Source organism: Pseudomonas sp. MPFS, from assembly GCF_022537035.1.
GTDB classification, from domain to species: domain Bacteria; phylum Pseudomonadota; class Gammaproteobacteria; order Pseudomonadales; family Pseudomonadaceae; genus Aquipseudomonas; species Aquipseudomonas sessilinigenes.
Genome location: NZ_CP066123.1, coordinates 4,433,333 through 4,488,713 on the forward strand (window position 1 = coordinate 4,433,333; position 55,381 = coordinate 4,488,713).

The 55,381-nt window shown below is 60.8% G+C and carries 56 protein-coding genes and 1 pseudogene (1 of these 57 only partly in view); 25 read left to right on the forward strand and 32 right to left on the reverse strand.

Annotated features, from left to right (window positions below):
* Positions 1–425: 425 nt before the first annotated feature.
* Positions 426–1,181: a Fic family protein gene (locus I9018_RS20285; RefSeq protein ID WP_103326291.1), complete on the reverse strand. Its 756-nt coding sequence runs from the start codon at positions 1,179–1,181 to the stop codon at positions 426–428.
* Positions 1,182–1,344: 163 nt separating this feature from the next.
* Here I9018_RS20285 and I9018_RS20290 point away from each other — a divergent pair, with 163 nt between their 5' ends.
* The 3 genes and pseudogenes from I9018_RS20290 (at position 1,345) to I9018_RS20300 (ending at position 3,524) form a co-directional block, all read left to right on the forward strand.
* Entirely contained in the window at positions 1,345–1,782 is a 438-nt protein-coding gene (locus I9018_RS20290) for a hypothetical protein (RefSeq protein ID WP_146043297.1), read from the forward strand.
* A gap of 107 nt (positions 1,783–1,889) precedes the next feature.
* Positions 1,890–2,402, forward strand: a complete 513-nt coding sequence (locus I9018_RS20295; RefSeq protein ID WP_146043296.1) for a hypothetical protein — start codon at positions 1,890–1,892, stop codon at positions 2,400–2,402.
* 148 nt (positions 2,403–2,550) lie between these two features.
* Positions 2,551–3,524: pseudogene (locus I9018_RS20300) on the forward strand (IS5 family transposase).
* A gap of 414 nt (positions 3,525–3,938) precedes the next feature.
* Here I9018_RS20300 and I9018_RS20305 read toward each other — a convergent pair.
* Both I9018_RS20305 and I9018_RS20315 read right to left on the reverse strand, forming a co-directional pair.
* A complete protein-coding gene (locus tag I9018_RS20305) occupies positions 3,939–4,232 on the reverse strand; it encodes a transposase (protein WP_158250064.1) in 294 nt (97 codons plus the stop codon).
* A gap of 502 nt (positions 4,233–4,734) precedes the next feature.
* Positions 4,735–5,136 carry a hypothetical protein gene (locus I9018_RS20315; protein WP_178088060.1) on the reverse strand — a complete coding sequence of 134 codons (402 nt, stop codon included), beginning with the start codon at positions 5,134–5,136 and terminating at the stop codon, positions 4,735–4,737.
* 1,178 nt (positions 5,137–6,314) lie between these two features.
* Between I9018_RS20315 and I9018_RS20320 the strand changes: the two genes are divergently transcribed.
* The 7 genes from I9018_RS20320 to I9018_RS20350 all read left to right on the forward strand — a co-directional run bounded on the left by I9018_RS20320 (position 6,315) and on the right by I9018_RS20350 (position 13,946).
* Positions 6,315–7,580, forward strand: a complete 1,266-nt coding sequence (locus I9018_RS20320) for a tyrosine-type recombinase/integrase (RefSeq protein WP_103326286.1) — start codon at positions 6,315–6,317, stop codon at positions 7,578–7,580.
* Entirely contained in the window at positions 7,573–9,306 is a 1,734-nt protein-coding gene (locus I9018_RS20325) for a site-specific integrase (RefSeq protein WP_241107344.1), read from the forward strand. Before I9018_RS20320 ends, I9018_RS20325 begins: the two co-directional genes overlap by 8 nt.
* On the forward strand, positions 9,303–11,330 hold the full coding sequence (locus tag I9018_RS20330) for a hypothetical protein (protein ID WP_241107345.1): 2,028 nt from the start codon (positions 9,303–9,305) through the stop codon (positions 11,328–11,330). Before I9018_RS20325 ends, I9018_RS20330 begins: the two co-directional genes overlap by 4 nt.
* Positions 11,311–11,745 carry a hypothetical protein gene (locus tag I9018_RS20335; protein WP_241107346.1) on the forward strand — a complete coding sequence of 145 codons (435 nt, stop codon included), beginning with the start codon at positions 11,311–11,313 and terminating at the stop codon, positions 11,743–11,745. Before I9018_RS20330 ends, I9018_RS20335 begins: the two co-directional genes overlap by 20 nt.
* 96 nt (positions 11,746–11,841) lie before the next feature.
* Positions 11,842–12,246 (forward strand): DCC1-like thiol-disulfide oxidoreductase family protein, encoded by a 405-nt coding sequence (locus I9018_RS20340; RefSeq protein ID WP_241107347.1) that lies wholly within the window; start codon positions 11,842–11,844, stop codon positions 12,244–12,246.
* Positions 12,247–12,446: 200 nt separating this feature from the next.
* Entirely contained in the window at positions 12,447–13,211 is a 765-nt protein-coding gene (locus I9018_RS20345) for a hypothetical protein (RefSeq protein WP_241107348.1), read from the forward strand.
* A gap of 156 nt (positions 13,212–13,367) precedes the next feature.
* On the forward strand, positions 13,368–13,946 hold the full coding sequence (locus I9018_RS20350) for a hypothetical protein (RefSeq protein WP_068582452.1): 579 nt from the start codon (positions 13,368–13,370) through the stop codon (positions 13,944–13,946).
* Positions 13,947–13,952: 6 nt separating this feature from the next.
* Here the strand turns inward: I9018_RS20350 and I9018_RS20355 are convergent, their stop codons facing one another.
* From I9018_RS20355 to I9018_RS20385, 7 genes are all read right to left on the reverse strand, one after another.
* Positions 13,953–14,669 (reverse strand): alpha/beta fold hydrolase, encoded by a 717-nt coding sequence (locus tag I9018_RS20355; RefSeq protein ID WP_241107349.1) that lies wholly within the window; start codon positions 14,667–14,669, stop codon positions 13,953–13,955.
* A gap of 126 nt (positions 14,670–14,795) precedes the next feature.
* Positions 14,796–15,203, reverse strand: a complete 408-nt coding sequence (locus I9018_RS20360) for a hypothetical protein (RefSeq protein WP_241107350.1) — start codon at positions 15,201–15,203, stop codon at positions 14,796–14,798.
* Positions 15,204–15,295: 92 nt separating this feature from the next.
* Positions 15,296–16,408: a succinylglutamate desuccinylase/aspartoacylase family protein gene (locus tag I9018_RS20365; RefSeq protein WP_241107351.1), complete on the reverse strand. Its 1,113-nt coding sequence runs from the start codon at positions 16,406–16,408 to the stop codon at positions 15,296–15,298.
* Between the two features lie 98 nt (positions 16,409–16,506).
* Complete coding sequence (locus tag I9018_RS20370; RefSeq protein ID WP_068582439.1) at positions 16,507–17,286, reverse strand: ABC transporter substrate-binding protein; 780 nt, start codon at positions 17,284–17,286, stop codon at positions 16,507–16,509.
* A 492-nt stretch (positions 17,287–17,778) separates the two neighbouring features.
* The gene (gene cobF, locus I9018_RS20375) at positions 17,779–18,540 is read right to left on the reverse strand and encodes a precorrin-6A synthase (deacetylating) (RefSeq protein WP_068582437.1); all 762 of its coding nucleotides are present in this window, start codon (positions 18,538–18,540) and stop codon (positions 17,779–17,781) included.
* Positions 18,541–18,619: 79 nt separating this feature from the next.
* A complete protein-coding gene (locus I9018_RS20380; RefSeq protein ID WP_241107352.1) occupies positions 18,620–19,183 on the reverse strand; it encodes a histidine phosphatase family protein in 564 nt (187 codons plus the stop codon).
* Between the two features lie 79 nt (positions 19,184–19,262).
* Entirely contained in the window at positions 19,263–20,054 is a 792-nt protein-coding gene (locus I9018_RS20385; RefSeq protein WP_241107353.1) for a helix-turn-helix transcriptional regulator, read from the reverse strand.
* 86 nt (positions 20,055–20,140) lie between these two features.
* Between I9018_RS20385 and I9018_RS20390 the strand changes: the two genes are divergently transcribed.
* Together I9018_RS20390 and I9018_RS20395 are read left to right on the forward strand one after the other, a co-directional pair.
* On the forward strand, positions 20,141–21,139 hold the full coding sequence (locus I9018_RS20390) for a bile acid:sodium symporter family protein (protein WP_241107354.1): 999 nt from the start codon (positions 20,141–20,143) through the stop codon (positions 21,137–21,139).
* A gap of 40 nt (positions 21,140–21,179) precedes the next feature.
* A complete protein-coding gene (locus I9018_RS20395) occupies positions 21,180–21,800 on the forward strand; it encodes a LysE family translocator (RefSeq protein WP_241107355.1) in 621 nt (206 codons plus the stop codon).
* A 64-nt stretch (positions 21,801–21,864) separates the two neighbouring features.
* Here I9018_RS20395 and I9018_RS20400 read toward each other — a convergent pair whose 3' ends face one another.
* Complete coding sequence (locus tag I9018_RS20400; RefSeq protein WP_241107356.1) at positions 21,865–22,107, reverse strand: hypothetical protein; 243 nt, start codon at positions 22,105–22,107, stop codon at positions 21,865–21,867.
* Between the two features lie 87 nt (positions 22,108–22,194).
* Positions 22,195–23,073, reverse strand: a complete 879-nt coding sequence (locus I9018_RS20405; protein WP_241107357.1) for a LysR family transcriptional regulator — start codon at positions 23,071–23,073, stop codon at positions 22,195–22,197.
* 100 nt (positions 23,074–23,173) lie between these two features.
* Between I9018_RS20405 and I9018_RS20410 the strand changes: the two genes are divergently transcribed.
* From I9018_RS20410 to I9018_RS20435, 6 genes are all read left to right on the forward strand, one after another.
* The gene (locus I9018_RS20410) at positions 23,174–24,565 is read left to right on the forward strand and encodes an aldehyde dehydrogenase family protein (protein ID WP_241107358.1); all 1,392 of its coding nucleotides are present in this window, start codon (positions 23,174–23,176) and stop codon (positions 24,563–24,565) included.
* Between the two features lie 211 nt (positions 24,566–24,776).
* On the forward strand, positions 24,777–25,019 hold the full coding sequence (locus tag I9018_RS20415; protein WP_068582407.1) for an Arc family DNA-binding protein: 243 nt from the start codon (positions 24,777–24,779) through the stop codon (positions 25,017–25,019).
* 230 nt (positions 25,020–25,249) lie between these two features.
* Positions 25,250–27,433, forward strand: coding sequence for a TonB-dependent siderophore receptor (locus tag I9018_RS20420; protein ID WP_241107359.1), 2,184 nt, complete (start codon positions 25,250–25,252; stop codon positions 27,431–27,433).
* 306 nt (positions 27,434–27,739) lie between these two features.
* Positions 27,740–29,164, forward strand: coding sequence for an FAD-linked oxidase C-terminal domain-containing protein (locus I9018_RS20425; protein WP_241107360.1), 1,425 nt, complete (start codon positions 27,740–27,742; stop codon positions 29,162–29,164).
* A gap of 24 nt (positions 29,165–29,188) precedes the next feature.
* Positions 29,189–30,136, forward strand: a complete 948-nt coding sequence (locus I9018_RS20430) for a LysR substrate-binding domain-containing protein (protein ID WP_068582400.1) — start codon at positions 29,189–29,191, stop codon at positions 30,134–30,136.
* Positions 30,137–30,184: 48 nt separating this feature from the next.
* Positions 30,185–31,504, forward strand: coding sequence for an MFS transporter (locus I9018_RS20435; RefSeq protein WP_241107361.1), 1,320 nt, complete (start codon positions 30,185–30,187; stop codon positions 31,502–31,504).
* A 132-nt stretch (positions 31,505–31,636) separates the two neighbouring features.
* Here the strand turns inward: I9018_RS20435 and I9018_RS20440 are convergent, their stop codons facing one another.
* The 3 genes from I9018_RS20440 to I9018_RS20450 form a co-directional block, all read right to left on the reverse strand.
* The gene (locus I9018_RS20440; protein ID WP_241110218.1) at positions 31,637–31,786 is read right to left on the reverse strand and encodes a hypothetical protein; all 150 of its coding nucleotides are present in this window, start codon (positions 31,784–31,786) and stop codon (positions 31,637–31,639) included.
* Between the two features lie 74 nt (positions 31,787–31,860).
* On the reverse strand, positions 31,861–32,547 hold the full coding sequence (locus I9018_RS20445) for a hypothetical protein (RefSeq protein WP_068582395.1): 687 nt from the start codon (positions 32,545–32,547) through the stop codon (positions 31,861–31,863).
* The gene (locus I9018_RS20450) at positions 32,547–33,515 is read right to left on the reverse strand and encodes a hypothetical protein (RefSeq protein WP_241107362.1); all 969 of its coding nucleotides are present in this window, start codon (positions 33,513–33,515) and stop codon (positions 32,547–32,549) included. The genes I9018_RS20445 and I9018_RS20450 overlap by 1 nt, the downstream gene beginning before the upstream one ends.
* A 319-nt stretch (positions 33,516–33,834) precedes the next feature.
* Between I9018_RS20450 and I9018_RS20455 the strand changes: the two genes are divergently transcribed.
* A complete protein-coding gene (locus tag I9018_RS20455) occupies positions 33,835–34,227 on the forward strand; it encodes a DUF3077 domain-containing protein (RefSeq protein WP_241107363.1) in 393 nt (130 codons plus the stop codon).
* Positions 34,228–34,304: 77 nt separating this feature from the next.
* On the opposite strand, the gene I9018_RS20460 is transcribed toward I9018_RS20455, so the two are convergent.
* The 7 genes from I9018_RS20460 to I9018_RS20490 form a co-directional block, all read right to left on the reverse strand.
* Complete coding sequence (locus I9018_RS20460) at positions 34,305–34,586, reverse strand: type II toxin-antitoxin system RelE/ParE family toxin (RefSeq protein ID WP_346780111.1); 282 nt, start codon at positions 34,584–34,586, stop codon at positions 34,305–34,307.
* Positions 34,586–34,858, reverse strand: coding sequence for a CopG family ribbon-helix-helix protein (locus tag I9018_RS20465; RefSeq protein WP_241107364.1), 273 nt, complete (start codon positions 34,856–34,858; stop codon positions 34,586–34,588). Before I9018_RS20465 ends, I9018_RS20460 begins: the two co-directional genes overlap by 1 nt.
* A 361-nt stretch (positions 34,859–35,219) precedes the next feature.
* Positions 35,220–37,253 (reverse strand): LTA synthase family protein, encoded by a 2,034-nt coding sequence (locus I9018_RS20470; protein WP_241107365.1) that lies wholly within the window; start codon positions 37,251–37,253, stop codon positions 35,220–35,222.
* Between the two features lie 49 nt (positions 37,254–37,302).
* A complete protein-coding gene (locus tag I9018_RS20475) occupies positions 37,303–37,914 on the reverse strand; it encodes a hypothetical protein (protein ID WP_241107366.1) in 612 nt (203 codons plus the stop codon).
* Positions 37,914–39,206, reverse strand: coding sequence for a sialidase family protein (locus I9018_RS20480; protein ID WP_241107367.1), 1,293 nt, complete (start codon positions 39,204–39,206; stop codon positions 37,914–37,916). The genes I9018_RS20475 and I9018_RS20480 overlap by 1 nt, the downstream gene beginning before the upstream one ends.
* Positions 39,207–39,249: 43 nt before the next feature.
* Positions 39,250–39,795 (reverse strand): cytochrome b/b6 domain-containing protein, encoded by a 546-nt coding sequence (locus I9018_RS20485; RefSeq protein WP_241107368.1) that lies wholly within the window; start codon positions 39,793–39,795, stop codon positions 39,250–39,252.
* Entirely contained in the window at positions 39,795–40,061 is a 267-nt protein-coding gene (locus tag I9018_RS20490; protein WP_068582373.1) for a PepSY domain-containing protein, read from the reverse strand. Before I9018_RS20490 ends, I9018_RS20485 begins: the two co-directional genes overlap by 1 nt.
* 181 nt (positions 40,062–40,242) lie before the next feature.
* On the opposite strand from I9018_RS20490, the gene I9018_RS20495 reads away from it, so the two are divergent.
* From I9018_RS20495 to I9018_RS20505, 3 genes are read left to right on the forward strand one after another with little or no spacing between them, the layout of a single operon-like run.
* Positions 40,243–40,905 carry a response regulator gene (locus I9018_RS20495; RefSeq protein ID WP_241107369.1) on the forward strand — a complete coding sequence of 221 codons (663 nt, stop codon included), beginning with the start codon at positions 40,243–40,245 and terminating at the stop codon, positions 40,903–40,905.
* Complete coding sequence (locus tag I9018_RS20500) at positions 40,902–42,284, forward strand: ATP-binding protein (RefSeq protein ID WP_241107370.1); 1,383 nt, start codon at positions 40,902–40,904, stop codon at positions 42,282–42,284. The genes I9018_RS20495 and I9018_RS20500 overlap by 4 nt, the downstream gene beginning before the upstream one ends.
* Positions 42,285–42,344: 60 nt before the next feature.
* On the forward strand, positions 42,345–42,890 hold the full coding sequence (locus I9018_RS20505; RefSeq protein WP_241107371.1) for a hypothetical protein: 546 nt from the start codon (positions 42,345–42,347) through the stop codon (positions 42,888–42,890).
* A 108-nt stretch (positions 42,891–42,998) separates the two neighbouring features.
* On the opposite strand, the gene I9018_RS20510 is transcribed toward I9018_RS20505, so the two are convergent.
* Positions 42,999–43,943, reverse strand: a complete 945-nt coding sequence (locus I9018_RS20510) for a hypothetical protein (protein WP_241107372.1) — start codon at positions 43,941–43,943, stop codon at positions 42,999–43,001.
* Positions 43,944–43,949: 6 nt separating this feature from the next.
* Positions 43,950–44,678, reverse strand: coding sequence for an alanyl-tRNA editing protein (locus I9018_RS20515; protein WP_241107373.1), 729 nt, complete (start codon positions 44,676–44,678; stop codon positions 43,950–43,952).
* Between the two features lie 296 nt (positions 44,679–44,974).
* On the opposite strand from I9018_RS20515, the gene I9018_RS20520 reads away from it, so the two are divergent.
* Positions 44,975–46,006 carry a hypothetical protein gene (locus I9018_RS20520; protein ID WP_241107374.1) on the forward strand — a complete coding sequence of 344 codons (1,032 nt, stop codon included), beginning with the start codon at positions 44,975–44,977 and terminating at the stop codon, positions 46,004–46,006.
* Between the two features lie 100 nt (positions 46,007–46,106).
* Here the strand turns inward: I9018_RS20520 and I9018_RS20525 are convergent, their stop codons facing one another.
* From I9018_RS20525 to benA, 4 genes are all read right to left on the reverse strand, one after another.
* On the reverse strand, positions 46,107–46,880 hold the full coding sequence (locus tag I9018_RS20525) for a 1,6-dihydroxycyclohexa-2,4-diene-1-carboxylate dehydrogenase (RefSeq protein WP_241107375.1): 774 nt from the start codon (positions 46,878–46,880) through the stop codon (positions 46,107–46,109).
* Positions 46,881–47,037: 157 nt separating this feature from the next.
* Positions 47,038–48,051: a benzoate 1,2-dioxygenase electron transfer component BenC gene (gene benC, locus I9018_RS20530; protein WP_241107376.1), complete on the reverse strand. Its 1,014-nt coding sequence runs from the start codon at positions 48,049–48,051 to the stop codon at positions 47,038–47,040.
* Positions 48,052–48,061: 10 nt separating this feature from the next.
* Positions 48,062–48,550 (reverse strand): benzoate 1,2-dioxygenase small subunit, encoded by a 489-nt coding sequence (benB, locus tag I9018_RS20535; protein WP_241107377.1) that lies wholly within the window; start codon positions 48,548–48,550, stop codon positions 48,062–48,064.
* Complete coding sequence (gene benA / locus I9018_RS20540) at positions 48,547–49,911, reverse strand: benzoate 1,2-dioxygenase large subunit (RefSeq protein ID WP_068582350.1); 1,365 nt, start codon at positions 49,909–49,911, stop codon at positions 48,547–48,549. Before benA ends, benB begins: the two co-directional genes overlap by 4 nt.
* Positions 49,912–50,355: 444 nt before the next feature.
* Here benA and I9018_RS20545 point away from each other — a divergent pair, with 444 nt between their 5' ends.
* Together I9018_RS20545 and I9018_RS20550 are read left to right on the forward strand one after the other, a co-directional pair.
* Entirely contained in the window at positions 50,356–51,330 is a 975-nt protein-coding gene (locus tag I9018_RS20545; RefSeq protein ID WP_241106977.1) for a transposase, read from the forward strand.
* 371 nt (positions 51,331–51,701) lie between these two features.
* A complete protein-coding gene (locus tag I9018_RS20550; protein WP_241106977.1) occupies positions 51,702–52,676 on the forward strand; it encodes a transposase in 975 nt (324 codons plus the stop codon).
* 53 nt (positions 52,677–52,729) lie between these two features.
* On the opposite strand, the gene I9018_RS20555 is transcribed toward I9018_RS20550, so the two are convergent.
* The 4 genes from I9018_RS20555 to I9018_RS20570 all read right to left on the reverse strand — a co-directional run.
* Positions 52,730–53,689, reverse strand: coding sequence for an AraC family transcriptional regulator (locus tag I9018_RS20555; RefSeq protein ID WP_277398115.1), 960 nt, complete (start codon positions 53,687–53,689; stop codon positions 52,730–52,732).
* 132 nt (positions 53,690–53,821) lie between these two features.
* Positions 53,822–54,751, reverse strand: a complete 930-nt coding sequence (catA, locus tag I9018_RS20560; RefSeq protein WP_241107379.1) for a catechol 1,2-dioxygenase — start codon at positions 54,749–54,751, stop codon at positions 53,822–53,824.
* 51 nt (positions 54,752–54,802) lie between these two features.
* Complete coding sequence (catC, locus tag I9018_RS20565) at positions 54,803–55,093, reverse strand: muconolactone Delta-isomerase (protein WP_068582344.1); 291 nt, start codon at positions 55,091–55,093, stop codon at positions 54,803–54,805.
* A gap of 10 nt (positions 55,094–55,103) precedes the next feature.
* On the reverse strand, positions 55,104–55,381 hold the 3' portion of the coding sequence (locus I9018_RS20570) for a muconate cycloisomerase family protein (RefSeq protein WP_241110181.1). Its footprint extends 871 nt past the window's final position; 278 of the gene's 1,149 nt are visible here — the last part of the coding sequence; the start codon falls outside the window, past its right edge; its stop codon occupies positions 55,104–55,106.

A 55,381-nucleotide genomic window follows, 5' to 3' on the forward strand; every position in this document is an offset into this window, starting at 1 on the left:
TAGTCGTACCTTTACAGCATTAGCGGATTGGTATTGTGACCGTCACTCCTCCACCAGCCCCACCGTTGGGGTCGACAGAGCTGTTAGTCGTGCCCTGAAAGCCACTCGGCGTAGACGGTTGATTGGTACCATGGATTTCCGTTACTGAGTTACCATTCATGCTACCGACAGTAACCTGTGTTCCACTGGAGTCGGTGAAGGTAAAGCTGTGCCCACCGCCCCCCCCGCTACTGAAGTTGCCATGAGTTCCATCTTCATCATTCCAGTCCGAGACAGGGTCTGTTTGACTCCCGCCAGAAACAAGCAGCAACTCTGCAGCCGTTAGTTCACGCATTACAAACCTCGCTCAATGAAGTAAATTTTCATTCCCTAGTATTCCTTCCATGGTCATTAATGCACGCTTCAAGATCCTTTGAGGCGCTATATCAACCCCCACACATCCGACCAATTAAGAAGCAATAGAAGCCCATCAACTCATCCCAGTCGCCTAAAGTTTCGGCCATTCGTATGCGAATCTGATAACCGCCTTGAGCTGCCGAATAAGCGTCGTAGAAGTACAAATAATTTTGTGGGCTACGCAATAACAAAAAATTCAACAATATCCTCGCCGCTCGCCCGTTTCCGTCCACCAAAGGATGGCAATTTAATAATGCTGTAGACACCACAACAGCAGTAGCGACATCAGGAAGTGAGTCCTTGCGAGAGAGAATGAACCTATGCATGTTATTCAAAGCAGGCTCTATATGATCCGCATCCGGATATTTGACCCGACTACCCTGCCGATCCACCGTGGTAAAAATAGGCCCTTTGCGGAGGGAAGTTGGTTTTTCCAGTAGCAAGCAACCCAGCGTCTCAATGAAGTTGTAAAACTGCAGAGGCCGGTATTGCTCAATACAACCTGCAAAAAGCTGAGTGAGATTACTCATCACCTCTATTTCACTGAGTGAACGACTTGCCGCTTGGGTCGGCGGATTTCTCAGCATGTAATACGGGCTCAACGAGTGTCGCAGTACCGCCAGCGATTCATCACTGTGAATAATTTGCAACTGCTCAGCTCTGTTTCGATGCCCGTGGAGAGCGAGCAATTTATTCGTTCTGTCGACATACTGTAGGGTTTCGACAGCGAGTGACTTCAAGTCCGGATAAAGCAGGAGCTTTCTCTCAACTACATTGCCTTCCATAGCAAAATACCTTTGAGCGAGTACTATCTGTAAACTCCCTTTTAACAGCTTTAAATTACAATTTTCTTACAGTCGAGACTTTACAAGTAATCCATAGATTCTGTTTACAGAGACCAGGGAGACGTGTTAAACAAACTAATAATCCACAGCACGGATGACCTGGATGCCCACCCAGACTTGGCCTCGAAATACTATTTTCTTTTTGTTTTTATTGGCATCCAGCTCTCTAAATGCCGACTCATTCTCTGGCGGTACTGGTTGGGGAAAATTTGTTCAAGTCTTACTTTCTGTGGGTACTTGCCAAAACCAATTATTGGAGGCGCAACGAGCAGCGTGTTTCAAACGTAATGCTCGGCAAGCCTGCCAATATGCACCAGAAGGCATAGAGAAAGAGAACTGCATTAAAGAATATTCAGGTTACTCGGTCACATCCGATAAAAGCCTTTCAAAGAGTTCTTCGTGGTCTTTACCCCCCCTAAAGGGGAAGATGAATCATGTTTCGAATATTCCTGCGCCTTTTACCAAGATGAAACAAAAACCACAGGACTCTAAGCCTGACGAATACGACTCAAGAATAAGGGGTCTATTATACACCCCCTGATTTGTACAATTTTGATCAGGGCGAACGCAATTTTTGATAATTATAAATGCGGTCAACACTTACTCAGCTCTAGCGCCTGGACCACAACCAGCGACGGACAATAAAACATGCCAGCAGATGAATTGGACTCCTTGTTTTCCTATTACTACAATCAGGCGAGCAAACATGCATTTCCAGCCTTCCTCGGCTCTGACATAACCAGCACTCCATTGAACTCCGCTCCTTATATTACCTCGCTTTCAAACTTCTGTGAGGCTTACACAAGCTCACCCAGAAAGGAGTTTTCGGATCAGTTGAAATTGTCTATTAGCGAACTGAAAGATGCAGGATTGAGCATTGATATCGCACTGATTGGAGGCAGTTTTCTAACCTTGAAAAGTACTCCTGGTGATCTGGATGCCGTACTATTCTATTCGCTGAAAAAGGAGGAAATTGCCTTTCCTCTGGACCAATGGCAGCGTGCACAGAAGCTCAAGGGCCTGGATGTGCGGTTGGTCCCGATGGATACTCGCCCCATCCTGACACTGAAAATGGCACTGTTCTTCGCACTTTTATACACCCATAGGAAAAATGATGGGCTTACAACTCCTGGGCTGGTACTGATTGACTGCAAGGGCTGAAATCGCGCAGGCTCAACTACCGCTTCGGGGCAAGTACCGGTCGGAATGACCGGAATGCCTAGGGATTCTCCGATCAAGTCAGCACAGGTCATCTGACCTGTGCTGAAATAGCCCTCCGCCCAACAGCCCTCTACAAGCCCTCCATCCCATGAGTCAGATGAGCTTTTCCGATTTCGAGTACGCCGGTAAGCGTAAGCAAACCCGTCGCGAGCGTTTCCTGGCCGAGATGGAACAAGTGGTGCCGTGGAGCGGTTTGGTGGCATTGATTGAGCCGCACTACCCAAAGGCCGGCGGTGGTCGCAAGCCGTACCCATTGGAAACCATGTTGCGTGTTCACCTGCTGCAGAACTGGTTCTCATTGAGTGATCCAACCATGGAGGAGGCGCTGTACGAGATTACTTCGATGCGCCAGTTTGCTCGTCTGACGCTCAGCGCTCCGAGCCCCGAAGACACGACGATCATGAACTTCCGGCACTTGCTCAGTTGGCGGCGGGCATTTTGGAAACCATCAACAATTACCTGCGAGACAAGGGCCTTTCGTTACGCCAGGGCACCATCGTCGACGCCACTATCATCCACGCACCCAGTTCGACCAAAAACAAGGAAGGCAAACGCGATCCTGAAATGCACCAGACGAAGAAAGGCAACCAGTACTTCTTCGGCATGAAAGCGCACATCGGAGCTGACGCAGAATCGGGCCTGGTACATCATGTTCATGGCACCGCCGCCAACGTGGCTGACGTGACGGAAGTTGCCCATCTGTTGCACGGTGGCGATAACGTTGTCTGTGCTGACGCCGGTTACACCGGCGTAGAGAAACGGCCTGAGCACGACGGTCGGCAAGTGATCTGGCAGGTCGCGGCGCGACGCAGCACCTACAAGTATTTGAGCAAACGCAGTGCGCTGTACAAGGCCAGGCGCAAGATCGAGAAGGCCAAAGCCCAGGTACGTGCGAAGGTCGAACATCCGTTTCGGGTGATCAAACGTCAGTTCGGTTATGTGAAGACCCGCTTCCGCGGCCTGGCCAAGAATACGGCGCAATTGACCACACTGTTCGCGCTGTCGAATCTGTGGATGGTGCGCCGGCAATTATTGCCTACTGCGGGAAAGGTGCGCCCGTGAGGGTAGAAAACCAAGGCTATGCCTTGGTTTTCCAATAATCAGAGGCTGAAAATCGGGGTTTTCGGTATCTCCAAGCAGTCCATTTCCGGCTGGTGGGTAACTTGTCCGGAGAATCCCTAGAATGACGCCCACGTTAATACCGTCACGGATGGCGACACTTGATATGGTCGCCCCAGGTTGCAGGCATTCCTGAACGACCTGGGCTTTGAAGGGTTTCGGATAAGAGCTTCATTGGCACATGGAAATCCTGGCGATTAAGGGTGATCGCGTCCGCAAAAGTACGTGAACACCATCGCCTTTAAAACTGAAGTTCGGAAGGTGAGTTCGCCGGACGCTTACTGCGGGATACCCGCGGCAGCCGGCACATTGGCGCTACGGGATAGCGACCAGCCAACGCCTCGATGGCGCGGAACTTCACTTCGTGGGCTGCGAGAAGATGGCGAGCGCCTTTTTTAAAACATCGCGCTCCATGGTGACCTGAGCCAGTTGCTGGCGTAGACGACGCAACTCCGCGCTCTCACCACGCTGCTTGCCGTTGCCCGGAAAGGCATCGTCACCTTGCTGCTCGTACTGGCGCTTCCATTTGCCCAGCAGGCTTTCAGCGATGCCGAGCGTCTCGGCTACATGACGAAGCGGCGTGCCGGCAAGCACCTGGTCTATCGCCTCGCGTTTGAAGGATTCGGGAAAACGTCGTCTGGTCTGGGTCATGAACACTCTTGCGGTGGACATTATCCACCTTAAGTCAGTGTCCACTCTGCCCGGGGACAGACCAACCCTCCACGCCCGGGAACGCAGCCAGGCCGCAACCGCGCGGCCCGAGCATAATCAAATGACGCCACGCGTCAGATCTATTGCAAAGCAGGCGCTCCTCGCCAGGCCACTTGAGCGCAACCTCCTCCGGCCTACTAAAACTTGCAAAGATCAATTGCGCATGAGTGACGGTACTCTTGCGGCGAAAGGCGCCCCATGGGACCAAACAGCAACTTGGCGGTAAACCTTTCCAGATCCGCCATCACCTCTCCTGGCGCGTACTGCGCGAAATATGCCCGCCGCGCCGGAGGCAGAGTGGCACGGTGTGTCAGACAGATCTTCACCATTTCTGACAGCATAGAACCGCGAATGTCGTAACGCGTATCCACAGCGTACAGGACAGTGCGATAGCATGAGCGGTAGGTCGGTTGCAGACCGACCTGCCGCTGCACACTGCAACTCATCCTTGGCTCCCTGCCTGCCACGAGGCTAGAAACTGTAACACCCGCTCAACTTGCCCCTGACTGACCAGTTGCTCCGCTGTCTGGTGTTCGAAAGGTGGTAATGGCTCGAAGCGAAACCAAGTGATCGCTCGCTCGACTGCGACCCCGCTCTCGGCCACCACCAAGATCACCCGAAGGACATCCGCGATAAAACGTTGCGTTGTTTCGACATAGGATGTGCAGGTGGCATCTGGCTGACTGCAACTATAGGCTGCGACATGATTGGCAAAAACGACAGGACTTAGGGCAAAGATCTCAATATAACGCTCAATCGAATAAGGGGAATCATTCGTGGGACGCAAGCAATCGATCAACTCAGCGATCGAGACAATCGCTGACTGGAGTTTTCCCACCTTCATGGCTTCTACCTCTTGCCGCCTTTCGCTCGCAGCATGCACGCAAATCGACATAAGGCAAAGCCTTATGCGCTCGCTCAGCCCCGGGCCGACATTGCCAATCTGCTCTTAGTCATGGAGCACTTATATGCTATTGAAGCATCTGGTATTGGAAATATATATTTTCCAACCTAGACATAGCAATGTGCTTCGAAACCATTCAAGGTGCTCGGCAAATACTTTTTTAAAACCAACAAATACCAAAAACCCGAAAACCGAACTAGTACAAATAAAAAATATTTAACTACAATCAACACTAACCCATATTAAACAATAGAAAAACAGCACATAGCCTCCCTCATCCTGACGCAATGGAAGCATCCAACTTTACATACAAGGAGCTTTATGAGATCTCATTGAAAAAACATCCATCAACTGGAGTTCAGCCGCTTCCGTTTATACCCACTTGTTGATGATAAGCGCCAACACAACCAAGCCATCACTGGTGGCAGTCCATTAATAGCGCGGTAAGAATTCCTATGCTAATACCCTTTATAGATAAGGAGCATGGACATGGCTATTTACGAGAAAGTATTGGCGTGGGCGGATAGATTACCACCGTGGCGCCACGACGCTCTACGACGCCTATGTGTTCAGAGGGCCTGGAGCGATACGGATCTTGATGAAATTCTTGATCTCGCTAAGCAGCATAATGGAATCACCAGTGTACTAGAATCTGTTCCAGTGCCGATCAGGTTCACCGCGGAGCATTTCCGGCCGAGGCGAATCAGAACCAGTCTGTCGCTCTTAAGTCCCTTCATTCGTTGACCAATGTGGAAAAATCCCGAACAACCAGGCTCTGAAGCTTGAAACGCAAGGCCTCACCATCGTGTACGGGGGCAATGGCACAGGAAAGTCCGGCTATGCGCAAGTTCTACCGCAATGTACGAGCCGACTCAAATGCGGCTGACCAGCAACGACCTATAACGCAACCGGCCGAGCGCCTACAGGATATCAACACCTTGCTCCAAAATATCCGTAGGCGAAGAGCTTGAGTTCACTCGCGAAATCAAGAGGATTATTTTTTACTAATTCCGCCCCTACATTATATATATGAGTGCATTGCTAAAAATAGTTGAAAAGGGGTAAAAGTGGTCATCAGGACTAACGAGGCTTAGTGAAAGTAAAGGTGCTTAGTGACCATGGCTAACCTTGAGTTTATTCAATTTACACCGATGCGAGAGGTCGTTGAGGCCGGCTTAATCCGATGGGAGCATGACAAAGGCTCTCGGCAGATCGAAGATCTTCCCCAAATATTCTGGGGTAGCGGGGAGCCTTGGACGGAGGCCAACCATTGGGCGCTTACCATAGCAACCCGTACGGTCGGCGGTCACATTAAAACCGTGACCTCCCTCATGAAGCATTTATACGCCTATGCAGACTGGCTTGAAGCGGAGGAGCTGGACTGGCGCCACTTTCCAGATCGCATGGCTGACCGGGTCATCGTACGCTACCGAGGTGAGCTGATAGCTCAGCGCAACCGCGGTGTCCTCCGGCCCAGTACCACGACAGCCCGTATGCGAGCGTTGATCCAGTTTTATCGACATGCACAGATCTATGGGTTCGTCAGCCAACACTCGTCTATGTGGCACGATGAAGTAGTTTTATTACGCTACTTTGACTCGGCTGGATTTGAGCGAACGATAAGCCGGCAAAAATCTGAACTTGCCATACCAAACAGAGCGAGACCAGGCCTTACATTGGAAGACGGCCTCGTGCCTTTGCAAAGTGATCATGTACAGGCTCTACTAGACTTTACAGCATCAGAATCTCTTGAAGAAATTCACTTAATGCTGACCATCGGCTTCCTAACTGGCGCTCGAATTGGGTCTATTTTGACACTCGCCGTACAAAATATTGAAGGAGCAATACCTGACCCAAATATGTCAGGTTTTTATCGTTTACCTATTGGGCCCGGAACTAAGGTTTCCACAAAGTTCGACACCATTGGTGATCTGTTGGTGCCCAGCTTCTTGATTGATGCATTAAATACATATACTTATTCCATGCGCCGCCTGAGTCGACAGGCTTTAGCTTTGCCCGAACATCGGAGCTCTTTGTTCCTGACCTCGCGAGGAAACCCATATCGAGAGCAGTCTTTCAATCGATTGATGACAGATCTTCGTCGAAGAACTGTGGCGGCAGGGCTAAACTTCATGAAGACATTCAAATTTCATCAGACACGATGCACTTACGGCACTTGGTTAATGGAGGTTGCTTTACAGGTGACCAACGAAGCATGTGCAGTAGCCTTTGTTCGGGAGGCAATGCTCCACAAAGATGAAACAACAACCTTACGCTACGTGCGATTCATCCAGAGAGCACCCATAAAGGCCCTGATTTCCAAAGAGTTTACGGCGGCGTTTACTGGCATCATTAATCGTGACTGGAATTTGTTTCATGCATAAAAAATTCCAGATTCCAGAGCTCACTCTTCCCAGGGTTAAAATTGGAATAAACTCATATTCATGGGATATGCGAAGACTACTTTATATCGGCGGTGCAGAAATAAGACACGACTTAGTAGCAGACGCTATCGATCGAGGCACACTTGGCACCGTATCGCCGGAGCGATTGGATTTAGTTAGAAAATTGCATGCTGTAATAGCAGGAAAACTGACTGCTGGCGGTAGCCAAGAAACGACTAAAACACAGCTTCAGAGCATTCGTGAATTCTTCAGGTGGGCCGATAGGAAGAATTATACCTTATCCCTGCCTACGGCTCAGGTTGCTTACATCCATTGGACAGACGCCCTTTTTCATTGCTGGCAAGTAACTAAAACCTTGGCCCAGCGCACGGCATACACAAAGGGACGAGTGGTTGGCCAGTTATTGGATCATGCACTAGGTCGAACTACACCAATGATTGAGTTAACCAGACTTAAGGAACCGAAACGCCGGAAAGCTGTACAGACTATTCAATCAGATAAGCAGTGCCTAGAGTCTGCTTTTGCATTTGGACGGCTTTTGCAAGATATCTGTGATGGTATGACGCTCAGTGCCATTTGGGGGCCAAGACCTGTACGAATTCCCCTTCAGAGTGGAGGAGAACTCGTCCAATGGGCAGGAATGCACTCCATGGAGAGAGGTGCGATTCCGCGAACACCATACCGAGAGCAAGTGCGTTTGACACGTATGGCCGCACGACAAGCTGCTTATGAAAACAAACGGTCGTTGCGTTCAAGAGCAACGTTGATCAACTTGCGGATCTTAGCCGAACTCCTAATGTTCATTGGACAGACAGGAATGAATGTGTCGCAGGCAAGTGGCCTTGAGTTTCGTCATTTCAGCTACTCCAGCGATATCGATAGTTATAAGGTCAGGGACTACAAGTCGAGGCGCGGCGGAGAGGTGCTATTTGAAATTTTCAAGGAGTACCGTAGCCACTTTGAACGCTACCTTGAATGGCGGAGGACGTTGTTCTCAGATGACTCACGCCTATTTCCACTTCTACGTTACAAGGGCGCTCATGAAGAATCACGCCCCTACTTCGGCTTGATCATACAGGCGTGTAAAGATGCTGATGTTGCTTGGCAGCCACCTAGCGTGCTACGGAGTACTAGGGTGAATTGGTTGCTTCGACGTAGCGGGGATCCGGACCTTACGGCAGAGATGGCGCAGCACCATAAGCAAACTCTACTGACTGTGTATGAAATCCCATCGCTCCAGCGCGCAGTCGGGGAAATAACACGTTTTTGGTCAATTGCGGACCCCATGCATTTACAGATTGCTCCAAAAATCGCGGTGGCACCTGGCGCATGCGACGGAGTGCCTTCGGCACTCCCTTTTAAACCCAAGTTGGCCCCCCCTCCCGACTGTATTTACCCTTCCGGCTGCCTTTGGTGTGAACATCACCGCGACATCGACTCGCTCGACTATGTGTGGGCTCTGTCATGCTTCCGGCACCTCAAGGTATTGGAAGTGAGTCGATATCATGCCCCGGTAGGCGTGAGGAGTGCGGATCACCCAGGCTACTACGCTATCTCTCGCATTAGTGACAAGCTCGCATGGTTTCGAGACTCAAACACTACCCGGCGAGCCTGGGTAGAGGAGGCGTTAGCACGAGTTGAGGAGGGTAACTACCATCCAGAATGGTGCCGCCTGATTGAGAGTGTTGAGGGGGCTTCAGAATGAAAATGGAACTGCATGAGATGGGCTTGGGGCTTCGGGCAGACTGGATAATTTCATCTTCTTCGGCTTTTAGGCCATCATCATGGCCACCCGCCAAGGATTGGCCGGTGAGCATTGATCGAGATGGTTCGGTACTCTCTCGCTGGGGTGACCCTGTGTGGGATCTTACACCAATAGCAGGAACGGCCTTTAAATTAAACTTCGGTGATGGATCAGAAAGTAAAAGCGACTCACTTGATCCTGAGAACGCCAACCTTCTGAGATTGGTTATCACCTGGCGCATGTGGGGGTATAGAGCTATCAAAGCAGCCGGGTCTCTTCAGACTGCTTTTACGATGATACGTTCCGTGATCGCACTATGTAGCCGCAACAGTATTTTAGCTTGCGACATGATGCGTTTTCCAAAATTAATCGATCAATTGCCTGAAGTTATAGCTCCAAGTCGATATCACAGGACGATCGCGGAACTCAACAGACTGTATGACGCCCGAGTTACGTTAGGTTTTACCATCATCGACCAAGATGGTCTGAAGCGATTGGCCAGCATTAGACCCGACCATAACACGATCCAGACTCCGTACATTCCGCCGCGTATTTGGGTCTACCAAGTTAACCGCTTGAGCCAGTGTATCGACGACTTTCTTGCTAATCTGGTACAGATTGAAGATTGCTTCCGATTTTGTCTTGACGCTTATATTTGTAATTATGGGTCATTGCCGGCGGCCTTAGAGCGGCATAAGGCTACTTACAAGGCTCCATTCACTAAAAGCTCAGAGAAAAATTCTAGCCGCGTCTATCGAGGCTCATTCGCGGAAACCTTAGAACGATTTGGCTTGATGTCTCTACTAGTGAAGTGGCTTGGTGCTAAGCGAGATAAAGTGCCAATCAAGTTGTTTTCATCATACCTATCCATGGTCACCATCGCTGGCCTAGCCTATATTGCCAACTTCACACTACAACGTAGAGAGGAGGTTGCCTCTTTACGAGCGAGTTGCCTAGAGTGGGAGAATGATGAAAAGCTGGGGCGTGTTCCTATTATATGTGGAGAAACGACAAAAACATATAGTGACTCGGACGCTCGTTGGGTAGCTAGCCCTAGTGTAGAAAAAGCCATCATTGCAATAACAGCAATTTCTCGTATGAGAATGATTTGTGATCGGGTCAACCCATTGGTAGCCCCCACGGCAAATGACATAGACGACCCGTATCTATTCAGCGTACCTAGTGAGCCATGGGGGGCTGGCAAGGTGACACCTTATTACATCCGACATGAAGCTGATAGTTTGGTCGAGGTTATCAGGCATTATCCTTGTCTTTTTGAGCCCTCTCAGCTCCGCGTCACTCACGATGACTTAAAAATTGCCAAACAACTGACCCCAAATCTTCCAATAGACAGATTTGCTGTTGGTCGATCCTGGCCACTGGCCTGGCACCAGTACCGGAGAACGAGTGCGGTGAACATGTTTGCATCAGGGCTCATCTCCGATAGTTCGATGCAGCAGCAGATGAAACATTGCTCGAGACTGATGCCTCTTTACTATGGTAGGGGCTACACCCGTCTACATCTCAACGAAACTGTAGAGGCTGCTGTAGTCACCGCCATGTACGAAGCAATGGCGGCACAACTCCGAAACGCCGCGAGCAACCGATTCGTATCACCATACTCCGCCGACCATAAGCGGACCATTGTGGTGAGCGTCCTGAATACGAAGGACGTAAAAACCTTGGCGGCCTGGGCGAAGAGTGGCAAGGTCAGCTTTCGAGAGCATCGCCTCGGAGGGTGTATGAAGGCAGGGATGTGCGAGTACGGTGGCGTCGAATCGATAGCTCGATGTGCTGGAGGGGACAGCGGAAAGCCGTGTCCGGATGTCCTATTTGACCGAACCAAAGAATCGCAGGTTCAAGCTGACATAAAACGTATCACTGAGGAGATGTCGATGCTCCCAGAAGACAGCCCCCGATACCAAGCACTTCTCAGTGATCGCCTAGGGATGGAGAACTACTTGAATGTCATCCACACCAGTTGAATCTTTGAGTGCCGAACAGCGATTTCGGCAAGCCTTTGAACGCCTCAAGGCAGGCCATCCCAGAGTGTTAGAGCATGGGAAACCAGTAACCCAAAACAATGTTGCCAGGGAGGCTGGCTGCGATCCATCAGCCTTACGTAAGGCGCGCTTCCCCGCTTTGATTCGTGAAATTCAAGCCTATCTGGAGCTACACCAAGAACCAATACCATCAAAACGTCAAACAGCTCTCAAGCAACGTAGAGCAAAACGCTCGGTGGCGGATCGGTTGAAAGATGCATGTTTGCAGCGTGACGCGGCTCAGTCACTACTGACCAGTGCGCACCGCCGGATTATTGAGCTGAGCGAGCAGGTGCAGTCTTTGCAGCACCAACTAGATGAAGTCCTAACTAAACCAACCCGAATCAGCCGGAACTAAGTTTGGACATCACTATAGACAACTCGCGTTGTTTCGATATTTTTCCATGGACATTGCCAGCCTGGTACATATCTCGTATTCAGAGGGTGAACAGGCATGTCCATGCCTGTGCTACTCGCGGTTGTCAGCAAGCTGTGCAACGCCTCGGTGCGCTTCGTCATCGCCCATGACACCGAACGGCGGATCCGCCTGGCCTCGGTGCAGTCGCCCCAGGGCCAGGCCCTGCTGGCGTGGGCCGGGTTGTCCACCGAACAGTTCGACAGCGTGGTGCTGATCGAGGGTCGACGCCTGTCACTGCGCTCCGACGCCTTTATCCGGCTGATGGCCCAACTACCTCGACCCTGGCGCTGGCTGCGCCTGCTGCACTGGGTTCCCCGCCCCCTGCGCGACTGGAGCTACAGCTACATCGCCCGCCACCGCTATCGCTGGTTCGGCCGCTACGACGTCTGCCTGCTGCCCAGCCCCGACCACCGCGGGCGCTTTCTCGACGATACGCCTTGACCTGCCACGCCAGCGCTTCGTGTAGCCGCTGCCGCAGGCTCGGCACGAGTCGCCAAACCTGCATCCGTGATATGCCTGCCAGAACCCGTCTTCCGCTTGCGGGCGCTGCCTAGCCAGATCAGCAGCGGCTACCTGATTGAACTGCGCCAGGGCGTTCGGAAAGTGCTAGCGTGGAGCCCCCTCACCTGCCGAGCGTGTCCATGCTGCTGTTGAAACTGCTCACGGTTCCCGCCTTCCTGCTGCTGATCTCCCTGGCCAGCCGGCGCTGGGGGCCGAATGTCGCGGGCTGGCTGGCAGGCTTTCCGGTGGTGGTGGGCCCTATCCTGCTGTTCCTGGCCCTGGAACAAGGCCAGGCGTTCGCCACCCAGGCCGCCGTGGCTGCACTGTCAGCCGTGTTCGCCATGATCGCCTTCAGCGTGGCCTATACCCACGCCGCCCGCACGCTGGCCTGGCCCGGGGCCTTGTGCATCGCCACCCTGGTCTGGCTGATTCTGGCAACGCTCATCGCCCAGGTGCCGGCCTCCCTGGGGTTCTCCCTCTTGTGCTCTATCAGTGCCCTGGTGTTGGCCCCTTGGGTGTTCCCCAGGGTACGGAGCGTGCCAGCCCCGGCCGCAGGCAAGTCCGACAGGCTGGTGTATCGCATGCTGGCGGGCGCCCTGCTGACCTTGGCCGTCACCCTGATGGCCAGCACCGTCGGGGAACGCTGGAGCGGCATGCTGGCCGTATTCCCGGTGCTGGGCAGCGTACTGGCGGTGTTCTCCCATCAAAGCCACGGGGCAGCCTTCACCACCGTGCTGCTGCGCTCGTTGAGCACCGGCTTGTATGCCTTCGCGGCATTCTGCCTGGTGCTGGCGACCACCCTGCCTGACCTGGGGCTCTGGGCATTCGTGCTGGGCGTGGTGGTGTCGATGCTGGTGCTGGCCTTGAGCAAGTGTTTTTTGACTCCGGCTCGCTTGAGCACCTGAACGCAGCCAGGCATCGGGGATCGATTCCTGGCTGATGAGATGATTGCTGAGGCTATCGTTCTGCCCCACTGATCCGACAAGAAAAATCCCTCTGGAGCAGCCTGTAACCGGCATGGGATGATGCGCGCCTTCAATCCTGATGCCCGGAGGTTGTGCATGTCATCCCTAGCTAGAAAAGCCCTGGTCCTGGTGTTTGCCGCCGTGGCAAGCCTCGGTACGCTGAATGCCGTGGCCGCGGGCAAATCCACGGCCAAGCAGGCTGCGGGCGAAAAAGTCGCCTTGCTCGACGGCAAGCTGGCCTTCAGCCTGCCCAAGGGCTTCAGCGCCGCGACCCTGCCGGTGGGCGATGAAGCCAAGGGCACCGGTGGCGCCAGCGGTACGCTGTACGCCAATGACACGACCCGCACCGTGGTGATCGCGGCGCAGAACCGCATTCCCAACGGTGCCCAGGTCAAGGACAACGACACGGCGTTCCTGGATGACGCGGTCAGCGGTTTTCTCTCGCAGCAAGCCCAGGCCTTGCCGGATTTCAGCAAGCAGGCGGAAAAGAGCATGACCCTCAAGGGACTCGGGGTACGCCAGATCGACAGTACCGCCACCCAGGGCGGGGGGCTGACCCTGAACTCGACCCTGATTGCCGGTTCCGGCTCGCGCATGGCGGTGATCCAGGTCATTTCCCGGGCCGCCGACAAGGCCGGCCATGCGGCCTTGATGAAGCAGATTCTTGGTCAATGACCCAGCTTAGGGGGCCAGCCCCCGCAACCAGCGGTCCAGGTCCTGGATCTCCACTTCGCTGATGCTGTGCCCCATCCCCGGATAGGCATGGAACTGCGGCTCCAGCGCCAACCCCTGCAACAGGCGGTTGGCCTCGGCCCCATCGCTGTAGGGCAAGCGCTGGTCATTGGTGCCATGGCCAATGAAGATCCCCAGGCGTTGCAGCTGCGCACTGCCTTTGAGCTGTGAAGCCAGTTGCGGCAGGATCTTCCCGCTCAGGGCCGCGATACCGCGTACCGATTGCGGGTGGCGCAACCCTACCTCATAGGCCATCACGGCTCCCTGGCTGAACCCCACCAGCACCACCTTCCCAGGTTCGGTGTGGTACTTGGCCGCTGCCGCACGAACAAATTGCTCGATCAACCCGGCGCTGCTGGCCAGGTCTTCGCTGACGCCGTCATAAGGGCCCTGCCCCTTGCGCCGGAACCATTGGAAGCTGTCCTCATCGAGGGTCTGCGGCGCGCGGGCGGAGAGATAGGTGTAGGTCGCCGGCAGGCGCTCGTACAACCCGAACAGGTCGGCCTCGTTGCTGCCATAGCCATGCAGGAAGATCACCAACAGCTGATCATGGGTGCCTGCCGGGGCCTGCTCCAGATAGCGCAGCGGCAAGTCATCGTGCAACGCCGTATCGGCCTGCACAAAAGGCGCGGCCAACAGGGCCAGCAACGCCAGACAACGAATCATGGACAGCTCGTTGCTTGAAAAAATCAACGGCCAGAGCCTAGCACTGCCCGCCTGGCGGCAGCAGCCCCGCAGGCCCGGGATGAACCCCGGGATTGGACATCCCTTGCCAGGCAGGCCAGGCCCGCCTCAGTGATGCAAGCGCCAGAACCTGGCCTGCCGGGTGTCGGCCAGCCCACGCCAGGCCAGCGGCGCAAGCAGCACCACCAGCACCAGGAACCCCACCTGGGACAGGTAGAAACTCGCCAGCCACTGGTCGTGTGCGGCGACATAGACGCTGTTGTGCAGGACGTCCAGCACTATGATCGCCAGGGTCAGCGCCAGCCCCCAGCGTGGGCGCAGCCACAACAGCAGTACCGCCAGCGGATCGAACAGCGTCAGCGCCCCCCAGAAGGCCCGGCTGGCCAGGGGCGTATCGCTGCCGTAGCCATAGTCCCAGAGCAGGCCGTGGGCGAAGGCCGCGCGCAGATGATTGAAGGTCGCCGCCAACAGGCACAGGGTGAACAACAGGCGGATGCACAGGGACAATCGAAACATGGCGCAAGCCTTGTGGGCCGCAAGAACCGGCCGGTGGGTGAAAGGCCCACGGCAAGATCGGCAGTGGGCGCTTCGCGGTGGGCAATGCCGGGTCAGTCGTTGACCAGCTTGCCATGGCGAATGGGGTCGCGGCCGGCGACCTTGGCCAGCCAGATCCCGGGCTGGGTGTAGCGCCCACGATCCAGGGCGAACAGCACGCCGCTGGTGCCGGCCCGGACAATACTGGCCTGGTCGCTCAACGGATCCACCACCTCGAACAAGGCGTCGCCGCGCTCGACCCACTCCCCGGCTTCACGCAGGAAGCTGACCACGCCATGGTGCGGGGCGAACAGGTACTCGGTGCCCTCGAACGACATGCCCTCGCAGCAGTCCTGCGGCGCCGTCGGCCAGTCGCCATCGATCAGCCCCTGTTCGGCGAGAAAGCCCAGGATGGCTTCGCAGTTGGCCCGGGCCTGCGGCACCCGGGTGTCGCCCATGCTGCCCAGTTCCAGGGTGGTCGCCAGGTTGGCCGGGGGAATGGCTGCCCGAGGGTAGTCCCGAGCCAGGCGCAGCCAGGGCGATGAGCAGGACTCATCGAACGAGCTGCCGCCGGAGTCTTCGCACAACAGCGCTACGCCGGCCTTGAGCCGCGCGGCCAGGGAGCGCCACTGGGGCCAGTGCTGGGGCAAGGCGTAGAGGTGGATCGCCGCTTCGAAATCACAGTGCAAATCAAGGGTGATATCGGCATCGCAGGCGTGGCGCAGCAACAGGCGATGCAGGGCCTCCAGCTGCGAGGCCGGGGCGGGCAGCTCGTCCAGCACCTGGACCATGGCGCGACGGATCAGGACGATGTTGGCTTCGGCATCGTCTCCCAGTTGCTTGCCGACCAGGTCGCCCACCGGACCACTGAGTTCGACGAAGGCTCGGTTGAAGTTCTTGCCGCTGCCCAGCTCGAAGCGCCCCAGGTGACTGCCCTGCACCTGCTGGTCGAGGCCGATGGGGTTGGCCACGGGCACCAGCTCGACGGTGCATTGCAGACGGCCATCACGCTCCAGCTCGCCCAGGCGCTGCTTGAGTTCCCAGGCGGTGCGCATGCCGGGCAGCTCATCGGCATGCAGGCTGGCCTGGATGTACACCTTGCGCGGGCCGCTGCCGAAGCGAAAGACGCTGAGCTGGCGCGACGTGCCCAAGTGACCCCAGGGCAGGGAGTGGTCGATGCGTTGCATGATGGCTCCGGAAAAAAGGCGTGGCGCAGGATAAAACAGTGGCGCATAAAAAAGGTGGCGACCGGAATCCGGTCGCCACCTTTTTTCATGCCAGCGGATTATTCGCCGTAGACGTCGAAATCGAAGTACTTGTCCTGCACCTCTTTGTACTTGCCGTTGGCGCGGATCTCGGTGATGGCGGTGTTGAATTTCTCCGCCAGCTCCTTGTCGCCCTTGCGCACGGCGATGCCGGCGCCGCCACCGAAGTACTTCGGATCGTTGTACTCAGGCCCGACGAAGGCGAAGCCCTTGCCGGCGTCGGTCTTGAGGAAACCGTCGTCGAGGTTGACCGAGTCCGCCAGCAATGCGTCGACGCGACCGGACACCATGTCCAGGTTGGCCTCCTGCTGGGAGCCGTAGCGCACCAGGTCGATCCCGGCCGGCATCAGGACTTCGGTCGCGAAACGGTCGTGGGTACTGGCACGCAGCACGCCGACCTTCTTGCCCTTGAGCTCGGTCAGCGGGTCCTTGATGGTGGTACCGGCCTTCATCACGAAGCGGGCCGGGGTGTGGTAGTACTTGATGGTGAAATCGACGTTCTTCTTGCGATCGTCGGTGATGGTCATGGACGACAGGATGGCGTCGATCTTCTTCACCTTCAGCGCCGGGATCAGGCCGTCGAACTCCTGCTCGACCCAGGTGCACTTGGCTTTCATCTGCTCGCACAGGGCGTTGCCCAGGTCCACGTCGAAACCGGTGAGCTTGCCGTCGGGGGTCTTCATCGAGAAGGGTGGGTAACCGGCTTCGATACCGATGCGGATCGGCTTGGCCTCGTCGGCCGAAGCGGTGAAGGAAAACAGCGACAGTGCCAGGGCACCGAACAGCACAAACTTGTTCATTTATAACTCCAGGGGGTGGAGGTTTCTTGTTGGCAGAATTCGATTGTGGGCAAATCGAAGTGGCCAGCAGTCTAGAGTGGCTCCCGGGATGCAAATTGTGTTTATGCGACAAATACTTACATAAATAACGCAGCCTTGATCCAGGTCGGTTTTCCCTGCCCCAGGGTGGTGCGCCGACCAGTGCAACGCTGCATATCCGCCCGTCAACGATGCATCTGCCTGGCCGCGAATGCAGGGTCGACACCCGCCAGCCAACCTGCCTCCACGGTGAACGTGAAGCCCCACGTCGCCCTTTTTTGCGGGCGAGCCTCTTCGCCTCGTGTCGCCGCTGCCGCAGGCTCGGCACGAGCCGCCAAACCTGCATCCGCGGTGTGCCTGCCAGAGCCCGTCGTCCGGTTTCACGGCCGCTGCGCGCCCGGACGCAGCCTCGCCAGCTCGACAGCGGCTACAACAGGCGGTACGAGCCGCACGCGATAGGCCTGAGGCTGCGGCTCAGTCCTCGGGCTTGCGCAGCAGGTAGGTGTCCATGATCCAGCCGTGGGCCTGGCGGGCTTCGAGGCGGACCCGGCGGATCTCATCGGCCACATCGTCGAGACGGCCGCTGATGAGGATTTCATCCGCCGTCCCAAGGTAAGCCCCCCAATAGATGTCCAGGTCCTGGCTGCGCAGTTGCCGATAGGAATCCTCGGCATCGAGCATCACCACCTGGGTATCGGCATCCCCGCCCTGCCCCGCGGCCAGGCGGCGTCCGGTGGTGATTTCCAGTGAACGGCCGATGCGGTTCAACGGCACCTTGTGCTGCGCGGCCAGGGCCTGGACGCTGGTGATCCCGGGGATGACCTGGTATTCGAAGTGCGCCGCGCCGCTGGCGAGGATCTGCTGCAGGATGCGCAAGGTGCTGTCGTACAGCGCCGGATCGCCCCAGGCCAGGAATGCCCCGGTTTGCCCCTCCGCCAGTTCCTGGTTGATCAGGCGTTCGAAGACCTGCTGCTTGTCGCGATTGAGGGCCTGGACACTGGCCTGGTAGTCCACATCGCCACGCTGGCGCTCCGGGGTCTGGGCCTCGACGAAACGATAAGGCCGCTCGGTGATATAGCGCTCGCACAACTGGCGGCGCAGATCGATCAGCGAGTCCTTGCTCGGCCCCTTGTCCATCAGGAACACCACATCGCAACGGTTCAGTGCCTTGATCGCCTGGATCGTGATGTAGTCAGGGTTGCCGGCGCCGATGCCGATCACCAGGAGGGTTTTCATCTGAGGGAGCTCTCGCTGCAGTGCCAATGGGCAAGTATGGGCTGCCTGGACATCATGGGAAATGCCGGCAGGCGAATCGTCACCACCGGCGATCCAGGCGCAGGCGCCAGCGCCCGGCGTGGCTCAGGTCGAGCCGCGACAGCGGTTCGACATCGATCAGGTTGAAACTGCACAAGGGCGCCTGCAGGACGGTGAGCACCACCGCGCGCAACACCAGCGGATGGGTTACGGCCAGCCAGCGCCCGGGGCGTTGTGCCATGTCCTCCAGCCAATGCGCCGTGCGCTGGCACAACTGGGCCACCGACTCGCCGCCGGGCGGTACCCATTGCGGGTCTGCCAGCCAGGCCTGCAAGGCCTCTGGTTGCTGCGCCTGCACCTCATCGATCGACAGGCCCTGCCAGGCGCCACAGGCGCAATCGCGCAAGGCCTGCTCGACCACGCAGTCGGCACTGAACAACGCGGCGCTCTGCCGGGTGCGCAGCTCCGGGCCGCACAGCACCCGAGTGCCCGGCCCGAGCTCGGCCGCCCGGCTCAGCGCCTGGGCTTGCCAATCCAGCTCCAGGGGCTCGTCCACGGGGAAACGCGCCAGCTTCTGTGCAACGGTACGGGCATGGCAGATCAGGGTCAGACGGGTAGCCTGCACGGCAAGCGCTCCAGTGTTGAAGAGGGCAGATCCTACACCAGCCGGCACCACAAGACGCTCGGCTGGCAAAGGCCCCCGGTCAGCGGAAGAACTCCCCCGGGGTCGTGTCGAATTGCTGGCGAAACGCAGCAATGAAGGCCGAAGTCGAATCGTAGCCGCAAGCCAGCGCGACATCGGTGACCCGCTCGCCCTGCTCCAGCGGCGTCAGGGCGCTCAGCAAGCGCAGGCGCTGGCGCCAGGCGCGAAAAGTCAGCCCGGTATCCTTGAGGAACAATCGACTGAGGGTCTTCTCGGTTACCCCAAGCTTCTCGCCCCACTGCCCCAGGGTGGTCTGTTGCTCCGGATGGGCCTGCAGGCTGCGGTAGATCGCGCGCAAGCGCACGTCATGGGGCAATGGCAGCATCAGGTCCAGCTGCGGTGCGGCGGCCAGTTGATCCAGCAGCACCTGGACCAGGCGACCGTCGGCGCTGTCCCGGACGTACTCCACCGGCAACTCGCTGAAGGCACGGATCAGCTCGCGCAGCAGGTCGCTGACCGCCAGCACCTGGCAACTGTCGGTGGCAGCCCAGGTGGTGACGCTGCAATCCAGGTACAGGCTGCGCATTTCGGTGCTCGGCGAACTGAACACCCGGTGCGGCACTCCAGCGGGAATCCACACGGCCCGCTGCGGCGGTGCGATGAAACGCCCGCCGCTGGTCTGGATCTCCAGCACCCCGGCAATCGCATAGGACAACTGCACCCAGGGATGGCTATGGCGCCGGGTCAGGGCCCGATTGGGCAGGGATTCGGTACGCCCGTACACCGGTCGCGGCAAGCTCGGAAGACCGGGAATACTGCGCCGTACGATCTTTTCATGTCCTTTAGGCGGCATTAACTGGCTCGTTGGCGTTAGTCGGTAGATGGCAGTCACGTTAGAGTCGCCCCATCGCTCTTGGCAACCCCCGGATGATCACGCTCATGACCCGCTCTCGTCTTTTGCCCGACAACTTCACCCTGACCCTGATCGGCGTGGTTCTGCTGGCCAGCTTCCTGCCTGCCAGCGGCCAGGTGGCAGTGGGCTTCGGTTGGCTGACCAACATCGCCATTGGCCTGTTGTTCTTTCTTCACGGCGCCAAGCTGTCGCGCGAGGCGATCATCGCCGGAGCCGGCCACTGGCGCCTGCACTTGCTGGTTTTCGGCCTGACCTTCGTACTGTTCCCGTTGCTGGGGCTGGCCCTCAAGCCGTTGCTGTCACCCCTGGTGGGCAAGGATTTGTACCTGGGCATGCTCTACCTGTGCGCCCTGCCGGCCACGGTGCAATCGGCGATCGCCTTCACCTCCCTGGCCCGGGGCAATATCCCGGCGGCCATCTGCAGCGCCGCGGCCTCGAGCCTGTTCGGGATCTTCCTCACCCCACTGCTGGTGACCCTGTTGCTCAACGTGCATGGCGATAGTGGCTCGACCCTGGACGCGATCGTCAAGATCAGCGTGCAACTATTGCTGCCGTTCATTGCCGGGCAGATCGCCCGGCGCTGGATCGGTGCCTGGGTAGGACGCAACAAGAACTGGCTGAAGTTCGTCGACCAGGGCTCGATCCTGCTGGTGGTCTACGGTGCATTCAGCGAGGCGGTGAACGAAGGCATCTGGCAGCAGATACCGCTGTGGGACCTGGCCGGCCTGGTAGTGGCCTGCTGTATCCTGCTGGGCCTGGTATTGCTGGCCTCCAGCTTCCTGGGCAAGCTGCTGGGCTTCGACCAGCCGGACCGCATCACCATCTTGTTCTGCGGCTCGAAGAAGAGCCTGGCCACCGGCGTGCCCATGGCCCAGGTGCTGTTCGCCGGCAGTACCATGGGCGTGTTGATCCTGCCGTTGATGCTGTTCCATCAGATCCAGCTGATGGTCTGTGCAGTCCTGGCCCAGCGCTACGCCAAGCGCCCGGAATCGGTGAGCGAGCTGATGGGCCAGGTCGATCCATGAATCTCACACTGACGTTATAGCCACCACCGAGTCCACTCCCATGACCGTCGCCGACAACCTCCTGGCCTTCACCCTGGCCGCCACCCTGCTGACCCTGACCCCGGGCCTGGACACCGCCCTGGTGCTGCGCACCGCCACCGTGGAAGGCAAGCAACAGGCGCTGCGCGCAGCGTTGGGGATCAACGCCGGCTGCCTGTTGTGGGGCGCGGCGGTGGCCTTCGGCCTGGGCGCCTTGATTGCGGTGTCGGAGCTGGCCTTCAACCTGCTCAAGTACTGCGGCGCCGCCTACCTGGCCTGGCTGGGGCTGAACATGCTGCTGCGCCCGCGCCGCACCTTTGCCCCCGCAGGCACCGACGCCAAGCCCGGTGCCAACTGGTTTCTCAAGGGCATGCTGGGCAATGTGCTCAATCCCAAGGTGGGGATTTTCTATGTGTCCTTTCTGCCGCAGTTCACTCCCCAGGGGCAGCCGCTGGTGGCCTGGACCTTCGCCCTGGTGAGCATCCATGTGATGCTCGGGCTGATCTGGTCACTGCTGCTGATTGGCGCCACTCGCTCCCTGAGCGGGGTGCTGCGACGGGAAAAGGTGATTCAGTGGATGGATCGCACCACCGGCATGATCTTCGTGCTATTCGCAGCTCGCCTGGCCCTGAGCAGGCGCTGAGAAACCGCTCCCAGCCACTGCCCGGCGCTCTCGAAACCCACCGCAGGCACGCCGAGACGGCCGCTCAGGCTTGGTTTTCGCGCCGATACTGCTGCCATTGCGCCCAGCAGTCCTCGGCCACCAGATCGCGATAGCCCCGCTCGTTTTCCATGCTCAGTGCTACCTCCACCGGCAACGCGATACAGGCGGCGCTATCACGAATCTCCAGCACTTGGGCTTCGGTCAGGGGCATGCCCTTGGTGGTCTCGGCATTCAGCAGCACCGCCACCAACGCTGGCACGAACACAAGGCAAAGCTGATCGGTCATGACTCATCTCCAGGTGCGAGGCAAAAGGCCGAGAGCCTACACAAATCGCACCGACGCAGCCATCGAGCGATGGCCGGACAGGCCCATTCATTCCTCAGCCAGCACGGCTCCCCGTTCCTCCAGCAACTTCACAAAACTGCTCAAGCTCTGGGACACGGTGCCGCGCCGCCAGACCAGCCAGGTGCGCAGGAAACGAAAGCGCGGGGACAACGGCCAGACACTCACCGTGGCGCAGCCGGGCATGCTTTCCAGCATGCTGCGGGGCATCAGCGCCAACCCGGCACCGGCACTGACGCACGCCAGCATGCCGTGGTAGGACTCCATCTCGTGGATCTTGCCCGGCACCGCAGAGTCCTGGGTGAACCAGTTTTCGAAGTGATGACGATAGGAGCAGTTGGCGCGAAAGGCGTAGATGCTTTCACCGTTGACCTCCTGCGCCCGGGTGATGGGCGCATGGCCCAGGGGCGCGATCAGGACCATTTCCTCCTCGAAAACCGGCAGCCCTTCCAGGGTCGGATGGCGCACCGGGCCATCGACGAACGCGGCCACCAATCGGCCGGACAAGACCCCTTCGATCATGGTCCCCGAAGGACCGGTGGACAGGTCCAGTTCGACCTTGGCGTATTGCTGGTTATAGGCCGCCAGCAGGGCCGGGATGCGCACCGCTGCCGTGCTCTCCAGGGAGCCCAGGGCAAAAGGGCCCTGGGGCTCTTCGCCGGCCACGGTCAGGCGCGCCTCGGCCACCAGGTCGAGGATGCGCCGGGCATAGTCGAGGAAGTTCCAGCCGGCGGGCGACAGGCGCATCCGGCTCTTTTCGCGGATGAACAGCTCCACGCCCAAATCCTGCTCCAGCTGCTTGATGCGCGTGGTCAGGTTCGACGGCACCCGATGGATCAACTGCGCCGCAGCGCTGATGCTGCCCTGCTCGGCAACGGCCTTGAAAATCTCCAGCTGGACCAGGTCCATTTCATTCTCCAATCGTGAACGACTTGCTCAATATTATTCAGTTTTCAGAAAACAATCAGCCCCGTAACCTGCCGCCATTCCCACCTTGCAGGACGGTGCCATGACCTCTGTTTCCAGCCATACCCACGCCCTGTCGATCAACCCCGCCACCGGCGAGCAGATCGGCGCCTACCCTTACCAGTCCGAATCCGAGCTGGATGCCGCCCTGGAGCGCGCCAGCCGCAGCTTCGCTCAATGGAAGCGCCAGGACATCAGCGAGCGTGCCGGGCGCCTGGTTGCCCTGGCCCAGGTCCTGCGCGACAACAGCGAGGCCCTGGCCCGCATGATCACCCGGGAAATGGGCAAGCCGGTGCCCCAGGCCCGGGGCGAAATCGAGAAATGCGCCCAGTTGTGCCTGTGGTACGCCGAGCACGGCCCGGCCATGCTCGCCCCGGAAGCGACCCTGGTGGAGAACGACAAAGCACGTATCGAGTACCGGCCGCTGGGGCCAATCCTGGCAGTGATGCCATGGAACTTCCCGATCTGGCAGGTGCTGCGTGGCGCCGTACCGACGCTGCTGGCGGGCAACACCTACGTGCTCAAGCACGCGCCAAACGTCATGGGCAGTGCCCACCTGTTGCTGGAGGCCATGCACCAGGCCGGCTTTGCTGAAGGCGTCTTCGAGCTGATCAACGTCACCCCGGACGGCGTATCCCGGGCCATCGCCGATCGCCGTATCGCCGCCGTGACCCTGACCGGCAGCGTGCGCGCCGGCATCGCCATCGGTGCCCAGGCCGGCGCCGCGCTGAAGAAATGCGTGTTGGAACTGGGCGGTTCCGACCCCTTGATCGTGCTCGACGACGCCGACCTGGACGAAGCGGTCAAGGCGGCGGTAGTCGGTCGCTACCAGAACACCGGGCAGGTCTGCGCCGCTGCCAAGCGCCTGATCGTCGAGCAAGGCGTGGTGGAGGAATTCACCCGCCGTTTCGTCGAAGCCACCCGCGCCCTGGTGATGGGCGACCCATTGGCCAACGACACCTATATCGGCCCCATGGCCCGCTTCGACCTGCGCGATGAATTGCACCAGCAGGTCCAGGCGACCCTGGCCGAAGGTGCCACCCTGCTGCTGGGGGGTGACAAGCAAGCGGGCGCCGGTAACTATTACCTGCCCACGGTGCTGGCCGACGTTACCGACCAGATGACCTCGTTCAAAGAGGAGCTGTTCGGCCCGGTGGCCTCGATCATCACCGCCCGTGACGCCCGGCACGCCCTGGAACTGGCCAACGACAGCGACTTCGGCCTGACCGCGAGCCTCTTCACCGCCGACCTGGAACGCGCCCGGCAGATGACCGACGAGTTGGAAACCGGCGGCGTGTTCATCAACGGCTACAGCGCCAGCGACCCTCGGGTCACCTTCGGCGGCGTGAAGAAAAGCGGCTTCGGTCGTGAACTCTCGCACTTCGGCGTGCGCGAATTCTGCAACGCCCAGACGGTATGGCTGGATCGTCGCTGAGCGCAGCAATAGGCCAGCGACCGGAACGGACCTGCCAAGGTCCGTTCTGCCCAAGGGCGGCTCGGGCACACCTGGTCGGTATCATCGGCGGAGTGCAGAAAACGCCTTACAGCCCTTCCAGCACAATCCTGCTGTTTTTCAGAATCTTCCTGAATCCCTCCATCCAGGTGCTTTTTTATCATGCGCTTTTTCCATCGCCTGGAAGCCTGGTATGCGCACCCCCGTACAGAAGTTCATCGTTCGCCTTCCCCACGAACTGCATACGCAACTCAAGCGCATGGCCAAACAGCAGAACCGCAGCATGAATCACGAATTGATCGATCGCCTGGAAAAATCGCTGGTCAACGACGATATCCGCAACATCGATGAACAACTGGTGACCCTGCTGCTGCACAGGATCGAGTTCCTGGAAAAGCGCCTCGAATCCCTGCAAAAGGACCGGCATGAACCATGACGCCAGGCCGCCCCTGGCCGATACCTGACGTCAAACCGGCCTCCTGATGCTCTCCCGCCTTTACCCCGGCGCCGCAGCTTGTATGATGGCGCCTGCCTAAAATCACCTGTCGAGTGCCGCCCTGCGCGGGCCCGATACCCCGTTGTCGCCCCTGTCTGCACCCCACGCATGCCGGTCCCTGGAACTGCCCTGGTATCGCCACCGGACAGGCGCGTGCCCAAGGAATGTCCATGACCCTGATCCGCCCCTTAGCCCTTGCGCCAGAACGCACTGCCGGGCCGACCTTCAATCGCCTGGCCCTGGGCCTGCTGCTGGCTGGCACTGCGGGCGCTGCCAGCGCCGCTACCGAGTTGCCGACCCAGACCGTGAGCGCCCGCCAGGATTACGGCTACCGCAGCGACAGCGCCTCGGTGGCCAGCTTCGACGAGGCACCGCTGCTGGATACCCCGGCCTCCATCAGCGTGATCAACGAGGACATGATCAAGGACCAACAAGCCCGCCTGCTCAGTGAAGTCCTGCGCAACGATGCCTCGGTGGGCCAGAGCTACGCCCCCGTGGGCTACTACGAGAATTTCGAGGTGCGTGGCTTCTCGCTGAATGCCGCCAGCAGCTACAAGATCAATGGCCGGACCATCACCGGCGAGCAGAACGTGGCCCTGGAAAACAAGCAGCGGGTCGAGGTGCTCAAGGGCCTGTCCGGCTTGCAGAGCGGGGTCAGCGAGCCCGGCGGGCTGATCAACTACGTGACCAAGCGGCCCACGGATATTCGCTCGGTCACCGTCTCCACCGATGATCGCGGTAGCGGCTACCTGGCCACCGATGTCGGCGGCTGGTTCGGCAGCGAGCAGCAGTTCGGCCTGCGGGCCAACCTGGCCCACGAGGACCTGCACTCCTATGTCGAACACGCCAATGGCCAACGGGATTTCGCCTCCCTGGCTTTCGACTGGAACATCAGCCCCAACGCCCTGCTGCAACTGGACATCGAATACCAGAACAAGGAGCAGCGCTCGGCCCCCGGCTACCAGTTGCTGGGCGGCACGGCCCTGCCGCACCACGCCTCGCCGAAGAAGCTGCTGGCCCACCAGAGCGGCTCGAAACCGGTGACCAACGAATCGCTGAACATCAGCGGCAACTTCGAGTACCGCTTCAACGATGACTGGAAGGGCAACCTGAGCGCCTCGCGTAGCCGGGTGGTGATCGATGACTACAGCTCGTTTGCGTGGGGTGGCTGCACCACCGGCTGCATCAATGACAATGGCAACTACTTCAGCCCTGAGGGCAACTACGACATCTACGATTTCCGCAGCCCCGACGACACCCGACGCAACGACGAAGTGCAGGCAGTGCTCAGTGGTCGCTTCGATGCAGGAGGACTGGGCCATGAGCTGAGTCTGGGCACCAGTGCGTTCAGGCGGGTAGTGAACAATCGCGATCAGGTGATGCACCCCATCGGCGATGGCAATATCGATAGCGAACCGGCTGATTTCTCTCGCTACGACGGCCCGCTCGGTGACTCACATCGACGCCTGGACAGCCGCCAGTACGGGCTCTTCCTCAGTGATCGCATCAGTTTCAACGAGCAATGGCAAACCGTCCTGGGTGGTAGAGAAGTACGCCTGGATGAAAAGGCCTCCAACACTCTGAGTGGCACGGATCGCCACACCCAGCGCTATATGTTCCTGCCCCAGGCGGCGCTGATCTACAAGCCGATGGCCAACCTGTCGCTCTACACCCAGTACGGCAAGGGCCTGTCCCTGGGCGGGCAGGCCCCCTGGTTCATTACCACTAATAAATTCGAAATCCTGGCCCCCACCGTGTCACGGCAGATCGAGACCGGGATCAAGTACGACTGGCAGCGCATGAGCTTCACCGCCGCGTTGTTCCAGATGCGCCAGGCCTACCAGTACGCACGCCCGGACGGCAATGGCCAGTTCACCTACATCCAGCAAGGCCAGCAAAAGAACACCGGCCTGGAGCTCTCGGCCAACGGCTGGGCCACCCAGCGCCTGCAGGTCGCCGCCAGCGTCGCGGCGATTCGCGCGCGGGTCGAAGGCACCGGCACCCCGGCCTACGAAGGCCACCAGGCCCTCAACGTGCCACACCTGCGAGCCAGCCTCCAGGGCGACTACGCCCTGCCCTGGCTCGACGGCCTGGCCCTGCTGGGCGGAATGCAATACAGCGCCAGCAAGTACGCCGACCGCACGGGCAACGTCAGCGCCGGCAGTTACGCGATCTTCAACATCGGCAGCCGCTACAGCACCCGCATCGATGGTTACGACACGGTGTTCCGCCTGACCGTGGACAACCTGTTCGACAAGCGCTACTGGCGCGACGTCGGCGAATACCTGGGCGACGACTACCTGTTCCAGGGCGCACCGCTGACCGCCCGCCTGAGCGCCTCGATCAACTTCTGACCCCGCGCCTCGTCCCAAAGCCTGCGCCAGCGGCCACACAAAACACCTGTAGCCGCTACCGAGCCCGCGAGGCTGCGACCGGGCGCGCAGCGCCCGCAAACCCAGGCGACACGATTTACCGGCCCTGCGCCTCGTCCCGAGGCGTACGCAGCCTGCGCCTACACGAAGCCTTGGCCGCCATCTGCCCTCGCGATAAGGCCATCTCCAATCTGTACGACCGGCACCACGTTCATGCAGTTAGGATATGGGCAACTCCCCCCATCCTGGCCCAGCCAGCGGTGCGAACAATAAACCGGAGATTGCCCGATGCTGCCCCCTGCCCCCGATAACACCCCACTCCAGCCCCTGCCCGCCGACTTGGTGAATGAACTGACCGTTCTGCTGGGCCAACGCTTCAGCACCGCCGCCAGTGTTCGCGAGCATCACGGCCGGGACATCTCCGCCCTCAATCCGCTGCCGCCGCAAGGGGTGGCCTTCGTCCATCACCTCGACGAAATCATCGCTGTGCAGCAGGCCTGCCATCGCCATCGGGTGCCGATCATTCCCTACGGCAGCGGCAGCTCCCTGGAAGGCTGGTTGCATGCGGTCCACGGTGGGGTGTGCATCGATGTATCGGCGATGAACCAGATCCTGGAGATCCGCGTCGACGACATGGACGTCACCGTGCAACCTGGGGTAACCCGCAAGCAGCTCAATGCCGCGCTGCACGGCACCGGCCTGTTCTTCCCCATCGACCCCGGCGCCGACGCCTCTCTGGGTGGCATGGCGGCGACCCGGGCCTCGGGCACCAACGCCGTGCGCTACGGCACCATGCGCGAAAATGTCCTGGCCCTGACCGCGGTGCTGGCCGATGGTCGCGTGCTGCACACCGGCGGCCGGGCGCGCAAATCCTCCTCGGGCTACGACCTTACCCATCTGCTGGTGGGCTCCGGCGGCACCCTGGCCACGGTGGCCGAGCTGACGGTGAGGTTGCACCCGATCCCCGAGGCAATTTCTGCTGCGGTGTGCAATTTCCCCAGCGTCGATCAAGCGGTGCAAACGGTGATCCAGGCCATCCAGCTGGGAGTGCCGATTGCCCGTATCGAACTGATCGACGCCCTCACCGTGCGCGCCCTGAACGCCTACAGCAAAACCCGGTTGAACGAAGCGCCGTCACTGTTCTTCGAGCTGCACGGCTCCGAGTCCTCGGTCAAGGAGCAGGTGGAGACCATCCGCCTGCTGGCCGACGAACATGGCGGCCAGGATTTCGACTGGGCGGTGCACCCGGAAGACCGCAGCCGCCTGTGGCAGGCACGGCACGATGGTTACTTCGCCGCCGTGGCCCTGCGCCCCGGCTGCCGCGCCCTGACCACCGACGCGGTGGTGCCGATCTCGCGCCTGGCCGAATGCATCGAAGCCACCTCCGCCGACCTGCAACAACAAGGCCTGCTGGCGCCGATCTTCGGCCATGTGGGCGACGGCAATTTCCATGCGGTGATCCTGGTCGACCCCGACGACCCCGAGGAAGTGCAACGCGCCGACGGCGTGGCCCAGCGCCTGGCGGAACGGGCCATCGCCCTGCAGGGTTCCTGCACCGGCGAGCACGGCATCGGCCTGACCAAGCAGGCCTATATGAGCCTGGAGCACGGGCAGAACGCGGTGGACGCGATGGCGGCGATCAAGGCCGCCCTCGACCCGCGGCAACTGATGAACCCGGGCAAGATCTTCCCCCGCGGCCCGGCCACCGACTAAGGCTGCCCCCGCCAAGGAGCCCCCATGGAAATCCGCCAGCTGAAATACTTCGTCGCCGTGGTCGATGCCGGCAGCCTGTCCCGCGCAGCCCGGGAGGTACACGTGGCGCAATCGGCCCTGAGCAAGCAGATGTCGGCCCTGGAAGCCGACCTCGGCGCCCAGTTGTTCCATCGCAGCAACAGCGGCATCCGCGTCAACGACGCCGGCAAACTGTTCTACGAATACGCCCAGGGCCTGCTCAAGCACCTGCAGGACGCCCGCGCCGCACTCAGCAGCGAACCCGGCGCGTTGACCGGTTCCATCGTCGTCGCCCTGCCCCAGAGCGTGGCCAGCACCGTGGCCCTGCCGCTGATCCAGGCCGTGGCCCGCACCTACCCCAAGGTCGAGCTGCACCTCAATGAAGAACTCACCGGCAACCTGGTGGACCAGCTGGTGCGGGGCCGGGTCGACATCGCCCTGTTCACGCCCATCGGCCTGCCGCCACAAGTCAGCTTCAGCCCGCTGCTGGAAGAAGACTTCTACCTGATCCACCGTGCCGACGACCGTCACGCCCCGCCACCGGGCGAGGTGACCCTGGCCGAAGCCGTGGCCCGGCCGCTGGTGTTTCCCAGCCGCGCCCACAGCCACAGCACCCGGGCCTGCGTCGACCAGGCCCTGGAGCGCTTGCACTTGCCACCGGCCCAGGTGGCCATGGAAGTCAACTCGGTGCACATCCTCAAGAGCGCCGTGGAGGCCGGCATCGGCCCCAGCATCATGCCGCTGAACCTGGCCCTGCGCGAAGTCGCCGAAGGCCGGCTGGTGGCCCACGCCATTGAGCCCCGGGAAGTCTTTCGCACCCTGGGCATCTGCGTCTGCGAAGCCCTGCCCGGCAGCAACCTGCGCAGTGCCATCGCCAACCTGATCGCCCAGGTGGTACGCGACATGAGCCGCTCCGGCGAATGGCCCGCCACCCGCCTGCTGCCCGAGGCCTGAACCGCTGTTTCATCCATTGCTTCGACAACAAGAATAAAGAGGCTAGCCATGAACCGACCTTCCCCGCCGCCTGCGGCTCTCGACGACGCGGCCCTGCACTCGGCCTACCGCAAGACCGCCTGGCGCATCATCCCGCTGCTGATCCTGTGTTACCTGGTGGCCTACCTGGACCGGGTCAACGTCGGCTTCGCCAAGTTGCAGATGCTCGACGACCTGAAGTTCAGCGAAGCGGTGTACGGCCTGGGTGCCGGGATCTTCTTCGTCGGCTACCTGCTGTTCGAGATCCCCAGCAACGTCGCCCTGCACCGCTTCGGCGCGCGGCGCTGGATCGCGCGGATCATGGTCACCTGGGGCCTGTTATCGGCGGCGATGATGTTCATCCAGACGCCGCTGACCTTCTACGTGTTGCGGCTGCTGATCGGCATTGCCGAAGCCGGCTTCTTCCCCGGCATCATCTTCTACCTCACCACCTGGTTCCCCAGCCAGCGCCGAGGGGTGATGACCGCCCTGTTCATCATGGCCCTGCCAATTTCCAGCCTGTTCGGCTCATTGATCTCGGGCCTGATCCTGCAACACCTCAACGGTGTGTCCGGCTACGCCGGCTGGCAATGGCTATTCGTCATCGAAGGCCTGCCCGCCGTGGCCCTTGGCGCCGCGGTGTTCTTCCTCCTGCGCGACCGCATCGCCGACGCCCACTGGCTCACCCCGCAAGAACGCCACGGCATGCAAGCCGCCATCGACCGCGAAGCCGCCCACAAACAAAGCCACCGCCTGCGCGACGGCCTGCTCAACCCACAGATCTGGCTGCTGGGCGCGGTGTACTTCTGCCTGGTGCTGGGCCAGTACGTCATCAGCTTCTGGCTGCCCACCATCATCCGCAACAGCGGCGTGCAGCAGCCCTGGGCCATCGGCATGCTCACCGCCCTGCCCTACGCCGCCGCAGCGGTGACCATGGTGCTGGTGGGACGCAGCTCGGACCGCCACGGCGAATATCGCTGGCACCTGGCGGTCTGCGCGGGGATTGGAGCGCTAGGTGTGGCGTTTGGCACTTTCTTTGGTGACAACCTGGTATTGGCCATGTTCGGCCTGATCATCGGCACTGCTGCCATGATCAGCAGCCTACCGGTGTTCTGGGGCTTGCCCACCGCCGTAGTGGGCGGCGCCGCAGCCGCGGCGGGCGTGGCGTTGATCAACACCCTGGGCAACGTGGCGGGGTTCTTCAGCACCATCGTGGTGGGCTGGCTGACCCAGGTGACCGGCAATACCCAGGCTGCGATGTACTTCATGGCGGCGATCCTGCTGATCGGAGGAGCCCTGGGCTTGATGGTCAACCACATGCGCAAGGCGGCACGGCTACAAACGGCCTGACGCCGCCCCCTGCAGGAGATGGCTTGCCGGCGAAGGCGTCCTCAAGACCGCCCTCGCCGGCACAAATATCGAAACTATCTACCTACGCTGCCCCACCACACCCGAGAGCAACACCATCGCGGACCACTTGAATCAGTCCAGCCACCCGTTCAACAGCGTCTCGTCCGCATCGTCATCGAGGCTCTGATGGATATTGGCGTAGTACCACACGACCCCGGTTTTCTCGCGAAAATCATCGACCCTGTCCACCTGAATCAGCACAGGGGATTGCTTGTCATCCATACGAGGCTCCACAGCTTCCAGGCTCATCTAATCCACTGGCCGCCACGTCCCCAAAGGGCGCAAGCGAACGGGCCTCAAGGCAACGGCGCAAAGCTGCCACCGCCCTCGTTCCAGCGAAACCCCGGGAACTTGCAGCCCTTGAAAACAACCTGCAGTTGCTCACCCTCACCCTGCAACTGCAAGGTATCCACCCCTTGATTCGGACAACCCGGTGCCGCGATCGCCAGGCTCACGAGCAGTTTGCCGGTGCTCTTGTCCATCACCTCCACCGTCGTGATCCGCCGATCACTGCCCTGCATCGGCACCTGAAAATACCAGCGTTTGGTGGAAGCACGCTGCAACAGCGTGGTGACCGGCTGTGGCCAGGAACGATCCGAATCCACCAGGCCCACCAGTTTCAGGGCAATGGGCAAGGACTTGCCCGTGCGATAACTGGTCCAGGTGCCGCGCACCTGCTCCTGCTGGCGGGAGTTCATCAGGTCATTGAACTGCAGGCGCGCCACCGGCAGGCCCTGCTCGTCCAGCTCATCCATGGCCAGCACCTTGTTGCTGTAGCTGAAGGTCGGCTTGAGACGGATCGGCGTGCGATAGCGCTGATAGGCATAGGTGCCCTGGTAGACCGCATTCTGGTTGCCCAGGGTCAAGACAATCGCCTGCTTGCCCACCGTGCCCTCGTACACCCCATGGGACGCCTGGGCCGGCAGCAGCCACAGCGCCAACAACAGAGCAGCCAGGCCCCGGAAAAAATCCAATCCGCGCATCAGAAACGCTCCTCGCCAGACGACAGGTATTGCAAACGCTCAGGGCTGATCACCCGGTAAAAATCCCAACGCCGAGTGCGCTTGTCGTAATCGATAAAGTCCTGCTTGCTGAACTCCATCTGGCCACTGGGAGAAAAGCGCAGATCGCCGTCCGCCGCGAACTGCTCCATCTGCGGGTGGCGCAGATATCCCCGGCTCTCGCGGTAAAACAGGTAGTACTGAGTGGGCGCGCACCACTGCCGGCCATCCGCCTCCGTCAGGCGATAGCTTTGGGCCCGGAAATCCATCCGCGCCTCGGCCTGGAAATGGCCAAAGGTCAGGGTTTGGGTGCCCACCGGCGACAGGCACCACTGCCCGCGAATGTCCTGCACTTGCTTTCCGGTGTTACGACTGATCACCCGAATACTGTCCACCAGCGCCACCTCCTCCCCGGCCTTGCGCGCGGCATGCACACTGAAATAGAAGTCCCGATCGAACACCGGCTGCAGCAACTCCCCCTCAAACGCCTCCCGCTGACTGCCGCCAAAGCGCGTCACCCGCTGCAACTGCAACGGCTGCTGCGTGCCCGTGCGCAAATCCACCAGACTGCCCTGCAGCGCCTCCGCCCCCTCGGCGAACGGCTGCAACGACACCGCCGTCGCCGGCAGGGTCGGGTTGTCCATGATGTTGATCAACAGCGCAGAGCCGGGGTGGAAAGGCGTGGATTCCAACGCCATGGGCAGGCGCTCGGACTCGGAAAACCAATAGCCGGACATACCGCCGCCGTATTGCGAGTCGTAGGTCAGGGCCAGTTCAACCGGGGTGTCGCCGAGGGTGCCGCGGTAGGTGGTGGTGGGGTTGGCTTGGGCAGTTGGGGTGAAGAGCCCGAAGCCAAGCAAGAATACTGGGGCCAGGCGCAAAAGGAAGTGTTGCAGGTAACTCTGTTGGCCAGCCCTTGTTTGCGGACTACTGCCAATGGGCTGGGTCATGCCTGCGATCCTTGCGGTGGGGAAAAGGGGCGCAGGATAGCAGCCGTTTGTGTTGCCAATGCAATCGCTGTTTGTGTAGCGAATATGAACTCCTTAAAGAAAGCAGCTACTCCTAAAGATTTCATCCCCTATTCATCGTCTAATTCACAACCCGGTGTAAGGCTAGTCCCTTTCTATTGAGCGACTTTTACTAGCAAATCCCAACCGCTTGCGCCTAATACTTTGGCTGTCTAGGCTCGGTTCATCACTGCATATCAGTGATCGGGTTTAGCAGCTCGAAATAGCACATTGGGGCACCCACTGACATTGGAGATGCACCATGAAAAAGCTCGTTGCTGATCCGCCCCTGTCCTTACCTGGACAATTCAGAACCCCCGAACACGGTATCGACACCCAGCGCATTCGCTTGGCCTTGGCAGCGCATAGCACTGAAACATCGATCCTCAATAGTCTGAAAAACACCCTACCTACATCCGTAGGTCATCAATCCATGTTCAGTGTCCGTCCCGGCATCAATGCTGAAGAAGCGTTGGTGCATGTGTCGTTGCTGCTGGACTGTGCGGTACAGGTCAGCGATGAAATTACCGAGCGCGCCAGCGGTGTGGAGCGTGGGTTGATTTGGTCGATGATTCATTCGGTGGAGATGGCTAGAGCGGTGGTGGATTCGTTGCTGGATGCCAACAGACCGGCAGAAAATAGTCAGCAAATCTGAGGAAGGAGAAAACGGGGTAAGACGTGACTTACCCCGTTGCCATCTGACTGACGCGCTAAACAGCTTGCGACTAAAACTCAGTAACCGGCTTCTTTCTGATGCCGAAAGGCAAGTATGTAAACAGCATCATCCGCACGCTCATGCCGATAAAGTGCGACATAACCCGAATCACCGAACTCGATGATCAGCTCGCGCAGCTCCGGCAGTTCTGGAAAGGGACGACCGATTTCTGGGTCTTCCTCCAGTCGAGCGATTTGACGCTCAATCACTTGGGCAGCTCGTTGAGCGATCAGCGGGCCTTTTTCGACTAGAAACTGGCGACAACGCTCCAACCCTTGCGCAGCACCTTCGGTGAGCATCAATCGTGGCACTTAGGCAGCTCCGTCTCGGCCTCGGTACCCCAGGTATTGAGCCAGTCCCGAGTTTCTTGGCCCGTCAGATGCCGACCCGTTTCCTGATACGCCGCCCAAGACGCCAAGGCTTCTTGTTTGAAGCCCTCACGGGCTTCCTCGCGCTCGACGTACTGCGCTATTGCTTCGCGCATAATCCAGTGGGACGAACGTTGACGCAGTCCCGCCAGATGCTGAATGCGTTTTTTTAGCTCGTCATCAATCTTGATAGAAGTGGCCATAGCCGAACCCTTGTTATCTAAAGGTATTACCTTTCGATAAGGTATCAGGCACCTAACGCAGCTGTCTATGCACTGAAGGCGCGGATAATGTCACGCAGCTCCGGCCTGGGAGGACACGCGGGGAGACAGGTCTGTATTTAAAAATAAGCCTGATTTAACCCGTCCCCATCTAACTTCTGCTGCTCGCAAGAACAGGCTGTTCGACGACCAGGCGCTTGATATAGCGCTCAAACGCCTAACCACCAGTAGCTTCAGTCCTGAACTGGCTGTCTGTTAAATAGAGCTCAGGCGGTCTTGCGGCCGCCTTCGCTGGCAAGCCAGGCCCCTACACCGGCCGGCGTCTACCAATGGCTGTGCGGTGTCAGCGCACGTTGCGGTACAACATCAACCGCGCCCCCTCATGCATCCCCCGCGTCAATTCCAGCAACCGTTCAAACTCCTGCGGATGCTCTTTGGCCACATCGTCGCGTGGAGTAGGTGAAGCCAAATCATGCAACGTAGCCTCACTGCCGTCGTGCTGCATCTGCAGCAGAAAATCCTGGGTCACGCCGCCAATGACCGGAAAGGTCCCTTCCCTCAATACCAACGGCACCACGCGCTCGCCTTCCGGCGCGGGCTGTTGAATGTCTCGCCCCATGGCGCCATTGGTAAACGGCATCCCGGCCATGCCAGCCACCGTGGGTAGCAGGTCGGCGAGGCCGACGGCTTCTTCGATCACCTTGGGTTGTAACATCCCCGGGGCATGGATCAGCAGCGGTACGTTGTTGCTCTCCAGCCCCAGTTGTTCAAACGCTGGGGCCATGTGGGGGATCTGGCTGATGCGGGTGTTGTGGTCGCCGAAGAACACGAAAATCGTGTTGTCGTAGTAGCCCCCCGCCTTGGCGATCTCCATCAGGCGGCCGATGTTGAAGTCCAAGAGGCGCACGGCGTTGTATTGCGCAAGGCTGCGCGAACCCGCGGCCTGGACCTGCTCCAGGGGCAGGTCCTGAGTTTGGAAGCCGTCGTTGTCCTTGGGGATGGTGAACGGGCGGTGGTTGCCGGAGGTTTGCAGGTAGGCGAAGAACGGCTGGTCTTGGGGGATGGCGCGTAGCAGGCGGTCGCTTTCCTTGAACAGGTCGAGATCGGAGATGCCCCAGACGTCCACCAGGGGCGATTGCCAGTGGCTTTCGTCGTACAGGCGCACGTTGTCGATGCTCTGGCGGATCAAGCCGTTGATGTTGGCCCAACCGGCGTTGCCACCGATCAGGTAGAGCTTGTGGTAGTCGCTGAAGGCGTTGATCAGGCTGTGTTGGCGGGTGATCAGGGGCTGGCGGGTGGCGGTCTCCTGGCGAGTGACGTCGGGCACGCCGGTGATGCTCGCCCACACGGTCTTGGCGGTGCCGGTGACCGGGACGTAGAAGTGCCTGAAAAACCAGCTCTGGCTGGCCAGGCGGTCGAGGTTGGGGGTGGGGTTGAGCGGGTTGCCGTAGGCGCCCACAGCGCTGGTGCCGAGGGATTCGAGCATGACGAAGATGACGTTGGGCGGCCGTGGACGATCGATGCGGTACGGCTGAATGCCTTGTTGGCGGGTGAAGCTCAGGCTGTGCGGGTCCGGATTGTCGACGCCGAGGTAGCGGGCCAGGGCCGGGTAGTGTTGGCGCACTTGGGCTTCGTCGTACTGGGCCTGGCCGGCCTTGAGGGTGTCGTAGAAGAACAGCACGGGGTTCAGGCCCAGGGCGGCGATCTGGCTGTTGCCGGAGAAGTAGGCATCGCTCCAGCGCAGGGGCACGGGGTTTTCCAGGTTGAGGTTGTCCACCCGCCCGAGCAGGGCGAGGAACACGGCGGCGATGCCCAGGGCGCTGACGCCGGCCAGGGACAGCCGGCCAAGGGCTTGGGCCGGACGGTCGAGGGTCAGGCGTTCCAGGCGCAGCAAGGCGTAGCACCACAGGGCCAGGGCAATGCCCCAGGCGAGGACGATCCACAGCACCGGGTAGCTTTCCCAGAGCATTTGCCGGGAGATCTGTGCATCGTCCAGGTAGCGCAGCACCGTGGCGTTGATGCGTACGCCCAGGTAGGCGTAGTGGCCGAAGTCGATGATGTACAGCAGCCCTACCCCGCCCAGCACCAGCAGCAGGTAGGCCCGGGCCAGCCAGCGCAAAGCTGGCAGGCGCAGCAGGTTCCAGCGCGGCAGCCAGGCCAGCACGGCCAGGGGCAGCAGGATCAAGAGGGTCAGGCGCAGGTCGAAGCGCAGGCCGATGCCGAGGGTCTGGAGGATGGCCTGGCGCTCGTTGGCGGCGCTTAGGTCCACCCCGGAAAACCCCACCGCGAACAGCAGCCGCAGCAGTACCAGCAAGCCGAATACCAGCCCGATTGCGCCCACGCCGTAGCGCAGGCGGCGTGATTGCAACCCGCCCATCATTGACCTCTGTGTGGTGTTGTCGAAGGCCGCGGCGCGGCCTGTGGGTTTATCCGGCAAGGGGCTGCCCGCGGTGGCGATGGGCGAAGCGGCGCCACAGCCACAGCAGCAACCCGCCGCTGCCGGCGATCAGGCAGTAGCCTGCCAGCAAAGGGTCCATCAGGTAGTCCCAGTAGTTTTCCGAGGGCTTCAGACGCAGGGCGAAAGCCAGGGTCCCCACCGCCAGCATCAGCACCCCCAGCGCATTGCGCTGCCACAGCAGCACCAGCGCCGCCAGGCCCATCAGCACAATCATCGGCCGTGGGTTGTAGCCCCAACGGTACGGGTCGAGGTAGGTCAGGCCCAGGGTCGCGGGGTACAGGCTCAGGGTTAGACCGATAAACAGCAGCAGGACCTGCACCCGGTGCTTGGCTTGCAAGGGCGCCATCAGCCCCAGGCGTTGCAGGCTGACCCAGCCCAGCAGCACCAGGGTGCTGATGGCCAGGTCATCGGTGAAGCTGCGCACATAGGCCGCCAGCGGTAGCTGGTTCAGCGGAATAACACTGGCCAGGGCCAGCAGCGGCAGCAGCCAGGGCCGCCAGGACGCGGTCAGGCGCAGGCTACCGAGCAGCACGAAGCCCAGGAGGATAAAACTCAGGTGGGCTTGCCACAGGGACATCATCACAGGCGCTCCGCCAGCCACGCCGCATTGAAGCTGACGTGCTTGATAAAGGTGTTGTTCCAGGAATAGACCAGGTGGTACATGCCATCCGCCCCGCGGCTGAAGTAGGGATATTCGTACTCGAAGTCGCAGCCCTGGGGCTTGCACACCCGGTAGTCGAGGCTGCTCAAGAAGCGCTGTTTCAGGGGCAGGCGCTGGGCACCGCTGGAAATGCGAAAGCCTTCGCCGATGATTGCCTTGTAGGCCTCATGGGTAAACGGCTGGCCCAGGGGATCGGGGGACTGGTCCAGTTCCACCAGGGACCGCCACTGACTGAGACCGGCGTCGGTACCGTACAGGCTGAGTCTGAAGCGCCCGTCCTGCAAATCGTTGAGGGCGACCAACAGGCCCTGGTCATCGGTGCCTATCGCCGCCAGGGAAGAGTTGGGGTTGGACGGTTGCAGCGGATAGGGCTCGCTCCAGGTCTGCCCGGCGTCTTCGGTACGACTGGCCAGGACCTTGTGGTGGGTGTCGCCGGCGTAGCGCAACATCGCCACGGCACGTTGCTCGTCCAGGGGCACGATGGTCGGTTGCAGGGAGTGCTTGCCACGGCTGATGCGGAACTTGTCGATCACCGCACCATCGGGGCTCAGGTACAGGTACTCGGCGAACTTGCCCATGAACTCGTGGTACACCGGCAGGCCGATGGCGCCATCGGCATGGAACACCGGCGCGGCGCGGACCAGGGTGCTGATATTGAAGAATGGCGAAGTGATCAACTGGTGCGGCGTCGACCAGTTGCGCCCCAGGTCATCGGACACCATGGCGTTGATCGCACTGGTGGCCCAGCCGCCTACCGACACCGAGACGTAGAACATCCACAGGCGCTGGTCCGGGGCCAGGGCGATCACCGGATTGCCCAGTTTGCGGATGTAGCGCCCGGTACCGGCGCGAGTCGATTCGCGGGTGGCCAGCACCTGCTCGGCACCCCACTCGCCGCTCTTGGCGTCAAAGCGTGCGCTGCGCACCTGGACATCGGCCGCGCCTTCCCGGGAGCCGGCGAACCACACGGCCATCAGGTCGCCACCCGGCAAGGCGGTGACCGACGAAGAATGCACGAAGTCATCCAGTTCCGAGGAGACGAAACGGCTCTGGTACCGAGGGAGTTCTTTGCCGCCGGCCTGGTTGGCCACGGCGACCTGGGCGAACGGCGCCAATTGATGGGGCGGATGGCTGCGCCACGCGGCGATGAAAACCGCCGCCAGCAGCAAACTGCTGCAGATGAAGATCAAGCCAGGGGACAGCGCACGCATTCAGGAGTCCGTTGCAGAGACAGGTTGAAAACCAGGGAAATCGTCAATGCCGTGTCGGTTTCGGCAAGGGTCGACGGCGGCCGGTGAGCATCGACAACGGCAGGTTGTCGCGCACCTGGAAGCTTTCAAAAATCGCCGCACACACGTGCAGCAGCACCAGCCCCAACAGCACGTCGGCACTGGTCTGGTGTATCAGCAAGGGCCAATCGGCGCCCCACAAGGCATCGACTTCCTGCATCAAGAAACCGCTGATGCCGACCAGCACCAGGGCCAGCAGCATCAGCAACATCACCAAAGCCCCCAGGGGCGAGTGCCCCAGGCGATGCTCGGGACGCCCGGCCAGCAGCGAGCGCAAATGCCCCGCCAGCCGCGTCCGAGTCGGCCAGAAGTCGGACCAGCGCGCACTGCGCGGCCCGACAAAGCCCCACAGCGTGCGCAACAGCAGCCAGGCCATGGCGTAGTAGCCGAGCCAGACATGCCAGTCGTCACCGGCTTCATTGAAGAAGTAGTTACCGACAAAGACCCCGGCGATGGACAGGTGAAACAGTCGCACCAACGGGTCCCATAGCCGCTGGGAGGCGGCAGGCATCAGCCCTTGATCTCGGTCTTCACCGCCTTGCCGGTGACCGGATCGTGATAGATCTCGACCTTGCGCTTGTCCTTGTCGAAGCCATAGATCTCGTAGCAGTTGCCGTCGGTGACCTTGAACTTGCTGATCTGGTAGCCCTGGGCCTTGAGCTGCTCCTGGAAGGCTTTCTGGTCTTGCCATTGCGAGCGTTCGGCGGTGGTGCATTGCGGGCCGGCGATGGCCAGGGGGCTGGCGAGAACCAGGGACAACAGCAGGATTTTGCGCATGGAAAACCGCTCCGGGATCAGGGAGTGGCCACTGTGCAAAACCAAGCTTAATGAAAGCTTAGGCCGCAACGCGCCGTAACATTTCCCCCGGTAAAAGCCCTGACGCAGCCTCGCGGCGGGCGTCATCATGCCGCCACTTGCACCCCGCCGCCCAACCCCGCCAACCCACCGAGGACCGCCCATGCGCCTGCTGCTTGTCGAAGATGATCGCGCCCTCGGCCAGGGCATCCGCACCGCCCTGGGCGCCGAAGGCTACACCCTGGACTGGCTGCAGGATGGCATCAGCGCCCTGCACGCCCTGCGCACAGAGAGCTTCGACCTGTTTCTGCTGGACCTGGGCCTGCCGCGCCTGGATGGCCTGAAATTGTTGCAGCAACTGCGCGCCGCGCAACAGGACCTGCCGGTGCTGATCCTCACTGCACGCGACGGCACGGCCGAGCGTATCGCCGGGCTGGACGCGGGCGCCGACGACTACCTGGTCAAGCCCTTCGACGTCGACGAATTGAAGGCCCGGGTCCGCGCCCTGCTGCGTCGCAGCCAAGGTCGTGCCCAGCCCCTGCTGGAACATGCCGGCATTCGCCTGGACCCGGCGACCCAGCAGGTGCACTACCAGGCAACGGAGATCGTGCTGACGCCCATGGAGTACCAACTGCTGCACCAATTGATGGCCCGCCCGGGCAAGGTAGTGACCCGCGAGCGCCTGTCCCGGGCGCTGTATGGCTGGCAGGACCGGGTCGAGAGCAACACCCTGGAGGTGCTGATCCACAACCTGCGCAAAAAGTTGTGCGCCGAACTGATCCGCACCGTGCGTGGCATCGGCTACGTGCTGGAGCTCAAGCCATGAACTCGGTGCGCACGCGAATCCTGCTACCGCTGCTGGTGCTGGTGCTGCTGGGGGATGTACTGATCAGTTGGCTGGTACTGCGTGACAGTCACCATGAAATCGAAGAGGTCTACGACGCCCAGCTGGCCCAGAGCGCGCGCTTGCTGCAAGGAGTCCTGCGCTCGCAAGAGCCGGGCAACGCCGATTGGGAACGCCTGTACCAGGCCTTCGACCAGGCCATGAGCCGGGTCGGCGTGGACGGTGCCGCCCACCCCTATGAAACCCGCCTGACCTTCCAGGTCTGGCGTGACGATGGCCAGTTGCTGGTGCGCTCTGCCGAAGCACCGGTACTGGCCGCTCCGCCCACCACCCTGGGGGGCCATGATCTCCTGGAGAACGGCAGGGACTGGTGCGCCTTTCTCCTGGCCGACCCACAGCAGGGCCTGCTGATCTGGGTCGGCGAACGCGACGATGTCCGCCAGGACCTGATCCAGCGCATCGTCCGTCACACCCTGCGGCCAACCCTGGTCGGCCTGCCGCTGCTGGCCCTGCTGAGCTGGCTGACCATCGGCTGGGGCCTGGCGCCACTGCGGGCCATGGCCCAGGCCATTCGCGGGCGTAACGCCGAGACCCTCCAGCCCCTGGCGCTCAACCCCCTGCCCCAGGATTTGGAACCGATGCAGACCGCCCTGAACCAGCTACTGGCACAGATCGATAGCCTGCTGGAACGCGAGCGACGCTTTATCGCCGACGCCGCCCATGAGTTGCGCACGCCCCTGGCGATCCTGCGGATCCATGCGCAAAACGCCCAGCAGGCCGCCAGCCCGCAACAGCAACGCGAGGCCCTGGACTTCCTCGTCAGCGGCGTGGACCGAGCCACCCGCATCGCCAGCCAGCTGCTCACCATGGCCCGCATCGAGCCCCACCTGCACAGCCCACGCATGTGCCGCATCGACCTCTGCGCGCTGGTCCGCGAAGAACTCGCGGAACTGGCGCCCCTGGCCCTGGAGAAAGAGGTCGAGCTGGTGCTCGAAGGCACCGAGGACTGCCAGCTCGACACCGACCCGGCGGCCCTGTCCATAGCCTTGCAGAACCTTTTGACCAACGCCTTGAACTTCTCCCCCGTAGGCAGCGAGGTACGGGTCGGCGTGCGCCCCCAGGCCGATGGCAGTGTCCACCTGAGTGTCGAGGACGCCGGCCCCGGCATCGACGAACAACATCGCGAACGATTGCTGGAGCGCTTCTACAGCCAGGGCAACGCCCAGGGGGCCGGGCTGGGACTGGCTATCGTGCAGATGATCGCTGGCAAGATCGGCTGTCACCTGCAACTGCATAACCGCCCCGAAGGCGGGCTGTGCGCATTGTTGCAATTCACGCCAGCGCTTCAGCCATCCGCCTGAAGCGGCTATCCTGCGGCGCCACCCGCAGCGGGTGGCGAACATGCCGAACAGGAGCAAGACATGGCCATGCCGGACCGGCTCAAACCAATACCAGCGACGCCAAAGATGCGCGTGCTGATGAAGGATTTGCTCAAGCAGATCCTCGACAGGATCTGGGACAACCAGGAACGGGAAAACGCCGAGATCAGTGCGTTGATCCAGCAATGGAACGGCTATGCCGGCCGGGCTTTCGAGTTTCACGAGTTCCGCGATATGCACAGCCATACCAGCGAGGCGAACTTCCTGCGTACGGCCTTTCACCAGGAAAAGTACATAGGCGACTTGAGCTTCGATGAGGCCTGTGCCGTGACGGACTTCATCTGCCAGTGCGAAGGCACGGAGTCTGATACGGACTACGCCCTGGGCCTCTTGGAAACCAACTTCCCCGAGGCCAATGCCTCGGACCTGATCTTCTGGCCCAACGAGTGGTTTGGGGATGAAGCAATGCTGCATATCGAGCTGAGTTCGGCGCAGATCGTCGGTTACCTGATGGTGAAATCCTCGCGCCAGCTGCCGGATGCCCCGCCGGTCGACCTGCCCTATGCCATTGCCCAGGACGGGGCCTGACGCCGCCCTGGGTGTTCTCCCGCCAAGCCGCTGGCCGGGTCCCGGCCCGGGCTACCTCGCGGCCCCAGGCAGTGCCTCTTCAGCACAACCGCAAAGCTGCAGCCACCCTCATGCTTGGCTTGCGCCCTTGGGCTTGTTCTTCGGCCGCCCCGCCCGCCCGTCATACTCCGGACGACCCGACACCACCAGCCCGAAGAAGTAGGGTTGGGCACCGGGATCTTCCAGCTGCCCCGCGGATTTGTTGTGCACTTCTATCAGCGAGAACAGCTCGACCAGGCGGTCCTGGATCTGTTCGATCTCCGCGTCCCTGAGCGTCACCATCGAGCTGTACTTGAACGACCCGGACACATCGAAATATTCGCTTTGCTCGGGCTTGGACAACGAGCGATCGATCTCGGCGCGCAGGAACCGGTCCTTGAGCGCCAGGGCCTCGGCCGTCCTTGGCATCCTCAGCGTGGGTGCATGCCGCACGAAGGGCGCCTGCGGGGTACTGCGCTCCTTGGCCACCAGGGCCAGGAACGCTTCGGTACGCTGATCGTAGGCAAGGCCCAACTGCTCGCAGACCAACCGGACCTCGGCTACCGAGGCGCTGTCCACCATGTACAGATAGGTCATCAACGGCAGCAGTTCGAACTGCTCGTCGAACGCCGCGATGATCTCCTGGGTCACGATGAATTCGCGCTCGTAGCGGCTCAAGCTCAAGGCCCGGCGCAAGATCCTCGAATCATGTTCGCGCAGTTCCAGCCGGGCAGGCAGGTCCGTGACCTCCACGCCCTTGCCGAACAGCATCTCGTGCACCTGGGCAGGCAACAGGTCGCGAAAGTAGTGCCAGTAGTAATCGAAGCTCGATTTACTGGCCGGATCGAGGCCAAGGCAGTCGTGCAATTCGACAGCGGCATCGATGCTCAGGTGCTTTCTTCCCGACTCGACATCACGGTAGTAGTTGGCGGAAAACGGAAGGCTCACATCGTCCAGAAAAGTGGAAATCTTCAGGTGGCCTCTTTCGATGCGTAACTGGGTCAGGAACGCACCGAAGGCTTGTTTGTTCTGCATCGACTATCAAGACTCCGCGAATAGAGTGAGCGCCACTCGGGTGGTATTTTTCCTGACCTTCATACTGGCGGCCACCCGTCCTATTTCTTGCGTATCAGCGACATGCACGCCCCCACAGGGGATCGACCATTGTCCGCATCGCCACCAACGGTATCCCGGACCTTGGCCGGCGTCGGCTTGCGTCGTTATTGCATGACCTGCAGCACAGAATGCGTTCAAGGCATCGGTTGCCCGCTGCAGGCTCGCTTCATCGAACTCGTCCACGAATTCATATTGATTTTCCCCACCTTCGTCACTCAAGGGCGAACGGACCGGGTGTGGCAGGGAACGCCCAAGGGTTCGCTCGAGCATGCAATGCATCAGGTGCATTGCCGAATGGATACGCATCTGCTGGTAGCGCAACGGCCAGGCCAGGGTAGCGACGGCCCCTGCTCCGCTCAGGCATTGCTGCAGGCGCTCGAACGCCTGGTCGTCGATGCCCAGGTAATGGCGGATCTGCCGATCCTTCTTTCGGGTGGTGATCACCTCCAGCACCTGCCGGGCATCACCTGCCTCCTGGCCGACGATGTGCAGCGCCCCTCGATCGCCCAGTTGCCCACCGCCCTGGGGATAGAAAACCGTTGCGTCGAGCAGCGCAAAAGGCTGACCCGAATCGTCGCGCTCAAGCCGCTCGACACGACACTCCACGTGCTTGAGATAGGGTTCGTGGTGGAACAGGGGAAGCGTTTCGTCCATGTTGGCCTCGAGTGCCTGGGGTTATCCGTTCATTGGGTTGCATTGGCAACCCGCTCTCGCCTACCGCCCTGGGGGTGAGCCTCGGCCTTTGGTGCGGTGGATTTTGTACCACCCACCACTCGCCAATTCAACAAATAGCGTTATTTTTCTTTCGTAAGATTAATAAAGCAAGCGACAGGAATCGCTCCCGGCCAATGCTGCGCCACCGAACCAAACCGTTGATATGACGGCAAAACAATCAGTACCCGCCCATCCGTTATGATGCCCCCCTGTCCGACAACTGGAAGTCCGTCCCCATGCTCAAACCCCTGGCCGTCCTGGCCCTGACCGGCGCTTCAGCTTACGCCGCTGCCACGCCCAGCGACCTCGCCGGGGTGTGGACGGGCACCCTGGGAAAATCCGCGATCACCGCCTGCTTCAACGCCGCCCCCAACAGCAACGCCAGCTACTACTACCAGCGCTTCGCCACGCCGATCCAGCTGACCCAGGCACAGGCCAGCGAGCCCTGGATCGAAGACGGCCAGACCGGGTCTTGGCAACTCGACGCGCCCCAGGGCGATCGCCTGAGCGGCACCTGGAGCAAGGCCCCGGGCGACACGCCATTGCCTCTGGCACTGACGCGCACCAGCACCGAAGGCTGTGGCGGCGATGCCTACAACGGGCCGCTGGAGGCCGCGCCGCTACCGGTGAAGGTGCAGAGGAAAGAATTCGAAGGACACCGCTATCAGCTCAGGACCCAGGGCGCCCAGGTCAGCCTCAAGCTGGAAGGTGATGGTCCGGCGCTGAAGAACATCAACCGGCAGCTGGAACGCCTGGCCATCAGCCCCGAGGGCCAGGAAGAATTCTTCAGCGAGCGCCGCGAGTACCTGGGGCGCAATGGCTCCGGCTACACCAGCGAAATCAGCGTCGAGCCCCAGTACTGGTCGTCGCAATGGATCACCATCAAGTTCTATCGCTGGACCGCCGGCATGGGACGCAACGGCATCAGTTGGGGCCTGCACAGCTGGAACCTGAAGACGGGCGAACGCATCGACCCCTGGACCTGGGTAGGCGGGCGCCAGCAGTGGCACGACCCCTACTCCGGCCAGGTGAAGCTGGCGCCGGGGTTCGCCGCCTGGCTGGAGAAACAGACCTCCGTGGACGAAGGCTGCCCGGCCGTCAGCAGCTACTCGACCTTCGATCTGAGCTTCAACACCCAGGGCTTGCAGCTCTCGACGCCCGCCTACGGTGACGGTTGCGACAATGAGCTGAGCTTCACCTGGGACCAGTTGGCACCGGTGCTGTCGGCCCAGGGCAAGGCGGCACTGCCGAGTTTGCGCTTGCCTTAGTAGCGCTCACCGCCAGGTGTGAACAGTCTCCAACAGCCGGGCGGCCTTGCCGCTCTCCGGGTCAAGCCTGGCCACCACACCCGCGGTTCAGCCAGCCGACTCAGCCCAGGTCGCCACCGCCCACCGGCAGCACCGTGCCAGTGATGTAGGAGGCTTCGTCGCTGGCCAGGAACAGGATCGCCGCTGCCTGTTCATCGACGCTGCCGTAGCGGTGCATCAGGCTGCTGTCGAGGGTCTGCTCGACGATCTGCTGGTACCAGGCCTGCTCCTCGGGGCTCGGCTCGGCGCTATTGCGCGGGATACGTCGTGGCGGCGCCTCGGTGCCCCCCGGCGCGGTGGCGTTGACCCGCACGCCACGGCCGGCGGTTTCGAAGGCCAGGCAGGCGGTGAGTGCGTTGATCCCGCCCTTGGCCGCGCCGTAGGGCACGCGGTTGAGGCTACGGGTGGCGATGGACGAAACGTTGACGATGGCGCCACGCCCCTGTTCCAGCATGTGCGGCAAGGCAGCGTGGCAGCACCACAGGGTCGGGAACAATGAACGACGCACTTCAGCCTCGATCTCCTGCGGCTGGTAGTGCTCGAAGGGCTTGGCCCAGATCGTGCCGCCGACGTTGTTGACCAGCACATCGAGGCGACCGAAGTGGGCGATGGCGGCGGCCATGATCCGGCTGCATTCGGCGTATTGCTCCAGATCGGCGGTCAGGGCCAGGACCGGGTAGCGAGGGCTGAGCTCGGCGGCCAGTTCGAAGACCAGCTCCGAGCGATCCACCAGCACCACGCGGGCGCCCTCCTCGGCCAGGCGTTCGGCGACACGACGACCGATGCCCTGGGCGGCGCCGGTGACCAGGGCAACTTGGTTGTGGAAGCGGTTCATAAAGACCTCGGGGGTGGGGAAAAGATGGCAAGGACAATGCCTGGGCAACGCGCTTCATCCGTAGGAGCCGGCTGCCGGCGAAAAAGCCCTTGTACCTTGCGGCACTCTTGTGGAGGCCTTCGCTGGCAGGCCAGCGCCTGCAACGGCGAAATGCCCTTCAGGCGGCACTGGCGGCGAATTTCTCATAATAGAAATTCGCCGGGGCAATGCCCTGTTCGCGAATGAACTGGCTCACCGCCTCGACCATCGGCGGCGGCCCGCACAGGTACACGTCCACATCCCCCTGGTTCAGGTGCGCCGGCTGGATATGCTGGGTCACGTAGCCCTTGTGCGGGTACTGGCTCTCGGGATTGGCCACACAGGTGCTGAAGCTGAACTGGGGGATGCGCCTGGCAAAGTCCTCCAGGCGATCCAGCGCCACCAGGTCGAAATCATGGGTCACCCCATAAATCAGGTGCAAAGGGTGCTCACTGCCCTGCTCGGCGATCTTCTCCAGCATCGCGGTGAACGGCGCCAGCCCGGTGCCACCGGCCAACAACAGCAAGGGCCGGCGGATGTCCCGCAGGTAGAAGCTGCCCAAGGGGCCGGCCAGGGTCATGCTGTCGCCGGCTTTGGCGAGACCGGTGAGGAAGCTGCTCATCAGGCCACCGGGCACATTGCGGATCAGGAAGCTGACCTCGCCATCGCGCTGCAGGGAGCTGAAGGAATAGGCCCGGGTCTGCTGGCTTCCGGGCACCCCGAGGTTGACGTACTGCCCCGGCAGGAACGCCAGCTGGCTCAAGGACTCGCCCTTGATCGACAGGGCGATGGTGCTGTCGGACAGCTGGCGAACCGCACTGATGCGGGCCTGGAAGGTGGCCTGCGCGGCGCGACAGACCTGGGACGAGGCCGGCACCCGCACCACGCAGTCGCCCAGGGCGCGCATCTGGCAGGTGAGGACGAAACCCTGCTCGACCTCATCGGCGCTCAGGGCGTCTTCGATGTAGTCCTCCCCCAGCTCGTAGCACCCGGCTTCGGCCAGGCACTTGCAGGTGCCGCAGGCACCATCGCGGCAGTCCAGGGGAATATTGATGCCTTGGCGGTAGGCGGCATCGGCCACGGTCTCACCGGCATGGGCAGTGATAAAACGGGTCACGCCGTCTTCGAAATTGAGTGCGATTTGATGGCTCATGGCAGTCGCCTCAGAGGTGGTAGATATCGACGACCTGGCGAACGTAGTCGTTCTTCAGGATGACTTTCTTGGCCTGGATAAGCGGGTTCTCCCCTCGCAGGTCGAGGGTGTAGAAGCTGCTGCCGAAGTAGCTGTCCACGGTCTTGTAGCGAAAGCTCAGGGTGTGCCAGTTAAAGCGCAGCTGGCACTGGCCGGCGCCCTGCTCCAGCAGCTCGATATTGCTCAGGTTATGGGAGGTGCGGGTGTCGGGAATGCTGGCGCTGGAGCGCTCGGTCTTGATGCGGAACACCCGGTCTTCCAGGCCGCTGCGGTTGCCGTACCAGATCAGCGAGATTTCCCGCTGCGGGTCTTCGGTCAACTGGTCGCTGTCGTCCCAGGACGGCATCCAGAAGGTGGCGTCCGGGGCGTAGAGCCCCAGCCAGCGGTCCCAGTCCTTGTCGTCCAGGTAGCGGGCTTCGCGGTACAGGAAATCGCGCACGGCCTCGTAGGAAATAGTCATTGCACCACCTCCACGTCGATCTGCCGCGACGCCTCACGCTCAAGGACGGCCAGCAGGGTCTGCTGCCAGTACTTGTGCTGCATCACGAACAGCCCTTCGTCCTCGGTGCGCACGCCGCTGAGAATCGGTTGCAGGTCGATTTCTTTGGCTGCGTCGTCCGCGCCCCGGACCCAATGCTCGGCGCCGCGAGACATGTCGTTCCAGGCCGTGGTGCTGCCCTGGTAGCCCTGCTGGCAGGAGCGGAATTCCTCCAGATCGTCCGGGGTGGCCATGCCGCTGACATTGAAGAAGTCCTCGTACTGGCGGATACGCCGGGCCCGGGCTTCGTCGCTCTCGCCCCTGGGGGCAATGCAGTAGATGGTGATTTCGGTACGGTCCACGCAGATCGGCCGGGCAATGCGGATCTGCGAGCTGAACTGGTCCATCAGGTAGACGTTGGGGTACAGGCACAGGTTGCGCGAGTTCTCGATCATCCAGTCGGCCCGGGCCTGGCCGAAATCCCGGGCCAGCTCATCGCGGCGCTCGTACAACGGACGATCCTCGGGGTTGGACCAGCGGGTCCAGAGCAGCATGTGGCCTTTGTCGAAGGAGTAGAAACCGCCGCCCTGCTTGGCCCAGGTGCCGGCACTCATGGTGCGGATGTCTTCCCCGGCCTCGCGCTGCTTGCGCTGGTTCTGGGTGGCGGCGTAGTTCCAGTGCACCGAGCTGACGTGGTAGCCGTCGGCGCCGTTCTCGGCGGTGAGCTTCCAGTTGCCTTCATAGATATAGCTGGAGGAGCCGCGCAGCACTTCCAGGCCATCGGCGGACTGGTCGACGATCATGTCGATGATCTTCGCCGACTCCCCCAGGTGTTCGACCAGGGGCAGCACGTCGGGGTTGAGGCTGGCGAACAGGAAGCCACGATAGGACTCGAAGCGCGCGACCTGGGTCAGGTCGTGGGAGCCTTCGCAGTTGAAGCTGGCCGGGTAACCCGCGGCGGCCGGGTCCTTGACCTTGAGCAACTTGCCGGAGTTGTTGAACGTCCAGCCGTGGAACGGACAGGTGAAGGACGCCTTGTTGCCGGTCTTGTGCCGGCAGAGCATGGCGCCGCGATGACTGCAGGCATTGAGGAAGGCATTGAGCTCACCGTGCTTGTTGCGGGCGATGAACACCGGTTGCCGGCCCATGGTGGTGCTGTAGTAGTCGTTGGGGTTGGGGACCTGGCTCTCGTGGGCCAGGTACAGCCAGTTGCCTTCGAAGATGTGCTGCATCTCCAGGTCGAACAGCCGGGGGTCGGTGAACATCTCCCGCTTGCAGCGGTAGACGCCCTGGTCGGGGTCCTCTTCAAGCAGGGAATGCAGGTATTCGGGTCGCAGGGACATGGCAGCCGCCTCCATTGTTTTTATTCAGGCAGGGTCATGCTAGGACGCGGTTGCCGTGGGCAATATCCACTGGCTGCAGACCTGTATCCGTTTTCTGCAAAGGCCCTGGAGCCGCTACGACCTTGAGGCTGGTGCAGGTTCGGCTGAAGATCGCCAGGCAAGGTCCTGCGGACCTTTGCGCAGCCTCGCGGGCTCGGCAGCGGCTTGTATCTCGACTATCGCGTTTACACACGCGATAGTTCTCGACTGATCATCGAGGAAGAGGAATGAAGCCGGGCAGCGGCTAAGGCCTTGAGCCTGCACTGTAGATTGAGCTCCTCCTCTTCAACCTCACTCGCTAAGTCCGAACGGTATCCTGAGCCCTGCATCGCACGGTAGCTCGCATCAACAAGGCTGAGACCGAGTGACGGATGATCCTTAACCCGCGCATCCGAGGAAGAGAATATGTCTAACGTCATCGGGATCGATATCGCCAAGAACACATTCGATGTCGCCACGCCTCTGCCCAACGGCAAGTACCGCACACGCGGCAAGATTCCCAACAATGCCGAGGGCTTCGCCCAGCTCGACCAGTGGCTCAAGTTGCATGCGCAGCCCGACGCCAGGGTCGTTATGGAAGCCACCAGCGTTTATCACGAAGCCCTGGCAGAGCACCTCTACCACCAGGGTTACGAAGTCATCGTGGTCAACCCGGCCCGGGTCCATTACTTCAAGAAAAGCGAAGGAATCAACTACAAGACCGACAAGGTGGACGCCAAGTTGCTGGCCGCCTTTGCCCAGGCCAAGCACGAGTCACCCTTGACGCCCTGGGCGCCGGAGCCTGTGGCGATCCGCCGGCTACGGGTCCTGCTGCGACGCCTGGACGACCTGCAGGAGATGCTGCAGATGGAGCGTAATCGCCAGGAAGTGGCGGATACGGTGGTTCAGGAGTCGATCCAGTCGCACATCAGCCACATCGAAAAAGACATCGTCCAGACCCGCCAGATGATCAAGCAGCATGTCGACGATGATCCCGACTTGCGGGGCAAACGGGATCTGCTGTTGAGCATCGACGGTATCGGCGAGAAGACCGCGTCAGTGATCCTGGCCGAACTGGGCGATCTCAAGGAGTTTCGTAGCGCCCGAGCTGTGGTTTCGTTCGCGGGGTTGAATCCGCAGTTGGCCGAATCCGGCAAATTCAAGGGCCGCACGCTGATCAGCAAGGCTGGTTCGGGGCGTATCCGCCGAGCGTTGTACCTACCCAGCATCACCGCCATGAACATGAGTGAGCCCCTCATGGCGATGAAAGAGCGGCTGCGCGCCAAGGGTAAAGCGGGCAAGCAGATCGTCTGTGCGGTGATGCGCAAGATGCTGCACATCGTATTTGGCGTGCTCAAGTCGGGTCATCCTTATGACCCGAAATTGGCGCTTGCCCGGTAACGGGCAAGACGGTATCTACAGGATCAGCTTCGTGTAGCCGCTGCCGCCAGGCTGCGACAAGGTCCGCAGGACCTTCGGCGATTTCGCCTCCTGCGCCCGCTGCGCGGTCGTGCACAGCCTTCGGCAGCGGCTTGTATCTCGACTATCGCGTCTACACACGCGATAGTTCTCGACTGATCATCGAGGAAGAGGAATGAAGCCGGGCAGCGGCTAAGGCCTTGAGCCTGCACTGTAGATTGAGCTCCTCCTCTTCAACCTCACTCGCTAAGTCCGAACGGTATCCTGAGCCCTGCATCGCACGGTAGCTCGCATCAACAAGGCTGAGACCGAGTGATGGATGATCCTCAACCCGCGCATACGAGGAAGAGAATATGTCTAACGTCATCGGGATCGATATCGCCAAGAACACATTCGATGTCGCCACGCCTCTGCCCAACGGCAAGTACCGCACACGCGGCAAGATTCCCAACAATGCCGAGGGCTTCGCCCAGCTCGACCAGTGGCTCAAGTTGCATGCGCAGCCCGACGCCAGGGTCGTCATGGAAGCCACCAGCGTTTATCACGAAGCCCTGGCAGAGCACCTGTACCACCAGGGTTACGAAGTCATCGTGGTCAACCCAGCCCGGGTCCATTACTTCAAGAAAAGCGAAGGAATCAACTACAAGACCGACAAGGTGGACGCCAAGTTGCTGGCCGCCTTTGCCCAGGCCAAGCACGAGTCACCCTTGACGCCCTGGGCGCCGGAGCCTGTGGCGATCCGCCGGCTACGGGTCCTGCTGCGACGCCTGGACGACCTGCAGGAGATGCTGCAGATGGAACGTAATCGCCAGGAAGTGGCGGATACGGTGGTTCAGGAATCGATCCAGTCGCACATCAGCCACATCGAAAAAGACATCGTCCAGACCCGCCAGATGATCAAGCAGCATGTCGACGATGATCCCGACTTGCGGGGCAAACGGGATCTGCTGTTGAGCATCGACGGTATCGGCGAGAAGACCGCGTCAGTGATCCTGGCCGAACTGGGCGATCTCAAGGAGTTTCGTAGCGCCCGGGCCGTAGTCTCGTTTGCGGGGTTGAATCCGCAGTTGGCCGAATCCGGCAAATTCAAGGGCCGCACGCTGATCAGCAAGGCTGGTTCGGGGCGTATCCGCCGAGCGTTGTACCTACCCAGCATCACCGCCATGAACATGAGTGAGCCCCTCATGGCGATGAAAGAGCGGCTGCGCGCCAAGGGTAAAGCGGGCAAACAGATCGTCTGTGCGGTGATGCGCAAGATGCTGCACATCGTATTTGGCGTGCTCAAGTCGGGTCATCCTTATGACCCGAAATTGGCGCTTGCCCGGTAACGGGCAAGACGGTATCTACAGCCGCCGGGCCGAGAGGCGGGGCCATCAAAGGCTCAGTGGCGACGCTTGAGGGTATCGGAGGGCAATTCGCCGTATTGCTGGCGGTAGCTTTGGGCAAAACGCCCCAGGTGCAGGAAGCCGAAATCCAGGGCCAGCTCGGTGACGTTGCGCACCGGGCTTTGCGGGTCGCTGAGGCAGGCGTGTATCCGTTGCAGCTTCTGCTGGCGGATGTAGCTCTTCGGCGTGGTGCGGGCGTTACGCTCGAACAGGCCGTACAGCGAGCGCAGGCTCATGCGCGCCTGTTGCGCCAGTTCCTCGCAGCCGATGTCGTGCTTGAGGTTGCGCTCGATATAGTCGGCAATCCGCTCGAAGGTCGCCGCCGAGGCGCCCAGGGCATCACGCTGCACGTTGGTCTGCATCAGCCCCAGCAGTTTGCCCGCCAGGATCTGCGCGTAATGCGCCTGGACCTTGGGCAGGGTCTGCCGGGCTTCGGCCTCCTGGCACAACAGGCTCAGCAAGGGCACGAAGCCTTCCAGGTCCTGCAGTCGATAACGCGGCTGGAGAAAGCGCACGCCCTGCCTTGGGTACTGCCAACGCTGCTCCTGGCATGCGCTCTCCAGCAGGCGGGTAGGAATCTTGATGATGAATTTTTCGCAGTCCGCAGAATAGGTCAGGTCCACCGGATCATCGGGGTTGATCAGCAGCAGTTCCCCCGGGGCGAAACAGTGCTCCTGGCCTGGACCGCGCCACAGGCAATGGCCATGAAGCAACACTTGCAGGTGGTAGACGCTTTCCAGGGCCGGCGAGGTGACGCGCACACTGCCGCCGTAGCTGATGCTGCACAGATCCAGGCTGGCCAGGGTCCGGTGCTGGAGGCTGGCCTGGGGGTGGCCGGCCCGGGGCAGGCGAATGCAATGGCTGCCCACGTGCTGGTTGACGTAACCGGATACGGCATAAGGATCGGCTTGAACAAACACGCTGCTGCGCTGGCTCAACAGAGGCATCTGCATGATCGGCTCACTCTGATGGTACTTCTCGGATCGGCGTTCAGGCTCGCAATCCAGGCTCGTCAGGCCCGGCATAACGGCAAAGGCCACGGGCACCTGGGTCGGTGCTCCGTGGCCGGGCCAGGCGTGGTCGGCGGCTCAATCCTCCAGGGCGCGGACTCGCTCGTGACGCTGCTGTTCGTCAGGTTGGGCCGAAGACTGCAGGGTGAAGTCGAAGTGGATCTCGGCGAAGCGCCCGCTGACGCCCAGTTCCCTGGCCCGGGCCTGGTCTTCGCTGAAGGTGATCTGGGCGATCAACTCGTCACGGGTGGCATAGGCGAAATCGTCGTGCAGGTACTGGTCGCCGTCCAGGTTGATCTGGGTGGTCAGGTGGCGATGATCGTCTGCGCTGATGAAGAAGTGAATGTGCGCCGGGCGCTGGCCATGGCGCCCCAGTTGGTCCAGCAGTTGCTGGGTCGGGCCATCCGGCGGGCAGCCGTAGCCCGACGGTACGATGCTGCGAAAGCGATAGCGGCCTTCGGCGTCGGTGACGATGCGCCGGCGCAGGTTGAATTCCGACTGGCTGCCGTCGAAGTAGGAATAGGTGCCGCCGGTGTTGGCGTGCCAGACATCGACGATGGCGCCGGCCAGGGGTTGCCCTGCGGTGTTGGTGACCTGGCCTTGCATGAACAGCACCACCCCCGGATCGAGCCCGTCGTCCAGGCGTGCTTCGCCCTGGCTCAGGGGTGCACCGGCCACGTACAACGGGCCCTCGATGGTGCGCGGGGTACCACCGGTCTTGCCGGCCTGCTCATCGGCGGCATCCATCAGCAAGTCCAGGTAATGCTCCAGGCCCAGGCCAGCAGCCAGCAGGCCGGCTTCCTGGCGGGCACCCAGGACATTGAGGTAGTTGACCGCCTTCCAGAACTCCTCGGGGGTCACTTGCAGGTCTTCGATGATGCTCACCGTATCCCGCAGGATGCGGTGCATGAGGGCCTTGGCCCGTGGGTTGCCGCCTTCGGTGAACTGGCCGCTGGCTTCCTCAAGGAACTTCTGGGCGCTGGCGGTGTGGGAAATCCTGACGTTCATGATCGATCCTCATCTTGTACTTATTAGAGTGGTGAACGGGCTGGCACGGACTCAGCGGTCATCCTCATGAATGGAAGAAGGATGCCTGCACATGGCGTCGACTTCGATGGCCATGTACGGATACAGCGGTAGTTGCATCAGGGTGTCGTGCAGTTCCTGCACGCTGTCGACATCGAACACGCTGTAGTTGGCGTACAGCCCGGCGATGCGCCACAAGTGGCGCCACTTGCCCGCGGCCTGCAGGCGCTGGGCCAGGGCTTTCTCGTCGGCCTTCAGCTGCGCGGCGCGCTCGGGATTCATGTCCAGCGGCAGGTTCACGGTCATCTTGACGTGGAATAGCATGGGGCCCTCCTCAGGCGTGATGCAGCACGGGGGTGGTCTTGTCGCGGCGGAAGAACGCCAGCCGCTCCTCGTCCAGGCTCAGGCCGAGGCCCGGCGCCGTCGACAGGTGCAAGTGGAAGTCACGGTATTGCGGTGGTTCGACGAGGATGTCCTCAGTCAACAGCAACGGCCCGAACAGTTCGGTATCCCAGCTCAGCTTGTTCAAGGTCAGGAAGGCATGGGCGGAGGCCAGGGTACCGATGCCGCCTTCGAGCATGGTCCCGCCGTAGAGGCCGATACCCGCTGCTT

What these genes read in the sequence shown, in the direction of transcription:
- I9018_RS20430 (WP_068582400.1), top strand. Translation starts at nt 29,189, where the DNA reads ATGGAAATCCGCCAGCTGAAATACTTCGTCGCCGTGGTCGATGCCGGC.
- I9018_RS20445 (WP_068582395.1), bottom strand. Translation starts at nt 32,547, where the DNA reads ATGCGCGGATTGGATTTTTTCCGGGGCCTGGCTGCTCTGTTGTTGGCG.
- I9018_RS20505 (WP_241107371.1), top strand. Translation starts at nt 42,345, where the DNA reads ATGGCCATGCCGGACCGGCTCAAACCAATACCAGCGACGCCAAAGATG.
- I9018_RS20450 (WP_241107362.1), bottom strand. Translation starts at nt 33,515, where the DNA reads ATGACCCAGCCCATTGGCAGTAGTCCGCAAACAAGGGCTGGCCAACAG.
- I9018_RS20435 (WP_241107361.1), top strand. Translation starts at nt 30,185, where the DNA reads ATGAACCGACCTTCCCCGCCGCCTGCGGCTCTCGACGACGCGGCCCTG.
- I9018_RS20500 (WP_241107370.1), top strand. Translation starts at nt 40,902, where the DNA reads ATGAACTCGGTGCGCACGCGAATCCTGCTACCGCTGCTGGTGCTGGTG.
- I9018_RS20415 (WP_068582407.1), top strand. Translation starts at nt 24,777, where the DNA reads ATGCGCACCCCCGTACAGAAGTTCATCGTTCGCCTTCCCCACGAACTG.
- I9018_RS20425 (WP_241107360.1), top strand. Translation starts at nt 27,740, where the DNA reads ATGCTGCCCCCTGCCCCCGATAACACCCCACTCCAGCCCCTGCCCGCC.
- I9018_RS20325 (WP_241107344.1), top strand. Translation starts at nt 7,573, where the DNA reads ATGCATAAAAAATTCCAGATTCCAGAGCTCACTCTTCCCAGGGTTAAA.
- I9018_RS20355 (WP_241107349.1), bottom strand. Translation starts at nt 14,669, where the DNA reads ATGATTCGTTGTCTGGCGTTGCTGGCCCTGTTGGCCGCGCCTTTTGTG.
- I9018_RS20395 (WP_241107355.1), top strand. Translation starts at nt 21,180, where the DNA reads ATGACCGTCGCCGACAACCTCCTGGCCTTCACCCTGGCCGCCACCCTG.
- catC (WP_068582344.1), bottom strand. Translation starts at nt 55,093, where the DNA reads ATGCTATTCCACGTCAAGATGACCGTGAACCTGCCGCTGGACATGAAT.
- I9018_RS20385 (WP_241107353.1), bottom strand. Translation starts at nt 20,054, where the DNA reads ATGCCGCCTAAAGGACATGAAAAGATCGTACGGCGCAGTATTCCCGGT.
- I9018_RS20350 (WP_068582452.1), top strand. Translation starts at nt 13,368, where the DNA reads ATGTCATCCCTAGCTAGAAAAGCCCTGGTCCTGGTGTTTGCCGCCGTG.
- I9018_RS20455 (WP_241107363.1), top strand. Translation starts at nt 33,835, where the DNA reads ATGAAAAAGCTCGTTGCTGATCCGCCCCTGTCCTTACCTGGACAATTC.
- I9018_RS20465 (WP_241107364.1), bottom strand. Translation starts at nt 34,858, where the DNA reads ATGGCCACTTCTATCAAGATTGATGACGAGCTAAAAAAACGCATTCAG.
- I9018_RS20510 (WP_241107372.1), bottom strand. Translation starts at nt 43,943, where the DNA reads ATGCAGAACAAACAAGCCTTCGGTGCGTTCCTGACCCAGTTACGCATC.
- I9018_RS20400 (WP_241107356.1), bottom strand. Translation starts at nt 22,107, where the DNA reads ATGACCGATCAGCTTTGCCTTGTGTTCGTGCCAGCGTTGGTGGCGGTG.
- I9018_RS20420 (WP_241107359.1), top strand. Translation starts at nt 25,250, where the DNA reads ATGACCCTGATCCGCCCCTTAGCCCTTGCGCCAGAACGCACTGCCGGG.
- I9018_RS20345 (WP_241107348.1), top strand. Translation starts at nt 12,447, where the DNA reads ATGCTGCTGTTGAAACTGCTCACGGTTCCCGCCTTCCTGCTGCTGATC.
- I9018_RS20305 (WP_158250064.1), bottom strand. Translation starts at nt 4,232, where the DNA reads ATGACCCAGACCAGACGACGTTTTCCCGAATCCTTCAAACGCGAGGCG.
- I9018_RS20335 (WP_241107346.1), top strand. Translation starts at nt 11,311, where the DNA reads ATGTCATCCACACCAGTTGAATCTTTGAGTGCCGAACAGCGATTTCGG.
- I9018_RS20550 (WP_241106977.1), top strand. Translation starts at nt 51,702, where the DNA reads ATGTCTAACGTCATCGGGATCGATATCGCCAAGAACACATTCGATGTC.
- I9018_RS20490 (WP_068582373.1), bottom strand. Translation starts at nt 40,061, where the DNA reads ATGCGCAAAATCCTGCTGTTGTCCCTGGTTCTCGCCAGCCCCCTGGCC.
- benB (WP_241107377.1), bottom strand. Translation starts at nt 48,550, where the DNA reads ATGACTATTTCCTACGAGGCCGTGCGCGATTTCCTGTACCGCGAAGCC.
- I9018_RS20495 (WP_241107369.1), top strand. Translation starts at nt 40,243, where the DNA reads ATGCGCCTGCTGCTTGTCGAAGATGATCGCGCCCTCGGCCAGGGCATC.
- I9018_RS20485 (WP_241107368.1), bottom strand. Translation starts at nt 39,795, where the DNA reads ATGCCTGCCGCCTCCCAGCGGCTATGGGACCCGTTGGTGCGACTGTTT.
- I9018_RS20360 (WP_241107350.1), bottom strand. Translation starts at nt 15,203, where the DNA reads ATGTTTCGATTGTCCCTGTGCATCCGCCTGTTGTTCACCCTGTGCCTG.
- I9018_RS20520 (WP_241107374.1), top strand. Translation starts at nt 44,975, where the DNA reads ATGCTCAAACCCCTGGCCGTCCTGGCCCTGACCGGCGCTTCAGCTTAC.
- I9018_RS20440 (WP_241110218.1), bottom strand. Translation starts at nt 31,786, where the DNA reads ATGGATGACAAGCAATCCCCTGTGCTGATTCAGGTGGACAGGGTCGAT.
- I9018_RS20470 (WP_241107365.1), bottom strand. Translation starts at nt 37,253, where the DNA reads ATGGGCGGGTTGCAATCACGCCGCCTGCGCTACGGCGTGGGCGCAATC.
- I9018_RS20515 (WP_241107373.1), bottom strand. Translation starts at nt 44,678, where the DNA reads ATGGACGAAACGCTTCCCCTGTTCCACCACGAACCCTATCTCAAGCAC.
- I9018_RS20315 (WP_178088060.1), bottom strand. Translation starts at nt 5,136, where the DNA reads ATGAAGGTGGGAAAACTCCAGTCAGCGATTGTCTCGATCGCTGAGTTG.
- I9018_RS20340 (WP_241107347.1), top strand. Translation starts at nt 11,842, where the DNA reads ATGTCCATGCCTGTGCTACTCGCGGTTGTCAGCAAGCTGTGCAACGCC.
- I9018_RS20390 (WP_241107354.1), top strand. Translation starts at nt 20,141, where the DNA reads ATGACCCGCTCTCGTCTTTTGCCCGACAACTTCACCCTGACCCTGATC.
- I9018_RS20410 (WP_241107358.1), top strand. Translation starts at nt 23,174, where the DNA reads ATGACCTCTGTTTCCAGCCATACCCACGCCCTGTCGATCAACCCCGCC.
- I9018_RS20330 (WP_241107345.1), top strand. Translation starts at nt 9,303, where the DNA reads ATGAAAATGGAACTGCATGAGATGGGCTTGGGGCTTCGGGCAGACTGG.
- catA (WP_241107379.1), bottom strand. Translation starts at nt 54,751, where the DNA reads ATGAACGTCAGGATTTCCCACACCGCCAGCGCCCAGAAGTTCCTTGAG.
- I9018_RS20545 (WP_241106977.1), top strand. Translation starts at nt 50,356, where the DNA reads ATGTCTAACGTCATCGGGATCGATATCGCCAAGAACACATTCGATGTC.
- I9018_RS20480 (WP_241107367.1), bottom strand. Translation starts at nt 39,206, where the DNA reads ATGCGTGCGCTGTCCCCTGGCTTGATCTTCATCTGCAGCAGTTTGCTG.
- I9018_RS20405 (WP_241107357.1), bottom strand. Translation starts at nt 23,073, where the DNA reads ATGGACCTGGTCCAGCTGGAGATTTTCAAGGCCGTTGCCGAGCAGGGC.
- I9018_RS20295 (WP_146043296.1), top strand. Translation starts at nt 1,890, where the DNA reads ATGCCAGCAGATGAATTGGACTCCTTGTTTTCCTATTACTACAATCAG.
- I9018_RS20370 (WP_068582439.1), bottom strand. Translation starts at nt 17,286, where the DNA reads ATGAACAAGTTTGTGCTGTTCGGTGCCCTGGCACTGTCGCTGTTTTCC.
- I9018_RS20290 (WP_146043297.1), top strand. Translation starts at nt 1,345, where the DNA reads ATGCCCACCCAGACTTGGCCTCGAAATACTATTTTCTTTTTGTTTTTA.
- I9018_RS20460 (WP_346780111.1), bottom strand. Translation starts at nt 34,586, where the DNA reads ATGCTCACCGAAGGTGCTGCGCAAGGGTTGGAGCGTTGTCGCCAGTTT.
- I9018_RS20285 (WP_103326291.1), bottom strand. Translation starts at nt 1,181, where the DNA reads ATGGAAGGCAATGTAGTTGAGAGAAAGCTCCTGCTTTATCCGGACTTG.
- benC (WP_241107376.1), bottom strand. Translation starts at nt 48,051, where the DNA reads ATGAGCCATCAAATCGCACTCAATTTCGAAGACGGCGTGACCCGTTTT.
- I9018_RS20365 (WP_241107351.1), bottom strand. Translation starts at nt 16,408, where the DNA reads ATGCAACGCATCGACCACTCCCTGCCCTGGGGTCACTTGGGCACGTCG.
- I9018_RS20320 (WP_103326286.1), top strand. Translation starts at nt 6,315, where the DNA reads ATGGCTAACCTTGAGTTTATTCAATTTACACCGATGCGAGAGGTCGTT.
- cobF (WP_068582437.1), bottom strand. Translation starts at nt 18,540, where the DNA reads ATGAAAACCCTCCTGGTGATCGGCATCGGCGCCGGCAACCCTGACTAC.
- benA (WP_068582350.1), bottom strand. Translation starts at nt 49,911, where the DNA reads ATGTCCCTGCGACCCGAATACCTGCATTCCCTGCTTGAAGAGGACCCC.
- I9018_RS20475 (WP_241107366.1), bottom strand. Translation starts at nt 37,914, where the DNA reads ATGATGTCCCTGTGGCAAGCCCACCTGAGTTTTATCCTCCTGGGCTTC.
- I9018_RS20525 (WP_241107375.1), bottom strand. Translation starts at nt 46,880, where the DNA reads ATGAACCGCTTCCACAACCAAGTTGCCCTGGTCACCGGCGCCGCCCAG.